The organism is Arthrobacter sp. 18067 (assembly GCF_902706295.1).
Classification (GTDB): domain Bacteria; phylum Actinomycetota; class Actinomycetes; order Actinomycetales; family Micrococcaceae; genus Arthrobacter.
Window position 1 is genome coordinate 52,970 of the sequence record NZ_CACSJJ010000007.1, and the last position, 53,717, is coordinate 106,686.

Sequence of the window (53,717 nt, forward strand, 5' to 3'; positions counted from 1 at the left end):
ACTCAACAATGGGCGGTTCGAACGGGTCGATTTGGTCGAGGCCGCTAATGAGGTTTGAGCGCTTGTGCCAGGCCATCCACGCGTGGGTTTACACGCACGCATTCTTCCTTGAGCAGAAGCTCGACAAACTCTTCACCCGAAAGGACATTCAATTTGTCTAAGACCCTCAAGAACGTTTTCAAGCCCTCCGACAAGGTCGCAGAAGGGCTCGGCGCCACGGCAGTTGTGATCGGTGTCGTCGTCCTCATTGCCGCGATCGTGTTCGGCATTTGGCTTCTGCTGGCCTGGCTGGGCATCTGGCTGGTCGGCATCCTGACCGCTGGCGCGGTCGTCCTGAACATTTGGCAGGGCGTCGCTGCGGTCGCGCTGCTTAGCATCATCGGTGGCCTGATCAGCCGCAAGTAACAACGACAAAAAGCCCCCTACCCGGGTTCCTGGTAAAACAGGTTCCCCGGGTAGGGGGCTTTTTTGTGTTTAACAATCGTTCAGCGGGGCACGTATCTGCCGCCCTACTCCATCAGGTCGACACGCTTCACATCAGCTTTGGGCAGCCAGCAGTTGAACATGTTCATGTTTTCATCCGTCCACTCGATCTGGACGTGCGTTGCCGACCACCACACTGCCAGCGCCCGAACCTCCACCTTGCTGCCGCCCGCTACAGGCACTTGAGCAATGACGTACGGTTCTTGCCCGTACGTGAACCTTTGGACGTCGTGATGCGTGAACGTGTACTCGGACGGGGCCAGCTCATACTCCTGTCCGGCCTCGGAGAACTTGGATGGTCTGTCAAAGATGGAACTCACGCATCGAGTCTAGGCCGTGATTGTCGTGTCCGTTGTGTACGTTTGGACCGTGGACCAACAGACCTTGACTCTCACCAGCCAGCTGATCACAGGAAGTGTGGCACTGGTTGCTGGGCTCGGCGGCGCAAGCTTGACAGCCTTCATTAACCGCAAGAACACCAAGGAATCTCTTGCTGCTGCCCGCCTCACAGCCGAAGACCAATGGCAAAAAACTCAAGAACAAAGCCACGCCAACTGGCTGCGTGAGCAGAAGCAGGAAGCCTACTCCCAGCTTCTTGCGACCACGCACGCAATCTTTGAAATTCCCGACTGGGCTGCTCCAAAAGAAGGGGTAGACAGATCATTGGTCGAACTGCAAATGGTGTACAACAGGGTCAGGATGGTTGGCGCCTCCTCAGTCAGACTTTCCTCCACCCAAATGGTCGCGTGCGCTCTGAAAGCGGTTGATTTCGCGGGTCAGCGGAGAACTCTAGAACAGCGGAAAGAAGATGGCGATCAAGACGACAAAGCGCTGCTGGAGTTGATGAGCGAACTGCTTGAGAACCTGAACAGCTACCACGAGGTCGTGGATGAGTTCGTGAAGGAGGTCCGCAAGGAACTCCACTCGGCCGCCCCCATGGCACCTTCACCCGAGACTGAACAGGACTGATCGTGGACCAGGAGACGATAAGACTCATAGTTACTGCCGCTGGCGCACTGCTCGCTGGTTGGGGTGGTGCCGCGCTGACCTCATACATAAATAGAAGGAACACGACGGATACGCTTGCCGCATCCGAGCGGAGCAGCAAGGAGCAATGGGAACGGACAAAGAGCCGCGAGCACGAACTCTGGGTTCGCGACCAAAAGCAGGAGGCGTACGCCGAGTTCGTGCTCAAAGCTGATAAGGCCGTCAGCGATGCCCAAAGCATGTGGAGGGGCGGTAAAGATGACACCGCCATCAATCTGTCGGGTGCCAGAATGCGTATACGCCTTGTGGGACCACCCGAACTTCGCACTGTTGCATGGGAGGTCGAGGAGGCGGTCAAAAAACTGATCGAATACTCGCGGCCCAGCGTTGATCAATGGGGCCTCCCACGAGCCAGCACAGACAAGAACTACGGAGAGTACGCGCTGCTTAGGGCTCGCGTTGAGGCGTTGCTTCAGGATTTTGTCGCAAAGAGCCGTCGAGACTTGGGAACGGCTGTCGCCGGTGATGAGGCATCCCGGGAAACGGACCCAGATTCCTCTGAGCAGGATCAGGTGGACTAGCTCATGGACCAAGAGACTCTGCGTTTGATCGTCACAGCAGGCGTGGCGCTAATCGCGGGCTTGGGCGGCGCCGGCCTGTCCTCCTGGGTTAACCGGAAGAACACAGTCGAGACGCTAGCTGCGGCCGTGGAACGGGACCATGCTACTTGGCTTCGAACCCATCAGCAGGAAGCCTACGCTGAGTTCCTTGCCAAAGCAGAAGCCGTAATCCACGCAGCGAACTCCAACCCAAACTCGCCCATGCCCGCTGCTCCACCGCTCGATGACATGTCTATCGCTTGCGGACGGCTTACGCTGGTGGGCGGTGCCGAAACCATTGACTGGTCAAAGCGGATCGACTTTGAAGCCAGGAGAGCGGTCATAGTGAGGATGCAGATGGACAAGGCGGAAGCCGATTCTGCTGAGGAGATGCAGGACTGGATATCACTCACCAGCGCGACCAGGGATTTTCATTCTCTGGTCGGCAGATTTGTTGATGCGGCCCGGACAGAAATTGGCACTGGGCCGGCGCCTGAAACGGAGAACGACCCCGGAGAAGAAGACTAAACGTTACCGTAGGTCAGCTGGCGGGGTTCCAGGCTCAGAATGGAGAGCGTTAACTATGCCTTTGCGGCCACTTCCTTTTCGCTTGTCTTCCGGCGAGCACGGAGCTGCATCATTCGGTCTTCCCCATTGGCGGTCAGCTTCCAATAGCGTTGGCGATCGTTCACTCCCCGCTTTTGGGTGCCCCGCTCTACAAGCCTGAGGGCTAGGAATTGGACTATCACATCGTCCAGAATGCCGGGGGTTCGGACTGTTGCTCGCCGCAATCTCTGCACTTGCACGTCAGGATTAATTTGCGGAAATGTCTCGAACGCCATCGCGTTTAGGTGCTCCGTGAGAGCGTTGTCGAGGTTCCTGTCCGAGGCCTCGTGGAGCATCTTGGGCGCTATGCCCTTGAAAATTTCGTTCCAGTTCGTGATGACCGTGTACCCGCTCGAATACTCACGGCTGTTGCGGTCTACGTAGACCACCGACACGTCGTACTCAAAGCCGTCCTCGCCGTCCTCCAGATCAGGGAAAAGCGGACTGACCTCAGACGTCGTGGACTCGGTAACCTTGGCACGAAGCTCGGCCAACTCTCCACGCATCTCAGGTGTCATGGCAAAATCACCACGAACCCACCCGATCGCTGGCTTCTTCTTCTGGAGCGCAACCAAAGACGTGGCAATCTGTGCCGCAAGGTCGTCCTTGCCGTCGAAGTACCGGACGGTGCGCTTGGACTCGGCCTTCTTTCTGAATTCCTCCAGCTGTTCGGCCTTTTTCGGGTCCAGCTCAGTCTTTTGTTTGACCACGGAATCTAGGTCCCGCTTCAGGAAGGCCATGACCGGAGTCTGTGTCTCGATGGCGTAGTCGTACTCCATCTCGGTGTAGCTCACATCAGTCTCGGCGTCGACCGAACCGTACTTTCCGCCCAGGATGAGAATGTAGTAGTCGGAGTCATCAATGACTCCCTTTATGAGGTCCATCTTGTCGTCATCGCCCGCAGGGAATAGCTCCATGCCAGCCGGGAAGCAGTTCAGCTCAAGCAAGATTCGCGTAACGGCTTGCCGCTCCTCGACTAAATCAAGGTAGGTGGAGCTGACGAAGACCTGCGGGCGGACGTCCATGAAATTCCCCATTCTGACACTGCGCTAAACCAACCACTAATCCTATCCGCTGGTAGCGCCCTTCCTGGGTAGGGCAGGCGGAACCCGGCAATCGTGGCTATCGCCTGCCCACGCTATTTCAGGCGCTCTTGGGGGAAACCTTGAGCCGGACCAAGTAGGCGGCAACAGAGGACAGAACCGACTTGATGATCAGGACGCCGAAACCAGCCCAGAACAGGCCGCTGGTAACGTCCTGCTCCACCATGAGGCTGGTGAGGCCAACGCCGATGGCGCTGACAATGTCAATGCCCACAGCAACCCAGAGGGTGCGGAGCGCTCGCTCGAATGCGTCAGAGTGCCGGGTTACGGCAGTGTGATCGCCCATTACTTACCTTCTCCAATCGTGACGGTAGCGGACAGGCCGGACATGGCGTTCTTCACGCCAGCCTCAACAGCGGCCTGGATTGCGGCAGGGTCGGAGCCCTGTCCGGCAGCGAGCTGCTTTACCGCGGCCAACAGGCCAGCGACAGTCGCCTCGTTGCGAATCAGCAACGTCTTGCAGTCGGCCAGTTCCTGCAGGGCGCTGATGTTCTTGCCCTCACGCAGGATTGGCGTCTCCCAGACGCGGCGGGGAGTGGCATCTGCGATGTAGAACAGAGACTCGCCTCGGGGCGTGGACTCGCCGCCGTAGAACAGGGCCTCATGCGTGCCCTTGAGTCGGGCCTGGTTGGTGAAATCTGGGATCTTCGGAGCCATTGGTTTCCTTACGGGAGAGAGATGGAAAGGTCGATGAAGAACTGCTCGTCCGGCGTGTAGGTGATGACCTCGCCGGCGGGGGCCAGAGTGCTGATCACGGCTTCCGGGTTGACCCGGCCGTAGAACTGGCTATTGACGACCCAGCCGTTGAGCAGAATTTCGAAGTGAAGGTGGTCGCCAGTGCCGCCGGTGTTGCCGGTCAGGCCGAGGACCTGACCTTCTTTCACCTGGTCGCCCACGCGGACCTTGGAGCCGCCGTCCAGGCCGTGGCCGTAGATGCTGCGACCCCACGGGTGGTCCACGACGTAGCAGAAGCCCGCGAAGCCGGGGGCAATCCACATGTCGTTGTCCGCGTATGTACCGGGGTACCAGCCGACGTGGATGACGGTGCCGTCAGCGCACGCCCGGAAAGGTGTGCCGGCCTTCACGGCGAAGTCCATGCCGGTGTGCCCGTCGGGCTGGTAGTTGCCGAATTGTCGGATGATCCAGTGGCTGGCGGGCAGGTACTTGGTGGGATTTTCCCCAAAGCTCTGGCTCTTGGTGTCGTATGGCACAGGCCAAATCAAGGGCAGAACCTCCTCTGCAAATAGAAGAAGGCCCCCTATCGGGGACCTTCATGAGTGGTGTGGTTTTTCCGGTACGGACGACCAGGCGGATCAGGCATGCCAGCGGCGTGCCATTCCTCCCAGGAGGAAGAGTACGCGCGTTCGTTGTCTGCCCGGGCGATGCTCTGGTCGAGCTTTCGTTCCAGCACTTCGCGGTGTGCGCGGTCGGCCTCGCGGTCTTCCTGGTACTGGTCGAGAAGCAGGTTCGCGCGTTCGAAAGGGTCAGCCCGGGGCCTGAGCTTGGCAATAGCCGCGGCCACCACAGTTGCGAGTGCTGCGATGGCCGCGACCATAATGGGGCCGAACAGCGGGTGGTTCATGTCGATCACAGGGCGGGCTCGTCCAAGGACGTGTGGATCGCCGCAGTGATTGCTTCGGCCAGGGTCGTTGCTGCGGCGTCGTTGATTTCGATGCTGGCCGTAATGGCCGTGCCGTTGCCCTTGTTCAGGGACAGGTTCAGGTAAGCCACAATGGCTCCTTCCTGCTGGGTAGCGAGTCTTAGAGGGGTGTCGCCACGAAGGCGGTGTTGGTGATCGCGATGTTGCCGGGACCCATAGTCGGGCTGGGGCCAGATACGCCACCGCGGCCATAGCCAACCCAGTACGTGCCGGGGGTGACGTTGAGGATTTGAGCCTTGGCGTAGGAGTCGCCGTAGGCGAGGTCCACGTTGTCGAGCGACGTCTTGTTTACGCGCACGAACGTTCCCGCGATCGCGTTGCCAGTGGACGTGTTGGAGAGGAACCCTTCCACGTAGAAGTAGCCCTTGTAGCTGTTGATCATCATGTCCGCGGACACCTGCAGCAGGATGCGACCCGTGGTTGTGGTGACCTGACGGCGCACGCCGATCTGCGTCCAGGGGAAGTTCTCGTTGGCGCCGACGCTTCCGACCAGGACACTCACGTGGGAGTCAGCGGTCACGCCGAAAACGTGGTCCGCGAGTCGCGTCATGTTGCCTTGCGGGTTGCGAATCTCGATGCCGTTGCCACCGGTGGTCAGCGCGCCAAAGTTGGCTTGCTGCACGTTCGAACCGTCGTAGACGCTCATCCGGCTACCAGCCATCTCCACGCGGGCACCAGAGGCCGCGGTGCGGATCGTGGCGCCGGTGATAACCTTGCCGTCAATCGCGGTCGCGGACAGGTGCCCGGCGCTAATCGTGTTGGCCATGATCTTGTCCGCGTGCAGCGTGTTCGCCGTGATGCGGTCGCCGTTGATCGAGTTAGCAGTCATATGGGCTGTGCCAATTTCGCCTGCAAGAATCTTGGACGCTGTTATAGCGTCGGCTTGAATCTTGTTGGCGGTCACGGCGTTGGAGGCGATTTCGTTCGCCGTGATGGCGTTGGTTGCAACCTTGGCTGTGGTCACAGAATTGGTGAACAGCTTGTCGGTCGTGATGGCGCCGTCCTCGATCAGAGTGGCGCCAGTGAGGCGGCGAACCTCAATGTCATCCCAGATGACAATTCCGTTGTAGGTTGTGGCGGCGTTGCACTGAATCCACAGGGAGTCCGTGCCAGCCGGCACCGCGTAGACAGGAGTCTGGTAGTCCGTCCACCCGCTGGTGGTACCCACCGAAAGGTTGATAGCGGACAGCGAACCTGTCGAGGCCCCCGCCTTGTCCTTGTACCAGGTGGTTACGCGGATATCGTTCGTAGCCGTGGTGGTGGTGCTGTTGTAGATCGACGCCTTGATGATGTACTTGTCACCACCCTTGAGCGTGATCCCGCGCTGCTCTGCAATGGTCATACCGGCACGGCCAGCGTTCGACCGGAGTACGTAGCTGTTGCTCCTGCCACTGTCTGTGACGATGGCGCCGTTGCTCGTTCCCATCAGAGTCCACGGGCTGTTAGCCGCGGCCTCGAAGCTGCCATCGTTGACCAGGTTGGTTTGGTCGCCCACCACAACCTGCTTGGTCGACAGCGACCCCGCAGCGATACGTGCGGCATCGAGTGTTCCAGCGCTGATTGACCCAGCGTCGATCGTTCCGAACACGCCTGACGCGGACGTCAGGGACCCGGCAACAATGTCCTCAGCGGCGACCTTCCCTGCCGCCAGGAACTTGGCCCTAACGTCACCGGCATTCAGCCGGGCGGCGTTCAACGTGCCGGCGTTAATAACCGAGGCATCCATGGTCCCGAACACGCCGGACGCGGACGTGAGAGTGCCCGCGACAAGCTCGGAGGCAACGATCTTTCCGGCGGCCAGGAACTTGGCCCTGACGTCTCCAGCGTCCAAGCGTGCGGCATTGAGAGTACCCACGTTGATGACAGAGGCGTCCACGTCGCCAAACACTCCGGAGGCGGACGTGATGGTTCCGGCGACAAGCTCGGAAGCTGCGATCTTGCCAGCTGACAGGAACTTGGCCCTGACGTCCCCGGCGTTCAACCGTGCGGCGTTCAGGGTTCCAGCGTTGATCACCGAAGCATCCACTGTCCCAAAAACACCCGAGGCGCTTGTCAGTGTGCCGGCCACAATTTCAGAGGCAGTGATCTTGCCAGCCTCAATGAACTTGGCCCTGACGTCTCCCGCGTTCAAACGGGCCGCGTTGAGCGTCCCAGCGTTGATCACCGAAGCGTCCATGGTGCCGAATATTCCGGACGCACTGGTGAGCGTGCCGGCCGTGATTTCGGAAGCCACAATCTTGCCAGCCGCCAGGAACTTGGCTCGCACATCACCAGCGTTTAGGCGCGCAGCGTTGAGCGTCCCAGCGTTGATCACCGAAGCATCCATGGTTCCAAAGACACCCGAGGCCGACGTGAGGGTGCCAGCGACCAGCTCGGAAGCGACAATCTTTCCAGCCTCAATGAACTTGGCCCGCACATCACCGGCGTTGAACCGGGCAGCGTTGATCGTTCCAGCGTTCAGGATGCTCGCATCGATCGTTCCGAACACGCCAGATGCGGAGGTGAGGGTGCCCGTGACCAACTTTGCCGCCGTGATTTCACCGGCCTTGATTTTGGCCGCGGTCACGGAGTCAGCAGCCAGGTGGTTGGCGAGCACGTCGCCATCCACGATCAGCTTGCCGCCGTTCATTTCATGGAGCGTGAAGCCGGTGAAGCTGAACACAGCGTCGTAGACGGTGCCTGCGGTGTGGTTGATGAACCACCGGAAGTAGAGCCAACCAGCCGGGGCCGTGCCTGTGGTGATGGTGGTGCTCCATTGCGTCCAGGCTGTCGGAACCTCAACAGATGTAAACGCGTAGGTGGGGGTGGTGCGGTGGCCGGCAGCCGTGGAACCGGTCATCCCTTCCAGATAGACGCGGGAGCCAGCCTTGCTTGCCTTCACCCATGTAGTGATCCGGTAGTCGGTGTTCGGTTTGACCGGGATTGCGGGGTTGTTCAGGAAGTTGACCGTGGCCTGTGTGCCGTTGTGGGACCACGCCCGAGCGACACCGTCAGGGGTGTCGGTGCTCTGCCAGGAGAACCCGGACCAACCGTTGGTGTCCCCGTTCTGAGCGGAGCCGTTGTACACAAGGTCTGTACCGGAGGACACCACGAGCTTGTCTGCGGTGATCGTGTTGGCGTTGATGCGTGCGGCATCCAAGAAGCCTGCGGAGATTGTCCCGGCGTTGAGGTTTCCGATCACGGCGTCGTCCAGCTTGCGAAGAACCCATGCCGTACCGGCGGCGTTGGAGGTCCACTGGGCAAGGAGGAGCGTTCCCGCTGCGTTGTATTTGTTCCAGATGGCGCTCTTGGAGATTGGCGACCCCGTGGCATCCGTCGTTGCGTTGGTCACCAGGCCGTTGGTGGTGGCCTGGGCCGCGACGGCCTTGCCGTCAGCGGTGCTTGCCATTTGCTGTGCGATGCTCGCCGCTGAACCAGCCGCGGTTGCATCCGCCTGTGCTGCACTGGCGGCAGAGGCCGCGGAGTTAGCTGCACCTTGGGCGGTAACCGCCTTGCCGTCAGCCGTACTAGCCGCGGAAGCAGCATTCGTGGCTGCTGTCTGTGCTGTTGAGGCTGCATTTGCAGCATTCGTCGCAGCAGTCTGAGCGGCAACCGCCTTACCGTCCGCAGCGCTAGCAGCTGTCGCAGCCGCATTAGCAGCAGCCTGGGCAGCCACGGCTTTCCCGTCGGCAGTAGATGCTGCGCTGGCAGCGTTCGCGGCCTTAGCGTCGGCTGCAGCCGCTGCAGTGCCGGCATTGTTCGCAGTGGTCTGAGCACCTGCAGCTGCACTTGCCGCATTCGATGCGGCAGTCTGCGCCGCCACCGCCTTGCCATCAGCAGTTGAAGCCGCAGAAGCGGCGGTATCAGCCGCAGTCTTGGCGTTGTTGGCCGCTGTCTGGGCAGCGCTGGCGGCAGTTGCCGCATTAGCTGCTTTGGTGTCAGCCGTGGCGGCTGCGCTGGCTGCAGCATTCGCAGCCAGCTGGGCGTTGTCACCGGCAGTCTTTGCCTGATCGGCCTTGGTCTGGGCCGCGACAGCCTTGCTGTCCGCCGTGGCTGCCGCAGTAGAAGCCGTAGCAGCTGCAGTTTTGGCCGCCGCGATATCGGTGTCCTGAATGTTGACCCAGTCCGCACCATCCCAGCGATGAATTATGTTGCCGGGCGTCTTGAACCAGTGATCGCCCACGACGTAGGCAGTGCCGGCGGGCTTTGTCGGCCCACGGTAGTTGTTGTTCTTGCCATTCGCCGCTGCAGTGACCGTTGCAATGTCAGCCTTGGCCTGGAGCAGTGCCGCTTGCGCGGTTGTCATCTGGCCATCCAGAGTAGCTAGGTCGCCGTCCAGCACGGTCAGATCAGAGTTGAGCTGCTTGATGGTTTCCTTGTTGGCGGACAGCTCGGTAGCCAGCTCCGCGTCAAGGTTGGCGAGAGCCACCGCGTTCTCAGCCAGGGCCTCAGCGGTAACCGCCCCGGGCAGGATGCCATTTGAGCCAACGGGCTCCATCGCCGGAACACTAAGAGCCAGAGTCCTGCCGCTACGCCCGCTAGTGGAAAGGTCAGTCAGGGCCTGTTCAAGCGTTCGACGGTGTCGTGCCATTTTTAGTTGGGGTCCTTCTTCATGTGGTCTTGGTCGTAAGGGTTCTCAAAGATGAGGCGCCCAATGTCGTCGGCGCCCTGCTCGCCCGGATCGATTTCGTAACCGATGACCCGGGCCAGCCCCTCGTAGCCGGGGGCACCTTCTGGGCCGGGCGGGAAGGGGAGGTCGCTGATTCGGATGAGCAGTTCTGAGCCGAGGATCGACTGATCGAAACCGTCGAGGCGGCAAGTAATCTCGGGCAGCACCAGCGGCCCGGACCGGGTGTCGCGAGCTAGCTTGGCCCAGTCGTTCAGCGTGGAGACTTGGGTGACAGTGTCCCGTTCGATCACAGCGTCTATGCGGGCATGGCCCGAACGAAGCAGGCCATCGTCCTGGTAAACGGCGGACATGATCGGGTCCTGCTTGATGGACGCTGTCCCGCCGCCGCCAGGGGTGCCCGCGACCCCGACAGGGTCGGGGGCCTTGCCTCGGGCTTGGAAGCTGTTTGCCCCGTCGAGGGCGTCGCCCTCAATCTCGTACTCAAGGATTTGCCCTGGATACGTCAGGACATATGGGCGGGTGGGGCGGCCGATCAGCGGGTACCCCATGTTGAGGGCTCGGTGCCTGACGAAACCGTCATCCCAAATGTCGATGATCCACTCGAACCCATCGGCCCGGTTGGACACTTCTTTCAGGAGTGAACCGTAGGTGCGGACGTCAGACGGCTTCCATGAGAAGTCGCGGCGCCGCCCGGACGGAGAATGCTGTGGCGTTTCCACGCCGATGCTGGCACCCAGCCCGTCGCCCTGCATCTCGTCCCAGAGGAACTTGCCAATGTCCAGCTGCTCGCGGTTGGTGAGCGCACCTTTGGTTCGGGCAGTGCGCCTATCGGGGTAGGACTCGAAAGAGGCCCCAGACACGTCCAGCTGGGAGCCGCTTCGGCCCCCACTGATCCTGGTGGTGTCTACGAAGCCGCCCCACCAGAGGGCGTTGTCGCGGTACGCGTACATTGCCAAGCGACCCTCACCACCGAAGACCGCGTTGGCGCGTCTGCCTATGTTCGGGTTCGGGATCGGGATGGTGGCGTCGAGGGAACCGGTCTTCCCGATGTACTTGGAGAGCCGGCCAATGTCCGCGTCGAAGCGCTCGATCGTGCGATCACCAACAACGGTGGCGAATTCAAGGCTCCACTTGGCTACCACGTCACGTTGTCCAAAGTCAGGAAGAACTTGGAATCGGTCGAAGTCGTTGGGGCCGAACCGTAAGTCGAGTACTCCACGAGTCCGTCAGTGTTGACGTAGAGGAGCGCTGGACCACCCGAGGCGAGGTCGGTGCCAGTGAGGATCAGGCGCTGCGCAGGTGGGGCAACGTTGACTGGGACCCGGAACGCCGGATACTTCTGTCCGGGCACGTGCGTCACCGACGTCGTCGTGGAACCAATGACGCCCGACAGCCGCACCTCGCCGTCTGTGGACAGCTTGTAGGAAGGGGCGCCGGTGGCACCCGCCTTCCGGGTGTAGATGCCGATCAGCTCGACCTCGCCTGAGATGGATGGCGCCTGGTTGGCCAAGACCATCGGAGGTCGAATGTCGGTGCGATTCGCCGTCGACCAGCCACCATTGCCCGCTGACGTGCCAGCGATGATCTTCACCTGAGCCAGACCTATGTGCGCCGCCGGGATCACCGGGGCAACAGGCTGGCCGGAAGCGGGATAGGCGCCCTTGAGGACGACCACGGACACAGCGTTGGGGGTCGATGCGGCCTCATCGACCTTCAACGCCACAATGTCGATCCGGTCGCGGGACGCATCCCCAACCTCGAAGGTGCCGTTCTCAGCGACCGTCACGGTGGCCACATAGGCCCCGCCGTCACCAGTCGAGGCGGCAATGACCGCGCGGCCAAGGGCGACCTGGAATCCCATGCCGGCCGTCTTGCCTACAGTCAGGCCAGTATGCACACCCGAACGAACAGCCAGGCCGGTGCCGGTCGGGGCAAGGCCAAGAGCGGTCTGCTGCCGGTGGGCGTCCGCTGCAAGCGTCACCGCACCAGTCGTAATGATTGTCATCAGAGTCCTACATGGTTGCGTCACGCCATTGCGTGACAAGGGAAGCGTTGGAATTGCCGGACCCACGGAAACGCACAGTGGTCAGGCCGGGTCGGAGCGTCAGCTCCTCGATCAAGGCACCGCGGTCAGCGCCGTTCAGCGGCGTAGCGTTCAACCTGACCGACCCCTCGTTGGTGTCGACGGTCAGGGCCTCACCGAGGCCGATGCTCAGGTTGAAGCGGGTGGTGCGGACACCCTCGCCGTCGACCAATGTGATGGACGGCTGGGAGACTGGGCCGTTGATCGTGAACACCGGGCTGGAAGGGTCCGTGCCGGTATTGATCGCCTGAGCCTCGCCAGGGTTGGTGAGCGCCGTGGAGTACTGGGCGGGGTACGTGATCGGGTAAGCCACGGCAGGCGCCCGGGTCTGCAACCCAGATGACACTGTGTGCAGGCTGGGGGAGTACCGGCGCGGGTCCGTGGCAACGAACTCGATGGTCGCGTGAGCCAGCTGAACGTTGCCTGGCATGGTGGGCATGTCAAAGTTGGTGACTCTGACAAAGGCAATCTCTGGTTCGATGCCATAGCCAAGGTCGACGTAAAGCTCATGCTCCTCGTCGTCGATGACCATGGCCTTCCGAAGCTGACGCTTCGGCATCGTTGTCGTGTGCCCGTTGGCGGGGTCCGACGCAATGTCCAGGTCCATCGTGATGACGCGCTTGGAAGCGAGAAGCCCCCCGATCATCGAGCCGTTACGCCGTGATCGAGGGGCCGAACCATTCACAATGTCCGGGCGGTCTTCCCACCCGTCTATGCTCTGGATGAAGTAGATGCCGGTGTCGTCGCCAAGGTTCAAGCCCTTGAACTTGACCTGCATTTAGAAACCCTCCAAAGGTGCTGTGAGCCCTTCGCGCTTGGCTCGGCGCATCAGCGCACGTGCCACGTCGTCAGGGCCGGAATCGGACTGTTGAATGTAGCGATCGATGTTGACCGTGGTCGTGCCGGTGCGGGACCGTTGCACTCCGCGTTCAGCAGCGATGCCGCCGTTCTCGTAGACGCCGACGTCCTGACCCAGCAGCCGCCCAGTTTCACGCCAGATTTCGACGGACCTTGCCCGCTTGCTGGAGGCCAGTGGAATGAACGCCTCACCGCCCGTGGCCTTTTCAGCGAAGATGCGGAACTGGGACGCGGCGGAGTAAATCTTGGCGTAGGACGGGTCCTCGACCGAGATGCCACCGTTTTCGAAAGCCGTCCAACCCGGGGCGAACTTCTTCGACCAGGTGCGGCCATCATGGATGGCACCGTTCTCAGCTGAGGGCCGGCGGATCATGGGCGGGATGTTGTCCAGCGCGGAAGTGTCCACGCCCGTGATCTGTGCCCAGATACTCACCTTTCGGGGAGCAGCCGCATCATCAAGCTTCTTCCGCGCCTGCTCCAAGGCCCACGCATCAGCGAAGGCTTGCAGGGACGCAGAGTAGTTGCCGTCCTTGACCGCAAGGATCTTGGCCAAAGCATCGCTCAGGCCAGGGACGTCCTTCGCGGCCCGCATGATCGCGGTGAAATCCCCGCGGTTCCACTGCTCCTGAGTCGTGCCGGTCAGCTGCTGGATGGTCAGCTGCGCCTGCTGGGGAAGCGCCTTCAACTGGGCCTCGTAGGTTCCCTGCGCAAAGTTCAGCGCGTGAGCCTTGGCCTCATCGATCGACACCTTGGCCGGGTCGGGCTGTGCCAGCAGCCAGGCAGAGAACTCCTGCCCGTCAAACTGGTAGCCAGCATCCTGCACAGCCTTCATGACCTCTTGGAACTGCTGGGCGGTGGCACTGAACGTGGCACGTAGCTCCCAGTCCTTGCCGAAGAACGTGTCCCATTCCTTCTTCAAAGCCTCCGGGGCGATCCCGGCAGCCTTTGCGATCTCGTTGAGGGCGGTGTTGTTCTTCGACACGATGGCGAGCGCTTCATCAGCGGCCACCTGCGGTGTCTTCCCGGCCAGGGTTGCCGCATCGTATGCGGCCTGCGCCTCAACCAGGATGGAGTCAGCGGCGGACTTCATGGTCTTATGAAGGTCCCGGCCAACCGCCGACGTTTCACTCAGGAGCCCGGTCGTGTTGAAGATCGAGTCGCCCGCCTGAGCAATGGACTCAGCCATCGACTTGGCCTGCTCAACAGCTGCCGCAGCCGCATCAGCAGCCGCGATCTGGGCCTCGCGGGCAGACAGCTTGCCGCCGCTCTGCAGCAGCTCCAGCGCCTTTCGAATGGCGCCGATCTTCCCTGCAGCATCAATCGAGTTGTCCCCGATCGTCTGCATGGCAGCAGCCATCTGACGGGCAGCTTCGCCCGTCGTGCCAGTAGCATCGCCAAGACCCTTGTACACAGCCGCGGCCAGTTCGGCCTCGTTGCGCGACTTCTCGATGTTCCCGACCAGGTGGTCGACGTCGGAGAAGTTCAGGTTCTTGAGTGCATCCCTGGACAGGTTGAGCTGGCCCTCGAATTCTTGGACCCTGCGCGTGCCCTCATCGAACCCGCCATAGTCGGCACGGAGCTTGAGTGCATCCTTCAAACCAATCAGCTGACTGTGCAGCTTGTCGTAAGCCGGTCCGCCATTGGTGATGGACTTGGTGACCTCAGCCAGGTTCAGGCCGAGGATCTTCGCTGACTCGTTCGCGGCCTTGGAGCCGCGGGTGAGGTTCGCCCAGCCGTCGCCCGCCTTATCAATGTCCGTCCACGACTTAGCGATCAGGGACAGCGTCTGAGCCGTTGCCTGCCCGGTCTGCGCATCCATGCTGGCTGACAGGGCGTCAACCCGCTGCTTGGCCTCAGCCTGCGCAGCACCGTAGGCGCCCAGAGCGATACCAGCACCAGCCAACGCCAGCCCCCACGGACCACCCATCAGGGTCATCAGGCCGGAGGCCGCGTTCATAATGCCGGTCCGCATTACCGTGGCTGTCGTGTTCAGGTTCGCCCGCAGGGGCGACATGCCATCCACGCGCGCCTGCTCGTTCAAGGTCTGCAACGACTTGGTGAACGAACCGGCAGTGTTGGTCGCATTCTCGAACATGACCCGGGTGGCGGAGAACTTCCCCATCTGCTCCACCGTCTTACCGGCGAGCGCACCCTGCTCCAGCCACTGGTCACGCAGCTTGGAGAACAAGGGGCCCTGATCAAACTTCTGGAACACACCGCCGATTTGGTTCTTGAGCAGCAGGAATGCACCGATCCCCAGTACTGCCTGACCTAGCGGTCCGGGCAGAGCGTTGAATACGTCAAGGATTCCGTTCACGCCGTCGAACACGGCCTTCACCGGCCCAGCCAGTCCCTCGACGCGGTTCGTTACGAACTGAGTGAGTTGTGGGGCGAGCCGTTCAAGGTTGCCCGACACGGCAGACACGGAATCATCGATCGTGCCCATGACGCTGTTTACTAGCGGGGCGAGCCCGCGGAACGCGGCGCCGGCCACTCCAGACAGCTGCCCGAAGCTGGATGCTATCGAACCCATGGACGGGCCTATGTCACGCACCAGGTCGCGGAGTCCGCTGAACCCCTTCAACACGCCATCCTGGAATTTGATGTTGCCTATGACTCGGGCAACACCAGTCAGGAGCGAACCACCAAGGTCACCGGACACCTGCAGCAGGCGGCTAAGCCAGCCAGCAGATTCGCCAAGGGACCGGCCGACGTCCTTCACACCCGTGTTCAGTTCGGAAGCGCCGGACCTTGCCCCATCGAAGATGGTGGAAAGGCGGGACTGGAACGGCTCAGCGAGCATGATGTCAGCGACGTTGCGGAGGCTGGAGCGAAGCCCGTCGAGGCCGGTCGCGCCACCGTCATTCGCAGCCCTCGTGAGGGCCTTGAAAATGTCGACCACCGCACCGCCCGTCGCCCACATGTCCTGCAGCGACTCGGTGCCCTTCTCGATCCAGCGGTTGATGTTGCCCAGCCGGTCGGCATCGGCAATCCAGTTGTCGAATCGGGTAGAGATTTCGGTTAGCCAAGTCCCGAACTTGGGAAGGTAGGCAGAGCCTCGAAGGCCCAGCCGGTTGATCGCGTCAGTCAGTGGTTCGGCGGCACCGGACGCGTTGTCGAAGCCAAGCGCCAGGTTGTCGAACATTCGGGTCAGGTCGCCGTTGCCGGCCACCTTCTCCAGCGAGTCGAGGACCCCGCGGTAGAAGGACGCAACATGGGGGGCCGTCTTGGTCAGGCCGTCACGGAAATGGGGGAGCGTGTTGTCCACGAAGGACTGGATGCTGTCGCCCATCCCGTCCCAGAACGCTGCCTGGACTGGCTGCTGGACAGACTCCCACGTTCCCTTAAGGGCAGTGGCAGCTGCCCTCGCATTGGCGGGGAGCTTCGCCAGAGCCTTAGCGTCCCCATCCACCGCCTTCTTGAAGTCCTCGAAAGCAGCGGTCGTAACTAACACGGTTGCTGTCACAGCGGCCAGAGCGGTTGGTGCCATGGCCATCAGGCCGACCGTATTCAGGACGCCCTCACCAATGGAGAGCAGGCCACTCGTTGCGAACGCCAGGGAGTCCACGATGGAACCGATGGCCGCACTGATTCCGCCGGCCTTCAAAGTGAACGTGTCGAACTTGGTGAAGACCCGTTCAATCGTTCGGGCCGTCTCGTTCAGCACGTTCATGCCGGCAAGGGACTTGAGCATCCCTTCGGCGACGATCAACGACTTCTCGTTGACCTTCACAAAGATGTTGGCTGTCCGTGGGCGGGACGCATACGCAAGCTGTGCTGCCACCGCACCCAGGCCGACCGGTTCAGCCTTCACCTTGGCCTTGAGGTCGTCCAGACGCTTTTCGTATTCGTGGCGGACCTTCTCGGCCTCCACGCCAGCCTTGTGCTGCAGGTCCTCCCAGACCTTGTCCATCTTCGGACCCAGCGACCACTGATACCACGGGTCGTTCTTGAGCATGCCGGTCAGGTTGTCCCGGTAGTTCCCGAACATCGAGTCGTACATGGCCTGCGTGCTGCGCCGCTTGCCCTCGTTCAGACGGTCAATCTGATCGTTGACGCGCCGCAGCTCCTCACCTGCTTGGGCGATTCGCGCATTGTCGTCGGCCTGCAGAATGTCCTGCATCGAAGTCCGCTGTGCACGACTGAACCTAGCCCACTGGCCGTTCAGCTTCTCAAAGGAGCCGTTCAGGTCGGAGCCGACGATTTGGGACATGCGGGACAGCTGCTTGTTTGAGCCCGCCAGCTTGTCGGCCAGTTTCTGAATCTCGGTAAACCCGGAGGAGTCGAGCGATTCGCGGAACTGCTTGTTGATCGACAGCATGGACCGCGCTTGCAGCTGCCAGCGCCGGAACCCGTCGATCGACTTTCGGGTCGAGTCTTCCTCGAACCCGGCAAACCTCATCCGGTCAAGGAACGCCTGGCGCTGGGCCTTGGACAGTTCCCCATATGAGCCGCGCAGCTGGTCAACGAACTGTGTGACCTGCTTGCTGCGGCCCGCATCAAAGCCAACGTCGACGTTGACCTTGGCCTCACGCGCCATACGCTCCAGCTCGCGAATTTCAGCCCGGGCTTTGGCCCGGTTGAACTCGACTTCGCCAGTGACATTGATCGTGGGCTTATACGTTTTGAGCTCTCGCTCAACCTGATTCTTGGTGTCGTGGCGGAAGCCCTTGGCATCCGGACGCACCCTGACGCCTACGGCGCCGATCAGTTCTAGTTTCGACACATAATCCCCGCTTATCCAAAGAGTTTGAGGACGTCCATGACCGTCGTGGCCTTGGGCGTCGGAGTATCCGCCTTGCCCGTTTCTCGCCACTCGGCCGGACCGACCACGGGGAACTCGGGCGCTTCGCCTGCCTCCCACTGCGGGAGGTAGCGGAGCAGCGCGTTGACCGAATTGATGAGCTGCGCCATCAGGCGCCTGTCCTCGGTCCAGGACTTCCGATCGAGCAGAGCAATCAGCTCCGGATCGGACTCACGCGTTTCCGCGGACTCGTCGTCGCCCTTTGGGGCGGACATGATTGCGGTGAAGGTTGCGCCCTCGGGAAGGTTGCGCAGCATGGCCCTGATCAGCCGGGCAGACCCGGGAATTTCCTCGGCAAGGAATCCGGCCAGGTCGTACCGGTAGTGCAGGAGCAGGTCCGTGTAGACCGCTTCGCCATGCTCGTCAATCAGTTCTCCGAGGGCGAGGCTTCCCCCAGCTCTGCCACGGTGTTGAGCGCGTCAAACAGCTCTTCCCAGACGGCGGGATCGTCACCGATCGCATCCTTCAACTTGGTGAAGTGCGACTTGGACTTGGCGGAAATCTTGAAGATTTCGGCGTACATGTCCCACTTGTCCCAGCTCTCACCCTCCGCGCCTTCCTCGTAGAACTCGGCGGAGTTGAGAGATGCAATGCGTTCGCGCTTCTCCTTGGGCAGGCGAAGCGGGTTCAGGAAGACAAGAGTGTCGTCACCGACAAACACCGTGTAGTTTCCGTACTTCTTGTCTGCGGCGTTCTGAATGTCGGTCAGGGTTACCTGAGTCATTGGGCTCCTCTTTCAAAGCGAATGGGAATCGGAGTGTCTTGTTCAATCCGCGACCGCGTTCAAGCTCGTTGAACACGGACGCCGGTTGAACACGGCGAACAGCCGGGACCAGGCATGAACCCAGTCCCGGCTGCGGGTGATTAGGCCGGTGCGCCGATCGTCACGTTCGGGGCCGTGGAGTAGCCGGTGCCAGCTGTGGTGACGCTGATCGAGGTGACCTTGCCGCCGACAATGGTCGCCGTAGCGGCAGCACCCGTACCCGGGCCTGCAAAGGTCACTGCCGGTGCGGTCGAGTAGCCGTTGCCGCCATCAACCACGGCCACTGAAGTCACGCCGCCGGAACCGACAGTTGCCGTCGCGGTAGCTGCTCGCTTGTCGATCTTCGGGGGCACGATGGTGATCGCCGACGCGGCACCCTGGCTGTTCAGCGCAGTGACCTTGATGGGCAGCGCGGACAGGGAGTTCGTGTCTGCGATGGCCACGTCCTCAGAACGGAAGATTGAAGACTTGGCCGCGTAGAAGCCAGCGACGTTCTCACCGTCATACAGGGCAACGAAGAACGCGGCCTCAGTCGGGACAGGAGTGGTGGGGGCCTCGATGGCGCCATCCGGAAGAACAACGGAGTTTGCGCCGTAGTAGAGCTTGAGGGAGTCCTCAGTCCATTCGAGCAAGTTGATACCGAAGGACTCGGTACGCGGGCTGATGGACTGTCGCAGGTTGGGGTTCTGGGCGGAACCCAAGCCAGTCACTTCGCCGCCCGTCGAGGTGATCTGGAAAATCTGGTCCAGCGACGTGTTGCCCATCTCCTGCCACGGGGCAGGCGGGTTCTTCATGGTTGCAAGGGTGATGGGGCGGGCGGTGCCGACCGGGGCCTTGTAGAAGCGGGCAAGGCTGACCTTGAGGACAGCGTTGTCGTTGGTTGTCATTCAGTCTCCTAAAGGAAAACCCCCGGCCTACTGGCCAGGGGTGATGAAAGGGTTAGTGATGGTGGACTGCGCCGGCGGGCGGATCAGGAGCCGGTAGATCGACTCGTGACGAACCCAGCCCTTAGGGAGGGAGGCGTATTGGACGACGCCTGTTGAGGTGGCCCAGTCATTGACCCGGGTCGCACCTGTCGAGTTCTCAATCTTGTTGATGACACCGGCGTCGGGGATCATCCATTGCTCTTGCTGCGCCGTGCGCAGGGCATGGCGGCAAGCCTCCTGTAGTTGATCGCCCATTTGGTCAGCGTCCACGCCGGACACGATGGTGTTCACTGACACCACAGCGGGCAGAAGGAACCGCTCATCAGGGGTCTTGGCTGCGAGAGTCCCGGACTTGCGCTCACGGCGGGCAATGACCATCGGTGGTTCAAGGTCGACTGTGAACAGGGTGCCGACGTGGACGTCCTGCCCTTCAAAGAAGCGGCGGAAAACGCCCAGCATCAGGTCATCCACAGGACCGAACACTGGGTAATTGGTTTGAAGCATCTAAGCCTTCACAGGTGATCGCGACACGGCGTCTCGGACCGCGTCACGGAGCGGGTGCAAGCCTTCGACCCAGCCGCGGAATCCGTCAGGCATGTCATCGTCGTCCACGTAGTGGCCGTTCTCGATTGACAAGGCGCCAGCCTTGTTCTCCGGATCATGCAGGTAGACGTGTGAGTCGAGGTCGGTCGTGCCTCCATTCGCCTTGCCGTGAACCACGACAATGTCGGCCGCGCCGGTGCGATGCACCGCGCGTGTATCGAGGTTGGACTGTGCTCGTTGGCCGATCAGTGTGGAGTGGTGGCGTAGAGCCTTTACGACCGGTTCGGAGTGGGACACGATTTCGGACAGGCTGCCTGGGCCGTACTCGACCTGATACCAGGTCCACTGCACTACGGCGCCTCAGGGGTCGTGTTTCGGGAGCGCAGGCCAAACTCCACATGCCGGGTGGCGCGCGAAACGCCAGGGGACAGGCGCGGAGGATACGCCACGTCCCAGTCCTCGCCGGCGTAAACCACACGCGCCCACGAGCCAACAGGGGCAGAGCGGGCCAGACATTTCACAACCTTGGAACTGACCTGCCCCGGAAGCTCAGCATCGGAGCTTCGATCAACCGACGTCGTCACGCGGACACGAACCGGTGTGTCGGATGGGACGCGAAGCGGGTCGCCTCGGCGGTTCACCTCCACCACTTCTGGGTAGACAAGAACCACCTCAGCGCCCGCATCCAACAGTCGTGACCGCATTCACCACCCCCGCGGGAATGGCTTTTCGCCCCAGTCGAAGGGGACGTAGCCGCGGTCTCGGATGGCTGCAGAATGGGATCGTGGGACGATGGCGTCCGTGTTCACCATGCCAACCGAAACGAGGCCGGTGCGGGGCCGGTACGGCGCGAGCATGTCCTGTTCTGCCTTGGTCAAGGCGACACCCTCAACGAACGAGTCACCGCGGTTGAAATTGACCGCGTCACCGCGCTCCTGATCGAGGCCAGCCGGGTTCATGTAGCCGCGTGCAGCCGCTGCCACCGTGATGGTGACAGCGACTGCAGGAGCTGTGGCAGGATCAGGCCATGCCTGTCCGCCGTAATGGCGGACCTGCGCCGACGCCGCATCCAGCATTTCCTCGGCAAGAGCAATCAGCTCAGGCTCAGTGATTACGCCCTCGCCCACACGGGCTGCGACGCGCTCAATGGTTGCTAGAGCGGCCATGGGCTACGGTGCCTCGATTACGACGGTCGGTTCGCCCGTGTAGCCAGAGCCAGCGTTGGTGATGACGATGGCCGTAACCTCGCCGTTGCTGATCAGGGCCACCGCTGTTGCACCAGTACCCGCGCCAGTGATGGTCACATCGGGGGTGGAGGTGTAGCCGAAGCCGGGAGTCGTGATCGCAATCTCGGTGATCTTGCCGGACTTGGCCTCGATGCTGGCCTTGGCCTGCAGCTTCTCGCCCGGGTAGTTGCCGCCAAGCGGGTAAGGCTTGCCAGTCTGCTCGGGCTCGCTCACCAGCTGCTGCTTGTAAGCCTTGGCCAGGTAGGAGTCCGGGCTGCCGCCGGGGGTGTCGTCCTTGCCATCGCCAGGGGTCTTCTCGGCCACGGAGCTGTCAGCCAGCACAAGGCGCACGCCGCGGACAAAGTAGTCGTTGGTGGAAACGAACTCGGCGCCAGTCTCGGACTCGATGGTCAGTCGGTCCTTGGTGTACGAGTAACCGGAGAAGCAGTCGAACACGCTACGGTCCGTCAGGAACGCCGTGTCGTAGTCCATGAGGTGGCGAAGTGCCCAGCCACCGACGGACGCTGTCGCGCCGTACGGGACGGACTTGGGCACAGCGGCGGCACCAGTAAAGACCACGAAGCCCGACTTGGCGAAGACGTAAGCCTCATCGGACGGCACGTGGGTGGACTCCACGTAGTTGACGCCGGCAAGGGTGCCAATGGCCGCGCTGGACAGAGCAGCACCACCAAGGCCTTGGTCCTTGCGAAGTTTGTTGGACTTGCGGAGCTGATCTGCGAAGTCGAGGCCACAAAGGGCAACGAGGGTGTCGCCCGGGGTTCGCATCTTCTTGAGCGCCGTGGTGGCGTCCACCGTGGCGTTGTACCAGACGTCCTGGTCCTTTTCCTTGGCGGCAGCAAGGCCCGCGGTGTCGTTCTTCACCTTCACGATGCGCTCGAACGGGGCAGCCAGAATCTGCCGAAGGACGCCGGATTCCAGGTAGCCGCCGAGGCGGTCCATCTGCCGGTCGACAATGTCGCCCCAACCGTCAGCGAAGTCCCAACGGAGCTGTTCGTCCGTGAGCTTCACAGCAGAGTACGGGCGGTCAGCCTCGATGGTCATCGACACGACAGTGTCGGTGATGGTGTCAGTGATGATCGGCTGGGAGCGATCGTTTCGCAGCGCGTACCGGCGCACCGGGAGGGTGCCCTTCACGCGCTGGGAAATCGTGTCACCTTCGGCAGCGAAGAACGTGTCAACGTCGTTTCGCTTGGTCACCAGGTTGGACACGATCAGCTTGTCCTTGAGTCCTTCGGCAGCGGCCTGCAGGAGAACCTTGGGCTTGACTACAACGTGGTCGGCGTAAGTCATTCAAAACCTTTCGGGCATGAAAAAAGCGCCTACCCGGTTGGGTGGCGCTGTGGTTGAAAGTTGGTGGGGTTTACTGGTTGTCGCGATACTGGCGCCACAACTTGGCGCCGTCCTCATCGGCGGCATCTTCGCCTGGCTTAGAGCCGCCCCGGAGTGGCGTCTTGGTCACCTGCTGCTTGGCCGGTGGGGCCGGGGCGATGAGCTTGGCAAGAGCCTCGGCGCGGGTCTCGATCTGATCAGCGGGTACGCCGTCGAGCAACACGATCGCCTCGTCGCTGAGATTGTGCTTGCGAGCAGCAGATTCAACAGCGAGCTTCAAGCCAAGCTCCGCTGACTGCGTCTGGACCGCTGCGAACTCCTCGGGAGACTTGGCTGCGGCAAGTTTCGTCTGAACTTCTTCAAGCTGCTCGCGGAGACTGGAAGCCTCGGTGCCGCGCTTCTCGTAGCCTTCTTTGAGCCAGCTGAACTGGTCGGGCAAACCTGTGAAGGTGTCCGCGTCCTTCTGCTCGGGCTGACCGGCAGATGCGGCGGCTGCGGGCGCCTGCTCCTGTTCGGAGGTGCCGGCGGGATTTGGTTCAGCGTTCGGTTCGGCGTTGGCCTCCTGGCCAGCTGCCTGTGCGGGTTTAGTCAACATGTCCTCCTCGGATCACGGGTAAGAGTTACTTGTTCTTGCGGCGCTGCTCGGCAAGCCAACGTCGCCACTTGTTCAGTGCGGCGCGGCCCGAATAGCCCTTGGTGACCACAGGCCACTGGTCTTTGAAAAATTTGTTCTGCGGCGGCAGACCAGCTGAGATGATCCAGCGCACGATCGGGAAGCAGTGACAGTTCAGATGCCACTTGCTCACGCCGTCATCGCTGAAACCGGCTGTACCTTCGGACACGTAGGAGTATCCGCGACTTGCGAGCATCGAGCACCACGCACAGGGATTGGGGCCAACTCCACGCCCAACGGCTTTGAGCCGCGGATCGCGGCGGCCCGCCTGCGTGATGATCTGACGTCCGGCTGACACCGAAGCCCAATCGGCTACACCGGCCCCTCGGGAACCGGATAGGTGATGGTCAGATTCGATGCGTGCCAGGTACTCGTCGTGAGTCAGCTCCTGATTGCCTTCATGGACCTTGGCCTTGATTGCTTGCGCCTCAAGGGCTTCCCGGCGAAGCATGTCCTCATATGCGGCTGCGATCTGCTCGGCTGTCCAATTGATCGGCCACAAGTACCTATCCACGCCGACGACGGTGTTGTTCTGACGGAAACCAGCGAACAGGTCATCCAGAACACCGGACATGTCTGTAGCGCCAAGATTGATACTCCGTGCGTTAGCGTCTCTGCCGTCAATGTCCGCGTCCTGCAGCAACCGATCCAGCCAGACGGAGTCGGGGGATGCCCCGGTGTGGTGGCCGGTGCCCAGGTTGGCAACGCCGATCACGGCGTCGGCAAAGCGTTCACGGAGCAGGGCCAGAGTGACGTCGTCTTCATTGTCGACGCCCTCGGGCATGCCCAACGTGTAACCGGAGTCAATAGCGCGGGCCAGCTGATAGTAGCTTTGCGCGACAGCCCGCGAGTGTTCGCGGAGCACAGCAATCATGCGGAGCACGGACGCTACCCAGTCATCGCCCGTCTGTAACGGGGATGACGGTGACACGGCACCCCACTCGATAAGCGACAGATAGGCGCCGATGAGGCCAAGCCTGGCTTGCGCAGCGCGCATAGCCTGCTCAATGGCCCAGACCTCATCGTCCACCGACGCTCACGCCCCCAACCTCAATGCGGGGCAGGGACAGGGCGCCCTGTTTCGCGGGGCCAAAGCTCGGTGTGGGTGGCTCGTAAGGACGCGCAGCTTGGCGCTGGGATGCGGCCTGCGGGCCGCTGGTCAGTCCAAACGCGGCCTCCTCTTGTTCTTCCTCGTGGAGGCGATCCCAGTCCTGCAGGTCGCCGGCAGTGACGCCAGGAACCATGGCCCAAGCACCCTTGCGAGGTACGCCAAGCATCTGAACCATCTTGCCCAAACCATCCATGACAGCGGAGAACGCCTTGGCCGTCAGGTCCCGCCAGCGAACCTCCCCACCATACGAGTGAGCCCCAACCTCGTCGTGAAGGGCCTCAGCAACCAGCCGGTTCAATTCCTCAGTCGATTCACCGAACTGGTGCTGCAGCGCCTCAACGAAGCGCCACCATTGCGCTTCAAGGGCAGATAGGGCTTCTGCAGAAATGTTGGCAACCGTCGACCCCATCATGGCGTGCGCCGGGAACTGGGAAAGGGCGGCCATGTTCTTCATGGCCTGCTCCTCGGCCAGCAAGTAGCCCGCCAAAGGCGTCTCATCCAGCTGGCCGAACTTGGTTTCCGGGTTATCCGACACAAGCATCTTGGCTTGCGAGACAACGATCGGTTCGGGGATGGGCAGATTGGTTACTGGATCGAGCAAAGGCTCGCCGGTCTTCGGGTCCATCTTGAACCCCGGCTGCAGGCCAGCGGCCGTGCGGACTTTGAATGCGCCGAAGTCGGAGGTGATGTTGGTGCTGAACACCGCCTGGTTGACGCGGTCCTGAGAAGCTATGGCAGGTTCGATGACGCCTGCCGTGTTGCCCTCGTCGTCCATGTAGCAGTGGTAGCGAACCACAGGGCAGCCGCTGAGCCCGTGAGCTACAGCCTCGCCGCGCTGCGTGAACGTACCATCGAGCTTGTAGTCCAGTTCGTAGCGGTGCGTGGCATCCCACACGACAGCTAGGCCCGGGACGCTCTCTGTCTTCGGCTGACTCTTGAGGGTCAGCACGACGGCGGGGCGCCGGTCGTTCACCGGGTCCTCATAGAAGGCGATAGTGTGTCGGGTCGGCAGGATCTCGATCCGAATGTCTTCCGGATCAAGGTTGTTCACGTGCACGAAGCTGTGACCGTAAGTGAGTGCTGCTCGATAGATGACCGCCTGCCGGGCGTCCATCCCGTTCCGCTGCCAGCACTGATACTCGGATGAGTACTTGTCGTCGCTTTGGCCGGCGGGTCGACTGGAGCCGTCAGCCTCCACGGTCATTCCGAATGTGCCAGCCTGGCCGCGGCGGTAGCCGTCAACGAACAGAACTTGCGATGGCAGGTTCACCAGCAGCGGCATCAGGTTTGTGATGGACCGCTTCTGCATGTCCTTGATCTGTTCCTGCGCGTCACGCGGCGCGTACGGCGCAAGCTGCTTGCCGTCCAGGTAGTCCCGGAACAGGGTGAAACGCTGATTGTCTTTGCGCAGGGTCTGGCGCATCTCCTTGACCAACTCAAGGTCCAAGGTGCCAGGTGTTTGCTCCGGCTGCGCGTAGGGCAGGTCGGGCTGCGACTCAACGAATTCATGCATGGTCAAAGGGGCTCCTCAGGGCACAAACAGAAAAGGGACCCTGAGGGTCCCGTCAGAATTGGTAAAGGCGACTGGTGTACTGCGGCGCGGCTTTCTTGCCGGACTCGGCCAACGCAACCTGCGCCATGTGGGCCAACAGCATCGCCGCATAGCCGTCAACCTTGTTGTTGGACTCGCGCGATTCCTTGCGGAACGTGAGGCCGTATTCGTTCTCGTGGCGCTTTGCATTAAGCGCGTGGCGGCGCAGTAGCGGGTCACCGTCGTGAACGGTCTTACGGTCAAAGACCGATTGCATCAGGGCCTCGTTGGCGAGGGTGATCTTCTTTCGGTTCTGCCGCATGTCGTAACCGATGGCCGACTGGGGGGATGCCTTGATGAGCAGCTGCTCGCGGTACAGGTCCGACCACTCGGCAATGTACGACTCCCACAAGGCGACGTCCGCGAAGAACGCCCGAACCTTGTACTCACGGAACGCCATGTGCACCATGGAATCGACCTCTTGCTCGTTGATCCTCCAAGGCACCGCCGTCTCCACATCAGGCTTCTGCCAGATATGAATCGGAGTGACAAACCGGTCCGCGATGCGCATGGCAACAAGGGCCGTTGCGTCATCGGTCTTGCCGCCGTCAAAGCCCAAGACAATCTCATCGCCACGTCCCAACGTGCGGGGAATCTTCCGGCCACGAATATCGAAGTCGAACACCCGGATCGCATCCCATTCCCCTTCGGAGAACAGTGCATCCTCGGTTGCGACCACCTGGTTGTAGAACATGCGACGCAACTTTGAAACCGGAACCGAAGTGTCGATCAGCGACTTCATGATGTTGTTGAACTTCACCCACCACGAATCGCCGTAAACCCTCGTAAGGATGAATAGCGACCAGTCGGGGGTCATCGGTGCGTCAGGGTGGGCTTCGACAGAGTCGAAGAACCAACCAGAGTCCATCGCCAAGCCCTCACGCTCACGGTTGACCGCAAGCCGAATCTCCTCAGCAACCGAACCCTGCCCGGGCTGGTAGGCGTTCGTAATGCACAGGTACCAGCCGTCGACCTTGTCGACGTTGTTTCGAAGGGTTTCGTACAGCTGCGAGCCACCCTGCGACGGCTTCCAGTGGTGAGTCTCGTTGAGTAGCGCGAAGCTTGGACGGGCGCCTTCGAGCCCGGCGAAGTTGGACGACACGGCTTCAAGCCGTCGACCTGTGCCGGTGACGTGAATGATCTGCTTCTGCACGTCCAGGCCAAACTGCTCGCGAGTACGCTTTGGCAGCATTGAGGGAATAAGAAGCATCGTGTTCTTGTTCTGCTCTGTGGTCGTTGCCGCAAGCTGCACCCATGACGAAGTGTTCGCCTTGGCGACCGGATGGCCGGTCTCCCAATGGCTGAACTTGCACGGGCCGATCAGTTCGACCAGACACAACGCGGCTGCCAGCGGGTCCTTGCCGTGCCCCTTGGCACGCTGGATCACACCCTTGCGATAGACACGCTCACCGTCACGATCAACCTCGTACAGCCACAGGATCAGGCGCGCCTGTTCGTCGGAGAAAATCCAAGGGTCGCCATCGGGGTTTGTCAGCCATTGCGCCACCCAGCCCAGAATTTCCCAACCCAGCGTGTATTTGGGAAGAAGCCACTGCCCGTCGTCGTCCACCTGCCACGAAGGGCCGATGTAAGTGCAAGGGAAGTACTTATCTGCAGCCTCTTGGGAGGGCGTCACGCCCGTGACGTCAACCGGCATTCTGAACCAACGTCAACGCAGGCGCACCCATCCGGGCCGCATACATTTCCCTGGCCGCGTCCGCCGCTGACTTTTCTTCGACCGGCGGGACCTCCAGCTCAATGCGGAGTTGCTGACGGCGCGCACCTTCGGTGACGCCAAGCGAGGACAAGATGCGTTCGATGTTCTGCATATCCATCGCCTTGGGACGCTCGTAGTACTGGGTGAGCAAGTCGCAGGCGATCTTGAGCATTTGCCAATCGGTATCCTGCATAAAGTCCCGCTGACCAGATGTCTTGAAGGATTCAAACAGGGCTGTCGCCCTGGGATGCCAGTTCTTGCGATCGGCATTCGGAATAGTGACGGGGCGCAGCTGACCGTGCCGTGCGGCGCCCGAGGCGGGTTCGTTGCGACGTGCACGCTCCGCGTCTCGTTTGGCAGCTGGGCCGGACATGGCGTGCTCCTATTTGGTAGTGGAGTAGAACCCCGCGCCCTTGAAATGGACGGGGATGGGGGAGAAGACCTTGACGACCGGATGGCCGGTATCGGGATGGACCTCAAGCGGTTCATCCGTGATCTTTTGGAAGAAGTCGAAACGGGCACCGTTGACGGTGTCCTTGTAGACATAGGTGGGCATGGTTCCTTTCAGAGCAGCCCCGGATGCCGTTCTGGCTTGCGCCGGGCAAGACTGGGGCGTTCGGCCTTGGCCGCGGCAGCAGCCTGGCCACCCTGCGAGCTGGACTTGCGCAGGTGATGCCACGAGCAGAGCGTGGTCAGATTTGAGGGGTCGTGATTCAGCCGGTCGCCAACGTGGTCGCATTCCAGTCGGTTGCGCGTACTGCAGCGCCGGCCATCGGAACGCATGTAGGTGCAGCGATGGCCGTCACGGTCAAAGACATCCTGACGCAGCTTCGGCCAGTCGACCGGGAGGGTTGCCTTGCGTGTTGAGCCTTCCCACGCCATCAGCCGTTATGAGCCTTCTCGCGGGTAATAGCCTTTACCAACTCAGGGTTGAAGCCGCTGAACGTTTCAACGAAGTCCGACTCAACGATGGGAGCCTGCATCAGGCCGCGGGCCTTGAATGCCTCCAGGGCATCAGGGAAATCGGGGAGGTTGCGTACCTCATAGTCGATACCTTCGACCATGCCCTGGCTGTTAAACGCGCGATACACGGCACTGCACTGAACACATGGCTTCTTGGACCAAACGACTACTTGCAAGGAATTGCCTCCAAGGGCGAACTGCGCCCAAGGGGCGGTGCTGGTGGAAGATGAGAATCACGGATAAAGAATCATGAAGAAAGGATCATAAAAGACATGAGAATAGGGTCATGAGGGGTGATAGATATCAGCAGATATGCCATTTGGATATGGGGTTAGGGGTATATGCATATTGGCGGCGAGCGGCTTTCCTGAATTTGCTTTTGACGAGAATTCGCGCTATACTTAAGAGGTAAGCAAGTCATCTAAAGAAAGAACTCAATTGGTCCAATACGCAGCAGCAAACAGAATTGAAGAAAAGTGGATCGCGGCAGGTTCCCCCTACTGCGAGCATCCGTCAATCGACAAGGAATACTTCCTGAGCGCGGACTCCGGAGACAAGCGCTGCCTCAGTTGCGGCGACACCTTCATCCGGTCCGACTGGAAGTCAGGCAATCTGGAGCCACGGGGCAATCTTCCGGCTGGTTCGAAACCAGCAGACCCGGCTGGTTCAGTGATTCCTCAGCCCGAAGCGCCGCCCATCGGGGCATAACAGATTCGCCACCGCAGAAGCTTTTCTCTGCAGGTGGCTTTTTCTGTTTCCGCACAAAGTTCCCCTGGCTGGACTCGAACCAGCGACACCCCGATTAAGAGTCGGGTGCTCTCACCAACTGAGCTACAGAGGATTGAACCCGTGACCGGTAGCACGCTCTGAGCGCTGCACGCTGCCATCACAGGCAAAACTTCACACCGCCGCTACAACGCTGTAGCAATGGACTCGGCATCTAATGCCAACCATGTCCGGTGTGCAAAACTGTGGCCCCTCCGGGGACCATCGAACTTTGACGCGGACAGCCGTCGAAAGGCGGAAAGGAGGAACACCCTAGACGCGCGTCAGGGAGGTCAACCCGGAGGGGAATCGAAGGGCGAAGCTGGCGCTTCGCATTGCCTTAACCTGGGTGAAGCCAATGGACTCCAGCCATGCAGGCTTCAGGTGTTAACACGGCTTACCGTGTTTGCCGGTATCAGAAGTAGCCCGGCAAGATGATTTAGAGGTTTGACGTCAGTCAAAGCTCCGCTGGAGCTACGCTTTGACGTCTTACAGGTTTACCGGCTAACCGCGGTTACACGCTCTTAGCCCCCCTATAATCCCCCCAAAACTTGCTCTCATATGTGTAAGAGTGTCCCGATGCCAAATCCCGGACACCCCGTGAATGTGGCCTTACTCACAGGTGAAGTCGTGTACCGGTAGCTGCGGTAAACGGTGATACCTTGACGGGATGAAGGGTGAAGCACTGAAAGCATGGAGGACCGCGAGCGGTTACCCGCTCAACAAGCTTGCAATGGTCCTTGGCGTCAACCAGGACCGAGTGAGGAACTGGGAGCGCGGCCTGAGTAAGATTCCAGAGGAGTACCTGCCGCAGCTCGGAGCCATCATGGCCGGGCAGCCCGTCGAGACTGAGCGCATAGACCTCAGCGGAGTGCCGGAACTCGACCTACTGGAAGAACTGCAGCTCCGTGCCAAGGCCCGGGCGCAGCAAAAAATGGGGAAGAAATGAGAAGAGCAGTTGCCTTGACTCTCGTCGGGGCCGTATTGGTGCTGACAGCTTGTGGGAGCGATAACCCGGCGAAGATCGCCAAAGCCACGGAGGACTGCCTGGCTTCTGGCAGCGAGGGTTATGAAGTCAAAGATGGCGGCAAAGAGGTTCGCCTGCAGATCAAAGGGCTCTCCCTGGACGGCCTCGATAACGAGGAGGCCGAGTGTGTCCTAAAGGGGGCAGGAGCCCCCGACTCACTGTTTACGAAGATGGGCAACACGTCGACTAACGACGGTGAGCAACACGCGAGTTGGGACGGGTTCGAGGCATCCTGGAAGCTCGAAGTAATGTCCGGGACAGCGATCGTGGTCAAGGCCAAGTAAGTCCGGGCTTAGTCGGCCGAGTTCGCGTCGGCGCCCGTGCGTTTGAGGCGACGAGGAAGTGCACGAAAGAAGATACGCCACTTGGCGTCCTTGATCTCAAGGTCTTCACGAAACCGTTCAATCATTTCGCTCTGGGCGCGACGGAACTCCGCTGACACATCTCTCCACGCGACCACGTTGGCTTTCGTCAGATGAGGCATCGGAACCGCCTTCATCACGTCGCTTACACCTCGGGCAACGTACTTGCTAGCGACAATCTCCACAGGCATGAGGCCGTATTCGGCGAAGCGCTTTCGGAATGTGGCAAACGTGTCATTCTGCTTGTTCCAAGATTCCTGAAGCTCTTCGAACTGGTCGTCAGGCAGGTCCGGTTTCGGACCAATGAACACGCCGTCCCGAACCGTTCCCGTTTTTTCGAGGAGTTTCACGTATTCATCCGCGTGCGCATACATCTCTTCGGCGCTTTCGATCCAGCGTTGACTCGCTTCGTACGTGTCCCGGTAGATTTGCATCTTTTGATCCCGAAGCCACTGCCGATGCTCGTTAACCCGATTGAACCGAGAGCCCGCCCAAGTGCCGACGAAGGCGAATACTCCCGTCAGTAGGGCAATGCCCAGCTTTAACAGATCGTCTTCCGGCAATTCCCCAGCCTCCATAGCCACTCAATTTTCTCTCGCATCCTATCGGGATGTAGGCCGAAGCTGTCACCTGTGTAGGGGCCTGCCGCCCTTCAACCACGCGGAACATCGAGCGGTAAAAAGTTTCTAACCCGTACGCAACAAGACGTGCTAACCACTACCGGGGCGGGGGTGCCGGCGTCGGGGGTCCTCCCCCAGGGGGTGCCGGCTTCTGGGCGCGCGGGATTCTACCGGTAGAGCCGGTAGGCTGCAAGTGTGGGCGCGCGTGTGCCTTGTCATGTGGCGCCGTGGTTGACCTGGTGGTGTGGTGTGTGGTGTCATCGCGTGCCGCGCGTGGTTGGGTAGCTGTCAGGCTGTGGTGCGGGCTGTGGCGTGGTCCGATTTGATTGTTACCGGTAGAGCTGGTAGAGTCTTACTCATCAGCACGAAGGCCGCCGGAAACGGGATGGAGCGCACGGGTTGAGAGTTAAGCTCTTGGACTTGACCGGTTACCGGTAAGACTGGTAAGCTCGATTCGTCGGCAGGGACGCCGGGACGGCTTGACCGAGATAGCACTAACAGACCTGATGCTACCGGGGTAAGGGCAATCCATTTGTTCCGCGGTTCATAGTTGACCGTTATCCGCAATGCGGCAATGACGAGAATTTGAATCGCACCAGCCGGTTTGGAGATTACCGGTAGAACTGGTAAGCTAGATTCATCAAGCAAGGCAGTCCGGGAACCGCGCTAGCGGGGAACGGGTGGGTACGGAACTATGGTTCCGCGACTCGGGGCACGCAGTTTCTGCGCCGGGGGATACATCACCTGATGGTGGTGCGGTAGACGTGCAGGGTAGGTGCCTCTCCGGTTTGTAGCCGGCGGGTCATGGTAGCTCTCCAGAATGCTGGCCGGTTGTCCGGCCAGGTATCTGCGACCTCATTGCCACACACCGAGAGTAAGCGTCTGGCCGATTCGATGTTTGAGAACTTCATAGAGAACATGACGTATTTTGATACCACTGGTTCAATTGCGCTAGGGATGGGCACGAACGCTATCACGGGCAACCGATGCGGGAACCGAGAAAACTAGGACAGACGCAAGTTAGGCGAACTGGTGAGGATACGTGTCAGGCATGGGTGAGCTGGTGCTGTGGGTGCCGAAAGCCTGACATAGGGAACGCGAATACGGGTAAGTGTTGAGAGTAAACAAACTTTTTTTGCGCCGATGGTTGAACGTTTGTAAACGTTAGCTTGGCGCGGTAAGCAACTTTTAGATTCGGCAGGGCGCTGCACCGATTGGGTTCGGTTCGCCAGCGACTCAGACGCCTGATGGCGTCGGATAGGCGGGCTCCCTGCCGTTTCTAAAGCGTATATATGCAACTTGACGATGGTTGAGTTGTGCATGTACGGTTTGAATATCAATCAGCGGAGAAATGGAGCGAGGCATGTGGGAGAAGCTGGTGTTGTTGTTGGCCGGCCAGGCGCAGGAGGTCGGTTATGACGTCTGGAATGAGCGGGTAGGTGAGGACGTGAGCCCTGAACTGGCTGCAGCGGTCTACCACTACTACATATTCGGGGAGTTGTTGACGAAGGACCAGGTTGTGGGCATGGCAGCGTCCGGTCTGGTGTTGTTGTTGAGGCTCCCGGCGGCTGATGCCGCCTTGTTGGTCCATCGTTTCTAAACGGTTGCGTTTCGCTGCATCACCGGCTCCGGCCGGTGGTCCGGCGTGACCTAATCGGTCGAGGTAATTCATCGAGTCAAGGAGAAATCATGAGTGAGTACAAGGTCTGGGTCGGCTGCTTGGCCTGCTATAACAATGGCGACCTGGTGGGGGACTGGTTCGATGCCGGCGATAGCCCTCAAAGCGAGGAAGAGTTCAACGAGGCCGTTCCGGCCCATGTGAAGCTGCAAGCGGCTGACGTGAACCCTCACGAAGAACTGTGGGTGTTCGATCACGAGAACTCGCCTATGGAGGGTGAGTACTCGCCGTGGAGCGCTAAGCAGTATGCCGAGTGGCTTGGTGACCTTGCTGAGAGCGAGGCTGAAATCTTTGGCAGATGGTTGGCCGACAATGGGCCGTTTGATGAGGATGCGGTGGAGCGGTTCCGCGACTCGTACATGGGTTGCTTTGAGGAGGGTGCCGACTATCTGGCCGAGCTCTACCCTGAGGCTGATCTGCCGAGCTGGGCCCAGAGCCACTACTGGGAGATTCTGCGCAGCATGTTCAAGGACTGCGTACTGGGTGGCGACGTCTACACGATCGAAACCGGCTACCACGAGGTCCATGTTTTCAGCACTCACTAGCGCCCCGATTGTCCAACGTTTATAAGCAAGGAGTTGAAATGTTCGGTTTGAAGCATGCGGGCATCCTGACGGATGCCCAACTCGGTCAGGCGCTGCGGGGCGCTTTGCAGGTCGAGGAGATAGTCGACCTGATCGGTTCCGGATCTAACGTGGCCGGCTTGTTGGCCACCGTGGATCACGAGGCCGCGAAACGGTTCCCGCATGTGCTGGAGCACGTGAAGCGTGAGCGGGAGATGGGGCTTTATGTCCAGTCCATCAAGTCAGTGTTCGATGCTCTGGACATGCTGCGTGGGGAGCTGCTGCACGATGTGGAGGCATTCTTCCAGCAGTACGACGTCGACTCGGCGGAGGATGCTATGCGGGAGCAAATTGACGGCGCCACTTTCGACCAGCTGCCCCTTACGGCTGTGGTCGAGCCGATGGTTCGGACCCTTCTGGATCAGGCTGCCGTTGCGGTCATTGATGAAATCGCTGCTCGGAGGGCCGTGTAATGGCGAGCCGTCGAGTGATCCACAACCGTGTAATTGCTTCCCTACTGGTGACGGCTGCGATGTTTGGTGTTGTGGCTGTGGCCACCGCTGAGGCGCCGGTTCAGCGCGTGGGGGAGAGCTACGACTTTAGTCAGGTATGCCAGGAGGATGAGCCCTGCTGGGATTGCCGAACCATGGGCAATGGCATCTGCGGGCCAACTAAGCCTGCCACGGTCGAGGTAGCCACCTATGCGGAGGCGTACGAGTGGTGCGCTGCCCAGTACGTCGCTGATCTGAACGCGAGGACTGACTGCCAGTGGGCGGCGTATCGAGACTTTGACGACGCCACCAACCCAAGAACTCACAAAAATATCTAAGGAGTAATCATGGCTGCTGTTGTTGAGGCTGGCGCATTGTTGCGGGCCAACCTGAATCCTGACCTGCGTCCGCGGATCGCCGCAGACAACGTTGACGTTGAGCTGAGTGCCACCGGCGGGCTGCTGTTCATCAGGATCTACGAAATCATCGTAGAACCCGACCCGGAGCTTGTGCGCCATGGATACGGGCCTGTGGGTGACGAATCGACCGGTGACCGCCTGTTTGAGCTGTGTGTGCCGGCCCCATCGATGCGGCACGGTTATGCGGCCAGGTCTTTCAAGCACATTGATGCTTTGTTGTCCGAGCTGGCGCTCGAATCCTGGGTCGCTGAGATTGTCACGGATGCTGCGGCCATCGGTTTGCGGATGGTGGCGGACCGGTGAGCCGCGCGACCTTGAAATGGGAAGTGGCAGTTACCGTCGATGTGGAGGTGACGGACAGGGCTACAGCCCTCACCTTGCTTGACGATGACCTGCGCGAGGCGGTGTTTGCTGCCGCATATGACACAGTCGCACCGGTACTGATTACCGTGACGCCGGTTCCCGAAGATCGGGAGTTTGAGGAGTCATTCACCGTAATCGGATTCTGGGATGAGGATGAGCCCGTAGTCACTGGCGTGATCACGGGCCAGCACCCTGTTGAAGGTGGGGATGGTGTCAGTGAACAAGGGCCTTGGGCTCTTTGGATTGACGCCGTCGATGCAGAGGCCGCTGCAACCTTTGCAATCGAGGAGATGCTGGAAACGCTCGGTGGTGGCGATGAGTAAGCACCGGTGTACCGCTTCCTGCTGGTCCTATATGGTCCGCTTTGGCGAGGACGAAAATACGGTCGACTGCGATCCATTCGAGGCTCGCGCCGCCGCGGAACAGGACGACCAGTGACGCGGGATGAAGCGCTGGAGGTGGTCACCGACGCCGCGGTGAACTGGGCAACTGAACTAACCACATACATTGCGCCGGCATCCGAAGACTTTAATGATCCGGAGTCCGCTGAACAGCAGCGACGTCAGGCGAGCCAAATTCGACAAGCAATAGGAGTACTGAGCAATGCCATTGACGACTGAGGGCTTCACGGAACCTGACAACGATGACCGCGCGGATTTCGCGGAGGAGGCGCTGACGGTTTACATGAAGCGCACTGGCAGCGACAGCGACACGGCTATCCGTGACCTCATTGGCGACCTGGGCCACCTCTTTGATCGTGAGGTGAAATTTACCGCCGGGCACGACTTCCAGCTCGAAGTTGAGTGGGCCTTCGGCACTTACATGGAGGAGCGCCACGAGGAAGCTAACAACCTGCCGCCGCTGGGCGCCGACTTCACCTACAGCCTGGTTCAGCATTGAGCGCTGGCACGGTACGCAACTAATACACAACTTGACCATCCATGCGCCGATGGTCTAACGTTTATATACGAAAGAGGCAAGCATTTGGTCACCAAGATTTCTGAGGAATCCCTGCTCGACATGTTGGACGCTGCGGGCTACGGCATTAGTTATTGGGCCGTCGAAGCGGTCATTGACGAGGAGGCCCGCACCTACACGGTCACACCAGAAGAACACCCGACAGAGGACCGTGCGCCGGAACCGATAGTGATCCCGTTCGACAGCATCATCGGGGCGTTCTGGACGATCAGCGATCCGGACGCCGAAGTGAAGCACCTGTCCCGACTGACCCAGTCCTACGTAAACCAGGCAGTCGTGGATGGTGAGGACGGCGACATTGACGCCGGCCACATCGATGCCCACGCGGCAGACCAGATCATCCAGGTGGCCGCATTCGGGGAGGTGGTGTTCGGATGACGCGGAACAAGATTAGGAACCTTGTCGAAGGCCCGATGATCTACCCGCTGCCACAAGGAATCACTTTGTTGTAGCGATGCAGTGAAACGGGGGGCGTCAAGGCATCGCGATAAAAACTAAGCCAGCTAACGCTGGCGACCCAGCTGGTTGCTGAGAGACGGGTTCGATTCCCGTCATGGGTACTGGGTGGCGGTCTGGAAACCGTGTGGGGAACTAATGAACCGGACATTGCGAACCGGGGTCCACCGTACCGACCACCCTGCCAATCAAGCACTATCGAAGGAGACATCAATGTCCACTGCAGTACTCACAGCGAACGCGACTGCCACGGCAACCGGCCAGGAGTGGTTGGACGCTCTCGCCAACGTATCCCCGGCTGTCAGCGCGAAACCGCCTGTGCCGATCCTTGCCTTCGTGAAGGTATTCACCGAGCGTGGGCAGCTCCGCATGCAAGCCACCGACTACGCAACGTCCGCTGATGTGCGAGTGACGCGTCATCCGGGCGAGGTGAAGCCGTTCCTCATCCCGCACAAGTGGGCTGTGACCACTCTCAAGCCGGTGCTGGGCAAGAACAAGAGCACCTGGGTGACCATCCGTCAGAACGGCGACAAGGTTGAGCTGCTTTGTGACGGCTACGAGATTCCCGTTGACGCCGCTCCTGTAACCGAATACCCGGATCTGCCGGTTGCGCCTAACCCTTCGGCCCTGCTTGATGCGGAGAAGTTCTCCACGGCCATGGCCGGTGTTGCGGTCACGGCGTCGACAGATGACACGCTCCCCATCCTGGCTGGCGTCCGGCTTGAGTTCACTCTGAATGAGGTAGTCATGCTCGCCACAGACCGCTACCGCCTGGCATCCGATGCTGTTGGGGGCTCCTTCTCCGAGGAGTTCACGGTCCTTGTCGGCGCCAAGACGTGGGCCAAGGTTGCGAAGCAGCTTTCCAAGGGACTCGTTGGCTTCTCGTACGACGGCGACCGTACACTGCATGTCCGCTCTGGCGACAACGTGTACTCGATCTTGGGGCTTGACGGGGACTACCCGAAGATTCGCTCCCTGTTTGGGCAGTCCAGCGAAACCATCGCTGTAATGAATCGGGCCAAGCTGCTCGAAACTGTGACCGTGGCATCCAAGCTGGCCGAGCGGAACAATCCGATCGTCATCAGGCTCAAGGAGGGTGGTGTCATGGTGACGGCGGACCCTGAAGCTAAGTCGCCGCTAGTCCCGACCGAGTACGACCGCGTCTTCGGTGAGAGCGATGAGCGGGTTCTCGCCTACAACCCCGGCTACCTGCTGGACATGCTGAAAGCGATCACAACGGACACGGTCCGCCTATCCCAGCCCGCCGGCCCGAAACCTGGCACATGGACTGCCGGTGACGAGTCGGCTGAATCGGACCTGGCGTACCGCCACATGATCATGCCCGTACGCCTTCCCAGCGAGAACAAGTAGAGGAGGAGCCATGACTGCTGAACCACTCGGCGTGTGGGCCTGCAACCCGAATGGCCTTTCTGACGGTGACGGTGAGTTCTTGTACGAGGGGCATCTCGACGGTGAGTGGATCACCGTCGTCACCTACATGGGGGAGTCGGACGGCAAGCCGGTCGTCCAGCTGGATACGGGTGGGGATGTGGACTTCCGCATCAACGTCAACGATGCACCCATCTGGGATCAATCAGCTGAGGAGAAGTCGGTAGCCGACTTCATCAAAGCCGCCCTGGCGGACGGCAGCAATGACGCCATGTTTGAAGCGGTGTGCAACATCGCCAACCTTTACCAAATCGAACTACCGGAGGAAATCTGATGCCCGAACACTTGATCCCTAAGCTGGTCAACTACGCGTCCATCCTGGGCGACAACACACGTGAGCAAGCCATCATGACTGCGGGCATGCCTTTCATCCACCCGCACTTGGCGCTCATGCCGGACGCGCACCTTGGGAAGGGAGCAACGGTTGGGTCCGTGATTCCGACGCTGGGTGCCATCATGCCGGCGGCCGTTGGTGTGGACATTGGCTGCGGCATGGATGCCATGCACACCGGCCTCAACGTGACCGATCTGGAGGGGCTGGACCGCGCGAAGCTGCGCCGGGTAATCGAGGAAGCGATCCCGCTCTCGGCAGGCAAGTACAACCGCACCATGACGCCGTCCGCCGAGTTCGCAGTGGAGTGGCTGGAGGAGACTGCCCGCGAACTGGGAGTCAACCCTGATGGTTACGCTGCCAACTGGCGGCTGCAACTGGGCTCGCTAGGGTCCGGCAACCACTTCATCGAGGTGTCGCTGGATCAGAATGACGACGTCTGGCTGTTCCTGCACTCGGGCAGCCGAGGGGTGGGCAACAAGATCGCCCAGCACCACATCAAGGTAGCGCAGGACTATTGCGCCCAGCACTTCATCAACCTGCCGCACCGTGACCTCGCCTACCTGGTCGAAGGGAGCGAGGAGTTCCAGCGCTACATCAATGACCTCAAGTGGGCGCAAGAATTTGCCCGTTTCAATCGCAAGGAAATGATGACCCGGGTTGTCCTTGCCTTCAATGATTGGGCAGGCGTGGACTCCACCGGATCGAAGCGCTACGTGACCTGCCATCACAACTACACGGAGCAGGAACGTCACTTCGGAAAGGACGTGTGGCTGTCGAGGAAAGGTGCGATCGACGCATCCGAGGGTGCCTGGGGGCTGATCCCCGGCTCGATGGGCGACAAGTCCTACGTCGTGGTCGGTAAGGGGTCCAAACTGTCCCTCAACTCGGCACCTCACGGCGCCGGCCGCGAACACTCCCGCAGTGCAGCCCGCAAGCTGTTCACGCAGGACGACCTCCGGGACCGCATGGCCGGTATCGAGTACAAGGACTCAGCTGAGTTCATTGACGAGCACCCCGCGGCCTACAAACCGATCGATCAAGTGATGGAGGACGCGGAGTCCCTGGTCGAAATCAAGTACACGCTCCGCCAGATCATCAACGTGAAGGGAGACTAGCCGTGACCGACAAGCCCACTGCGATCATTTTCGACATGGACGGCACCCTCTGCGACGTCCGATCAATCCGGCACCTAGTGATCAAAAACCACCCAGATAACCCGGGCTACAGGGACTTCGACCGCTTCCACGAGCTTTCGGTCGACTGCCCACCCAACCTGAACGTCCTGGCCGCGGCAAACGAGGCACACGCTCAGGGTCACAAGGTCATCATCGTGACAGCCCGCCAAGAGAAGTACAGGCAACTCACCAAATGGTGGATGCTGCTCAATGGGGTGCCGTTCGACCAGCAGCTGCACCGCAAAACCGGTGACGGGCGTCCCGACCGTGTGGTGAAGCAAGAGATTCTGGCCGGTCTGCGCCAGCACTACAACATCATCCACGCTTGGGACGACAACCCGAATGTGCTTGCGCTCTGGGCCGAGGAAGGCATCGAAACCACTGTGGTTGAGGGCTGGTTCGAGGATGCGCCTCAGGCCGTGCAGGAGGCAGTCGCCGTCTAAACGACTTTACTTTCATGACATGATGGTCTAACGTATATAAACGAACAAGCAAACAATTTAGGAGCAACAATGGGTTTCATGAACGCCTTGGACGTCGACGCGCAGGAGTTGACCGACGCGGTGGACCGCAATTCGCGGGAAGTCATCGAGTACTTCATTCAGCATGGCCGCGAGCGGTCACGCGACGAACTTGAGCGATACCGGCAAGCCAGCCTCTTTGAGGCGCTGACTCGACAGGGCTGGGTACCGCCCACCCTGGCGCAGCTGGCCACCACTCGTATCCGCGAGGTGATGAACGGCGAAGCCAACTCGATCGCGGAGTCGCTGTGCAACGCGATTGAACTGCTTGCACCCGAGCCGGAGGAAATCGTCGTTGACGACCGCGGGGCGGAACCGCTGGCCGAATGGGAGCGCGAACTCCTGGAATCGGCGGCCGCAGAATGAGCCAGCGCGAAAAGATCCTGCAACTGCTGAAGGCGGGACCCGCCACTAATCAGCAGCTCAATAAGGTCTGCTACCGATACGGCGCCCGCATCCATGAACTCCGGAACGCCGGCCACAACATAATCTCCGAGCAGATCGACCGCGGCCTCTGGCAGTTCCGACTGGAGGCGCAAAGCAGGGGCTGAGTCACGCCCCGATGGTTTAACGTTTACAAACAATTGGCGAGACGGTCCTGCGATGGGCCGTTCCGCTTCTACCTAAGGATTACTGAAAACACATGTACTACCCCGCCAACAAGCTCGACTCCCGCAACATCGGCTCCGTCGTAGCATTCCGAAACGACGGCATGAAGGTGCACGGCATCTTGGAGCTGATGGAAACGAATGCCGAGTCCGTCGAACTCACCCTGCAGGGCTCCGACGAAACCTTCCTCCTCGAACCAGCCGACCAGGTCAACGTCATCCTCACATCCGAAGCCGCCTACGCTCTGCACTCCAAGAACGCCCTGGAGTCGATCAGGGACATGCTTTCAGAAGCGTTGCCCCTCATCCCCAAAACCGAAACTCCCGCCGTCCTGCAGCTGGTAGCTGCATGACTGCTGTGTTGGTGCTCCCGGAACCGGTTGAGCCCACCAAAGAAAACATCGCCGCCGGCACTGCACCCATCTGGATTACGCCGCCAACCATCCTTGAGGCTCTGGCTGACGTGGTCGCCGGGCATCCGTCCGACCATGCGAACCCAGATCGGCACAACTCGAACCAGATCAGTGGCCTGACCGCGCATGTTGCCCGCGAGTTCGGATTCACGTGGCCGGAGCTGGCCGCAACAAAAGACCTCGTTTACGACCTGGACTGGACGGTCGACAACAGCTCCCGCACCTGGTTCAGCCATGACGCGCTCCTGTACTGGGAGTGCCTTGACGACCTCTCCAACCTGGGCTGGACGTGGGGAGCGATCCTCGACCACCTACAGCAGGCGTGGATCAACGAAAACTCTGACGCACCGTTCTAACCGGTGCACTGAAAGGAAGCCATGACGACATTCACTGAACGAAACGACCTTGAAGGCACACTCCAGGTCGACGTCGAGGGGGATGCGACAACGCTGTTTGTCGAAGACCGCAACGACAGTGCCTCGTTCTACGCGGACAACTTCGACTTGCCGCTCATTGCACTCGCCATCATCGGTGAGGATCAGGTGACGGACGGCGAACAGATGACGGTCAGCATGTTGCCGGACACCTCCGACGAGGTCCTTGTGGACCTGGCGCGCGCTGCTCTCCGAACCCTCAAGGATCGCCGGGAAGCCGCGGCCGCGGAGGAAAGGGCGCGCAAGATCGCGATCCTCGACCTTGAGGCCACGCTCGGTGGGCCGGAATCTCCGAACCTCACCCTGACCAAGCCGATCGCTGAGCAGCTGTACAACCTCGGCCTGCGGGCCAAGAACGAGGTGACGGCCTAATGGCGCGCAACAGCTTTGGTGAGAAGGTAACTGCTGGCGCGGTGCTGCTCGGCCTCCTAGGCGTAGTGGTGGGATATGGCGGATTGTCGGCCTCCTGGTACTCGACCAAGAACGAGGCCCGCTGCACCGTCCAGTCAAAGACGGCAACAAGCACAAAGCAGGGCACGGACTACCGTGTCTTCACTGAGCAGTGCGGCGTCATGCAGATTCAGGACGACGTTCTGCTGGGCCGCTTCAACTCTGCCGATGAGTACGGCAAACTGCGCGAAGGCACGGACTACACGTTCAAGACGGTGGGCTGGCGCAACGGCTTCTTCTCCATGTTCCCGAATGTGGTGGAGGTGACCAGATGAGTATCACCGTGGCCGACTGCGGCCTGCCCGAACTGCCCGAGGGGCAATGGTGGGAGGTGGTTCGCGTTGAAGAGCGCTCGGGTTGGGCGGTATCGGGCGGGTTTCCATACCGCCACAATGACGCAGTGCCCGAACATTATGCCGTTCGAATAATGCGGTCGGTAGATGTGCCGGCCACGGTCGAAATCCACGAACGCGGCTGGTGGCTAAAACCCCGGCACGTGCCAGTGCCAGCGACAACCCGCAACGAGATCGTGGCCAGGCAACGCATTGGGGAATACACGCCTCCTCGTAACGAGTGCGGGTTCACGGTGGGCGACTACTGGGACTATGAGCAGGACCTGACTCCTGAGCTGGTCCTCCACCACGCCAAGAAGTTGGTGAAGCGACTGGAGAACGAGCGCGCAGAAAAGGTGGTGGCCGACAAGAAACGTAGCGAACGGGAAGCCCAGAAAGCAGCAGCCAAGGTCATCACCGATTCCCTGCTCGGCGCCTACCCTCCCAAGACACTGCCGCCGGTCGAGAAGAAGAAGGGCAAGGGTTGAGCGGACTGACCGTGTCGGACTTCTTCTGCGGAGCCGGCGGGTCATCCACGGGCATGGCCCAGGTGCCCGGCCTCCATGTGAGGCTGGCACTGAACCACTGGGAACGGGCGATCCAGTCCCACTCGCACAACCACCCGGACACCGAGCATGCGTGCGCTGACATTGCGCACATCAGGCCCGAGTACACGCCTCGAACCGATCTTCTCTGGGCTTCACCTGAGTGCACAAACTTCACGGTAGCTAAAGGCGTGAAACGGGACTCATGGGACGGGGAGAACGTGATCCCGGATGAGGCCGCGCAAAGGTCCCGGGCGACCATGTACGACGTGCCGCGGTTCGCAGAAGTGCACAGGTACGCCGCCATCATGACTGAGAACGTCGTGGAGGTGACTGCTTGGAAACCGTTCAGGGGCTGGCTGCAGTCCATGACGGACCTTGGTTACGAGCACCGGATCGTGTCGTTGAACAGCATGCATGCTCAGGCTTACGGGCCTGGTGCTCCGCAATCCCGCGACCGGGTCTACATCGTGTTTTGGCTCAAAGGGAACCGGGCACCGGACTTCGACCGGCTGCGCCCGTACGCCGACTGTCCGAGTCACGGCAGGGTGCAGTGCTTGCAGGTGTTCAAGAAGCCGGGCCGGCTGGCCGGGAAGTACCGGGCACAGTACGTGTACCGCTGTCCCGCGTCGGACTGCGCGAGGGTGCTTGAGCCAAGTGTTCGCCCGGCATCGGATGCGATCGATTGGAGCCTGAAAGGGGTCCGGCTGGGTGATCGTAAGCGGCCACTGGCCGACCGGACCCAGCAGCAGATCGTGGATTTCGTGAACAAGTTCGGGGAGCAGCCTGGACTGACTCAGTACTACGGGACCCCCCATCCGAAACCGGTGACTGAGCCGTTCTCCACCTTCACAACACGGGACCGGCATGGCCTTGTGACGTTCCGGCGGAACGCCAATGTTGTGCCGGTGGATGCTGGCCCGTTCAGCACGATCACTGCCGGCGGCAACCACCACGGCCTTGTCTCGTACACGCGGGCCGACCTGGATGACGTCGAGTTCCGGCTCATCCAACCCCACGAGCAGATGTGGGGAATGGACTTCCCTCGGGATTACACGATCCTGGGCACCAAGAAGGAACGGACCATGCAGGCGGGCAACGCTGTGACACCAGCCGCAGCCCGCGACATTGCTGGCATTGTGGCCGACTCATTCGAGCTGGCTGCCTAAAGAAAGAGGAGAAGAAGAGTTTGCAGAGAACACTGCACGACGTCCTGACAGAGATTCTGGACGACGCGGAAGGCGGGGTCGTTGTGATCCCAGCCGATGACCTGGCCGACCTTGTCGCCAAACACCCTCCAGCGCAGCTCCAGACTGAGTGGGGCGTGGCATGGAGTCTGCCTGAAGCACACGGCACCAGCCAGTTGGACAGCTTGGAGACTGCCGAGGCAATGACCGCGAACCTAGCTGACGCAGGGCATGAGGCCCGTGTTGTTTGGCGGGGCACGACGGACTGGAGGAACCGGGATTGACAGCGAAAAAGACGGAGACGACCGAGCAGCATCCGAATGACTTGGTCACGCGCGATTTTCTGACACCGTGCTGCCATGTGCAACCCGAGTTTTGGGTGGAGTACGACGTCGTGAAGGGGATTGGCTGCACCGCGCAGAATTGCCTGAATGAGTGGCACCCCACCGGCACCAACGCCGTCTGGCAGGAGGAGCTGGTGCCCAATGGCTGATTTCGAAGTACACGGCAATGTCAGTTACTCGTTCTCTGCAATCATCGAGGCGGACTCGGCCGAGCAAGCCGAAAGCCTTGCCCTGGCTGATCGAGAAGGCTTCTGGCAGCTGGCCGTCGAGCAGGGCGACGTCCCTGATGCTTCCGACATCGACGTGGAGTTCGCACAAGCTTGGAGGGAAGGTAGATGATCGACTATGGCAAGGAACCCCTCGACTTTGGCAACTATCCGCTGCCCGAGTGGAGGGAGTTCATGCACTACATGTACCTTCCCATCGCCATTCCGGGTCAGGATGGCATCCGGCTTCCCCAACGGCTGGAGTTCGCCAGGGACCTAATCGAGGAGATAATCCGGCTGGAGGATGCCACCCAGTACATGTTGGGCTTCGACGGCAAGCGGTTTGACTACGTCTACCTGACGATGCGCCGCGGCTTTGCCACCCCCGGCAATCCGCTGAACCGGCCCGGCTGGCATTCGGACGGGTTTGGGACCCACGACGTCAACTATGTGTGGACTGACCGTTTCCCGACCTACTTCGCGTTGCAGGAATTCCACAACATCAGTGACGACCATAAAGAGTCGATCAAGCAGTTTACTCAGCAGATCAATCTCGCAAGGTGCGACGGTGTTGATCCGATCTGGACCTATCCCGACCATCAGCTTCTTCGGCTGGACTCGTCCGTAATCCACAGGGCACCCGAGATTCCGGCGCCGGGTGGCGTGCGCTCGTTCCTCAAGGTGTCGTTCTCGAACAGCAAGTACAACTTGGCAGGCAACAGCCACAATTTCCTGTTCGACTACGACTGGGACATGTTCGATCGTAACGCGGTCAGGAATGATCCGGCGCGGGGCGAGTCGGACTCTGGGGTGCCCGCATGAGTCGCGATGAGGCTGCTGAGGCGCGACGCCTAGTTTGCAGTCGGGTCTACGTGAATCTGAAGGCCGATGACGTCAACCTCTCGCTCCAACTCCGGAAAAACCATGTCGGAGTCGACGGCACCGCGAGCCTTCGCTGTATCGACGAATTGGGCAAGGTCACCGAGCGTCATGTCGAAGCCGTGTCCGTCATCCGAGAACAGAAGTTTCAGGGTGCTAGAGAGATTTGCCATACCGCCAGTATTCCAGACGTGGCCGACTCCTCTGAGCAGGAGACCCCATGAAGCCTGAGGAGTTGAAAGCTCACGCAGAGCGCTTGCTGCAGGAACTGGTTCGCGACGTTGAGTACAGCACCGTCTACGACGACTGGGACCTGCAGGGCGCCGCAGAGCAAGACTGGCTGGCGATTCACGACTTGATGGCCTCCGCCACCGCGACGTTCGCATGGCTGGACTAAGTGTAGAAGTGGCTGCAAAGGCGCTTGCCGTCCACCGGCCAGTTACCCGGCCCGAAGTAAAGGGCATCAACTGCAGCCACTGGCCATGCCAAGAATTCACGACTGACACGATGATGGGCTTCCTGCGACACCAAGCAGCCGTGATCGTGGAATCCACTGACTAGAAAGGATGCGGTTTGAACGCACGTGAGACGACGAAAGCGATCGAAGCGGCTCTCCTGCTCAAGTACACGGCCCATCAAACGCACTGGGCCGTGTTGCGGGAACTCTCCTTGTTCGACCCTGACGCTGTTGCGCAGAACAAGGGGAAGCGCAAGTACGACGCCAACCGTGAGGTGGAGCGTCGGCGGATCGATATGTTGCTGATCAACCTGAAACGAAGGGGCGTGAAAGTCCCGAACGAGCGCATGGCGCTCGAAATCAAAGTGACTCGTGCCGACTTCAAACGTGACACGGAGGACAAACGCCGAGCCTGGATGGCACACGCCGACAGGTTCGCCTATGTCACTCCTGCCGGCCTGATCACCAAGGATGAGCTGCCAGCGGGCTGCGGGCTCATCGAATACCACCCCGACGCATTGTTCGGCGGGGACCGGTTGAAGTGGAAGGTGACCGCCCCATACAAGCAGGAGCGGGCCACTGACTTCGACCAAAACTTTATCGTGTACCTGGCCAACAGGCTCTCGACAGCAGAGCAACAGCTACGGCGCACGAATCGCAGAGCAGGATTCATCGCGGCATAGTCATGCCCTGATTGTCCAACGTTTAGAAACTTTGAAAGGACTTGAATGACAGAAATCATCGTTGAAACACCAGGCCTTGTCGCGTTCGGCGGGGACCTTGGTCACGACGTCGTTTGGGATCAGCTGGAAAGCTACGGCGACGCCAGTCCTGACGAGCATGACCTTTTCCGGTCACGGTTCGAGGTCGTGGCAACTGATGCCCACACGGATGGCGACCTGTATCAGGGCACGACGCTCATGCAGGTGATTCGTCGGAAGTCGGACGGGCGAATGTTCGGCTGGTCCTATTGGCAGGCCGGCGGCAAGTATGGCGAGTCGTTCCGCGAATCGAACGGCGACGACTTTGCTGACGAGCTGCCTGAGATTCAGTACGACTGGGACTCCCACGACTGGTCTGAAGACCCAGAGGTTCCTGGTTGGTACGTTTTCCAGCCGGTCGAGCCCCACCACCTCCCCGCCTACCGCTTCGCAAAGGAGTCTGCATGACCGATGTTCAGATTGAGGCCGTCGAACAGGAACCCATCGAATTCCTGGAGTGGCCGAAGACGCCGCGATTGTTCCGCAACATGGTGATCACGGAGAAGATCGACGGCACCAACGGCGCCATCATCATCACTAAGGACGGGCGTGTTGCTGCGCAGTCCCGCAACCGTCTGGTCATCCCTGGCAAGGACTCTGACAACTACGGGTTCGCCCGATGGGTCTACGAGAACGCCGGCGAATTGGCTGATGTACTCGGCCCTGGGCGTCACTTTGGTGAGTGGTGGGGGAGCGGCATTCAGCGCGGCTACGGTCTCACCCGCGGCGAGAAGCGATTCTCCCTGTTCAATGTCGAGCGGTACAAGAACCTGCCGCTGGAAAACGTGGACGGACTCGGGGTTGTGCCCGTGCTTGCCCGCCACACGTTTGACACTGAGGTGATCAAGCAGACTCTGGCCGACCTGGTTCGTTTCGGCTCTGCGGCCGCACCGGACTGGGACGGAGTCCCGGAGGGCGTCATCGTCTTCCATTCCCAGACGCGCCAGGTGTTCAAGGTGCTGATCGAGAACGATCACCTGACCAAGACACAAGCCGCCACCATCGACCCCCGAGAAGAACTGGACCTTGCAGCATGAGACTCATTGAAATCGAGCAGGTACTCGTAAACCCTGAACACGTCGCTGTTGTAGAACCAGTGGAAGGTGGCAGCAAGATTCATTTCCAGAATGGCACCGCTTTGACCTCCAGTCTGGCGCCACTGGAAATCAGCACACGTCTGCAAGGCATGGAACTGCTATACGACGACACGGTGGTTCATGGCGGTTGAGTTCTGGGTGAACAACAAAGCGTTCGCCAACCTGCTGCACAATGCACTCTGTATGGCCAAGGAGCCAGCAGCTAACGCCGTTCACCCGTACCTCTACCTGCGCTACACGTACGACCCGGACAGCCGCAGAGGTCAGCTAATGGCCTCGGGCATGTCCCGCTTCGCTGCCGGGCTCGACTGCACAATGGTTGAGCCCGGCGCGCCAGACGGCTACGCGGAACTCTTGCTGCGACCTGTCAGCCCGGTGAAGGGTGGTGTGGTGGACGACGTGACCAAGCTGGCGTCCGGCATCAGAGCCGTTTCCTCCGCGGCCAGCGCAACCGTGGCCGTCCGCATCGAACACCGCGACAGGATCACTGTCACTTACGGCAGCGACCTGGTTGGTGAGCTGGCGGACCTGAACCCCGACATTGAGCCGTCGAAGTTCTACCTGGTCGAGGACATGGTGGATGAGCTGGCGGCAGCCGCTGCCCCGGTGACTCCGACAGCGTTCAACATCACGGTCCTAAATCGGATCAAGGATCTGAAAATCACTGGCATGCCGGGGGACTGGGGGGTCATGGACTTGGCCCAGCACCCGGATAAGGACATTGTGGGCGTGGCCGTAGGTCCGAACTTTCGTGGACTTCTTGGTGTGATTGACCGCGCCAAGTACATGCAAGGGGGCAAGTGGGGAGATGGTCCCGGCAATCCCGACCACCTGTTCTAACAAGGAAGGCCCCACCCTGAATGGGTGGGGCCTTGTTCCTATTTGGGTGGAGTCCAATCGAGCGGCTTCACCGTTTTACGCCTGGACGCCACTGCGGGCGGCAGGTCAGAGGGTCTACGGCCAGGCTTGCCCTTCTTATTGGCAAGCTCAACCAGTTCCCTGACCGGCTTCTCATGCTCGGCACACAGCCACATGATGGAGAAACCGCCGTCCCCGTTGATAGTCCACTTTGTGACTCCGGGACGGTCGCACCGAAGGCACGTCGTGTCCTCACTCAACCCGATCACCTCCTCGCCAGCTCTCAAGCCATTTATCGACCTCCGACAGTCTAAACCGGTATTCCCGGCCAACCCTGTGGTGAGGCATGTGGCGCGCATACTTACGCACCCAATCTTTGGACCGGTCAAGATGGCGGGCAACCGCAGGCACCCCGACCCATGGTTCAGTGTTTAGAATCTTCATGCAATGATGCTAACATGTTTCTACACGACACAACCAAGCACTATAAACGAAATGAATGGAGGGAGCATGGGCCGGGCAAGGCATGGAGATGGCTGGATCGGAAGCCGTCAACTGGCAGACGGAACCACAGTGTGGGACATGCGCATCACAGTAGATGGCGAGCTATACGCGCAGTACGGACTGGAGTCTGAGAAGGACGCAGTCCGTGAGCGAGACAAGGCCAAGGGCGCTAAGTCCCTGGCGGCGCTGGCCAGGCAGCGGAAGCTGCGGTTACCAGAGCTGGTGCGAATGTGGATGGATGCCCATCAGGACAAGGCCGGCTCCACACTCACGTCCTACGAGAGCGCACTCAAGCTGCACATCGAGCCGCGGCTGAACATAAGAGTCGAGCAGCTGACCCTCGATGACATGAACTCGTTCATGCGCGACCTGCCCAAACACCTGCCCAAGTACGCGCGCGGCGGGCGGTCCCTGGGGAAGCGGGTGGCTGACATGGTGAAGGCCACGCTGCGGTGGGCGTCATCACCGTCAGTGAGGCTGATCAACGAAAACCCTCTCAGGGATTCCACGATTAGGCTGCCCAAGAAGAATCCTCCAAGGCGGGCGGTGCAGCGAAGCGACTTCCCGAAACTGATGAGCGCAACCGAGAAGCAGCAGTCCCAGCATCTTTGGCTGATGCTTGGAGCCACCGGCGCACGGAAGGGCGAGGTCACGGCGCTCCTTTGGAGCGACATAGATTTCGTCCGGAACGTTGTATCCATCACAAAGATCTCCACACCGGAATCGAAGGGTGCCGTCGTGGAAGAGCGGGTGAAGATGAACCAGGAGCGTGAGGTGCCGCTGGAGGAGTCTGTGGCTGCCTACTTCCTGAGCATCAAGCAGCTGCGCCAGGCGAAGCAGTCTGACCCGGTTTTCCCGGCACCGAGAAAAGGTGGGTCGATCGGGCATGGGACGATCAACAAGTGGTGGTACCGGGACTGTAAGAAGGCCGGCCTACCGACGGGGGAGGGTGGGTACACGATTCACTCTCTCAGGCACATGTTCACGACGATGATGATCGACGCAAAAGAGGACGTGAATGTTGTGTCGCAGATACTTGGCCACTCGTCGGCCATCGTGACGCTAGGCATTTACAAGCACGTAACAGAGGAGCAGAAATCGTCCGCGATCAAGACCATGGGTGGACTGCTGATGAGGGGAGTGGTTTAACGTGTAATGTGATTGCTTCTGCGATCGACTGGGGAAAATCCGCGCCAGTACTAGGATGCAGGGGGTTTGGGGGAGTGCCATTAAGCTACGTCCCCAGGACAGATACCCTTGTTCTGGACATCTTCCCGGTGGCTGTTGAAGCCGGGTACAACTAAACCTAATTCCGGCGGCGGTGTCAAATGTGCATTCCTGGCTCGCTTGCCCGTAGACTGTCCTGTGCATTCGGGGTGTAGCTCAGCTTGGCTAGAGCGCCTGCTTTGGGAGCAGGAAGTCGCAGGTTCAAATCCTGTCACCCCGACTCTGTGTTTGTGTCCGCCTCAGGGACGCGACAGAACCCCATACCCACAAAATCAGGAGTACTTAGACTGTGAAGAGCGCTGTCGAGAACCTCACCGCAACGCGGGTCAAGCTCAACGTTGAGGTTCCCTTTGAGGAACTGAAGCCGAGCATCGATGCCGCGTACAAGACCGTTGCTTCGCAGATCCAGGTTCCCGGATTCCGCAAGGGCAAGGTTCCCACCAAGCTGATCGACCAGCGCGTTGGCCGCGGCTACGTCCTGGAGACGGCCATCAACGATGGCCTTAACGGTTGGTACCAGGCCGCAGTTCAGGAAACGGGCGTACGCCCCCTGAGCCGTCCCGAGGTTGAGATCACCGAGGTTCCGGACCCCACGTCCACCGATGGCGAGCTCAAGTTCCAGGTTGAGATCGATGTCCGCCCCGAGATCGAGCTGCCGGACTACGCCGGTATCAAGGTCGAGGTCGCTGCAGCTGAGTCCTCCGACGCTGACATCGACAAGTCCCTCGACGAACTTCGCGGCCGTTTCGGCACGCTGAAGTCCGTAGAGCGCCCTGCGAAGAACGATGACTTCCTGACCATCGACATCACCGCCACCATTGACGGCGAAGAGATCGATTCGGCGTCGGGCCTGTCCTACCAGGTTGGCGCCGGCACCATGCTCGAAGGCCTCGACGAAGCCGTGACCGGCCTCTCCGCCGACGAGGAAGCAATCTTCGACACCACGCTGGTTGGCGGTGACCACGCCGGCGAGTCCGCTCAGGTGAAGGTCGTTGTCAAGGCTGTCAAGGAGCGCGAGCTTCCCGAGGCAAACGACGACTTCGCCCAGCTGGCCTCCGAGTTCGACACCCTTGCCGAGCTCCGTGAGGACCTCGCCAAGCAGGCTGCCGACTCCAAGGTTGTTGAGCAGGGCGTAGAAGCACGCGACAAGGTCCTGGACAAGCTCGTTGAGCTCGTCGAGGTTCCGGTTCCGGATTCCGTGGTCGAAGAGCAGATCGAAGCTCACTTCAACCCGGAGAACGCCCATGGCGAAGGTGACCACGACACCGAGGAGCACCGCGCCGAGGTCAAGGCCAACACCGAGCGGGCCTTCCAGAACGAGATCATCCTTGACGCCATTGCGGACAAGGAAGAAGTAGACGTCAGCCAGAACGAGCTGATCGACTACATCGTCACCACCGCAAGCCAGTACGGCATGGACCCCAACCAGTTCGCTCAGATCATTGACCAGAGCGGCCAGGTTCCCATGATGGTTTCCGAGGTCCGCCGCCGCAAGGCACTGGCCGTTGTCCTGGGCCAGGCCGAGGTTGTCGATTCCGAGGGCAACAAGGTTGACCTCACCGACTTCGTCCGTCCTGCAGGCGAAGCCGCAGCCGAAGAGGCCGCAGCTGTTGAGGCAACTGAGGAAGCCGACGCTGTCGCAAGCGACGACCCCGCAGCAGTGAAGTTCTAGTCAACGACTTCAACCGGCCCCGGATCTCCTGATCCGGGGCCGGTTTGCTTTAAGGCTGAACATTGGTGCTGAACGCAGACGTGCGCCGTCAGCGAACAGTGCGATTCCGGCGAACAAATCACCCCGGAAAACGGTTAGTGTCCAAGTAGTGAAGTTCAGTGAGGTCACTGGCACCAGCGAGAGGTAAGTACTTATGTCACAGCAATCAGAGGCTCCCCGGATGGCAACTGTCGATCCCGCAGCCCAGGACAACTACATCTACAACCGCCTGCTGAAAGAGCGCATTATCTGGCTCGGCTCTGAAGTCCGTGACGAGAACGCCAACGCCATCTGCTCCCAGCTCCTCCTCCTCTCGGCAGAAGACCCTGAGAAGGACATCTACCTGTACATCAACTCCCCGGGTGGTTCCGTGACAGCCGGTATGGCCATCTACGACACCATGCAGTTCATCCCGAACGACGTCGTCACCGTCGCAACGGGCCTGGCTGCCTCCATGGGCCAGTTCCTTCTTTCGTCCGGCACCAAGGGCAAGCGTTATGCAACGCCCAACGCCCGCATCCTGATGCACCAGCCCTCAGGCGGAATCGGCGGCACGGCTTCGGACATCAAGATCCAGGCGGAACTGATCCTGCACATGAAGAAGGTCATGGCGGAACTCACGGCTGAGCAGACCGGTCAGTCCGTGGAGACCATCCTCAAGGACAACGACCGCGACAAGTGGTTCACGGCCAGCGAGGCGCTGGAGTACGGCTTCTTCGACAAGATCTCGGCACACGCCGGTTCTGTTGCCGGTGGTGGCGGTACGGCCAACCAGTCGGGCGCAGAGTCGAACTCCGAAAACTAACCGGCACAAAGAACCACTGAAACCCCAGGAGTAAAGAACATGAACTACAACTTCGGATGGTCTGCCGGTAACCTCCCGTCCAGCCGCTACGTCCTGCCCCAGTTTGAAGAGCGCACGCCCTACGGCTTCAAGCGCCAGGACCCGTACACCAAGCTGTTCGAGGACCGCATCATCTTCCTTGGTGTCCAGGTTGACGACGCTTCCGCCGACGACATCATGGCCCAGCTGCTGGTCCTTGAATCAACGGATCCGGACCGCGACATCACCTTGTACATCAACTCGCCTGGCGGTTCGTTTACGGCCATGACGGCGATCTACGACACCATGCAGTACATCCGTCCGGAAATCCAGACGGTGTGCCTGGGACAAGCTGCAAGTGCTGCGGCCGTCCTGCTCGCCGCCGGCACGCCGGGCAAGCGCCTGGCGCTTCCGAACGCACGCGTTCTGATCCATCAGCCGGCCCTTTCCGGCGGTCAGGGTGGACAGGCATCAGACCTTGAAATCCAGGCTGCTGAAGTCATGCGCATGCGCACCTGGCTTGAGGACACTCTGGCGCACCACTCGGGCCGCACTTCCGAGCAGGTCAACAATGACATCGAACGCGACAAGATCCTCACCGCGGCCGATGCCCTGAGCTACGGTCTCATTGACCAGGTTCTGGACTCCCGCAAGATCAAGCCCCAGGCAATCGCCCGGTAGCACACGGAATTCGACGCCGGTGCGGTTCACGAAATATGGACCGCACCGGCGTTCTGTTTCCACCCAAGCAGCCCATTGTGACCTAGAGTGGATGTTGTCACGGTGGTGCCAGCCGCGGCTTGGCCGCACACTTGATGACGGCGCGGAGCCGCATCACCCGCATGCAACGAAGGGATTCCCACATGGCTCGGATTGGCGAGAGCACGGATCTGCTGAAGTGTTCTTTCTGCGGAAAGAGCCAAAAGCAGGTTCGGAAGCTGATTGCCGGGCCCGGTGTCTACATCTGCGATGAATGCATCGAGCTTTGCAACGAGATCATCGAAGAGGAACTCGCTGAAGTTTCC

The 53,717-nt window shown here is 60.4% G+C and carries 73 protein-coding genes and 2 tRNA genes (2 of these 75 running past the window's edge); 43 read left to right on the forward strand and 32 right to left on the reverse strand.

The annotated features are described in order from the left end of the window. Nucleotides 1-58 carry the final stretch of a hypothetical protein gene (locus GVL04_RS08645; protein WP_159702602.1) on the forward strand. 473 nt of this gene lie to the left of the window's left edge, so only the last 58 of its 531 coding nucleotides appear in the window; the start codon falls outside the window, past its left edge; the stop codon is at nt 56-58. 95 nt (nt 59-153) lie between these two features. Further along, nucleotides 154-405 carry a hypothetical protein gene (locus GVL04_RS08650; protein ID WP_159702605.1) on the forward strand — a complete coding sequence of 84 codons (252 nt, stop codon included), beginning with the start codon at nt 154-156 and terminating at the stop codon, nt 403-405. Between the two features lie 104 nt (nt 406-509). On the opposite strand, the gene GVL04_RS08655 is transcribed toward GVL04_RS08650, so the two are convergent. After that, nucleotides 510-803, reverse strand: coding sequence for a hypothetical protein (locus tag GVL04_RS08655; RefSeq protein ID WP_159702608.1), 294 nt, complete (start codon nt 801-803; stop codon nt 510-512). Nucleotides 804-852: 49 nt separating this feature from the next. Between GVL04_RS08655 and GVL04_RS08660 the strand changes: the two genes are divergently transcribed. Genes GVL04_RS08660 through GVL04_RS08670 form a run of 3 tightly spaced genes read left to right on the forward strand, consistent with a single transcriptional unit; the run spans nt 853 to nt 2,597 of the window. Then, complete coding sequence (locus GVL04_RS08660) at nt 853-1,452, forward strand: hypothetical protein (RefSeq protein WP_159702611.1); 600 nt, start codon at nt 853-855, stop codon at nt 1,450-1,452. A 2-nt stretch (nt 1,453-1,454) separates the two neighbouring features. Continuing rightward, a complete protein-coding gene (locus GVL04_RS08665) occupies nt 1,455-2,051 on the forward strand; it encodes a hypothetical protein (RefSeq protein ID WP_159702613.1) in 597 nt (198 codons plus the stop codon). 3 nt (nt 2,052-2,054) lie between these two features. Then, complete coding sequence (locus GVL04_RS08670) at nt 2,055-2,597, forward strand: hypothetical protein (protein ID WP_159702616.1); 543 nt, start codon at nt 2,055-2,057, stop codon at nt 2,595-2,597. A 53-nt stretch (nt 2,598-2,650) separates the two neighbouring features. Here GVL04_RS08670 and GVL04_RS08675 read toward each other — a convergent pair whose 3' ends face one another. The 27 genes from GVL04_RS08675 to GVL04_RS08805 form a co-directional block, all read right to left on the reverse strand. Beyond that, on the reverse strand, nt 2,651-3,700 hold the full coding sequence (locus tag GVL04_RS08675) for a DUF4062 domain-containing protein (RefSeq protein ID WP_159702619.1): 1,050 nt from the start codon (nt 3,698-3,700) through the stop codon (nt 2,651-2,653). Between the two features lie 118 nt (nt 3,701-3,818). Next, nucleotides 3,819-4,064 (reverse strand): hypothetical protein, encoded by a 246-nt coding sequence (locus GVL04_RS08680; RefSeq protein WP_159702622.1) that lies wholly within the window; start codon nt 4,062-4,064, stop codon nt 3,819-3,821. Further along, nucleotides 4,064-4,435 (reverse strand): hypothetical protein, encoded by a 372-nt coding sequence (locus tag GVL04_RS08685; RefSeq protein WP_159702625.1) that lies wholly within the window; start codon nt 4,433-4,435, stop codon nt 4,064-4,066. The genes GVL04_RS08680 and GVL04_RS08685 overlap by 1 nt, the downstream gene beginning before the upstream one ends. A gap of 8 nt (nt 4,436-4,443) precedes the next feature. Then, nucleotides 4,444-5,001 (reverse strand): M23 family metallopeptidase, encoded by a 558-nt coding sequence (locus GVL04_RS08690; protein WP_159702628.1) that lies wholly within the window; start codon nt 4,999-5,001, stop codon nt 4,444-4,446. Nucleotides 5,002-5,036: 35 nt separating this feature from the next. After that, complete coding sequence (locus tag GVL04_RS08695; protein WP_159702631.1) at nt 5,037-5,369, reverse strand: hypothetical protein; 333 nt, start codon at nt 5,367-5,369, stop codon at nt 5,037-5,039. Next, nucleotides 5,366-5,509 (reverse strand): hypothetical protein, encoded by a 144-nt coding sequence (locus GVL04_RS08700; protein WP_159702634.1) that lies wholly within the window; start codon nt 5,507-5,509, stop codon nt 5,366-5,368. Before GVL04_RS08700 ends, GVL04_RS08695 begins: the two co-directional genes overlap by 4 nt. A gap of 29 nt (nt 5,510-5,538) precedes the next feature. Continuing rightward, the gene (locus GVL04_RS08705; RefSeq protein ID WP_159702637.1) at nt 5,539-9,915 is read right to left on the reverse strand and encodes a carbohydrate binding domain-containing protein; all 4,377 of its coding nucleotides are present in this window, start codon (nt 9,913-9,915) and stop codon (nt 5,539-5,541) included. Nucleotides 9,916-10,010: 95 nt separating this feature from the next. After that, complete coding sequence (locus GVL04_RS08710) at nt 10,011-11,189, reverse strand: hypothetical protein (protein WP_159702640.1); 1,179 nt, start codon at nt 11,187-11,189, stop codon at nt 10,011-10,013. Further along, nucleotides 11,183-12,052: a hypothetical protein gene (locus GVL04_RS08715; protein WP_159702643.1), complete on the reverse strand. Its 870-nt coding sequence runs from the start codon at nt 12,050-12,052 to the stop codon at nt 11,183-11,185. The genes GVL04_RS08710 and GVL04_RS08715 overlap by 7 nt, the downstream gene beginning before the upstream one ends. A 7-nt stretch (nt 12,053-12,059) precedes the next feature. Further along, nucleotides 12,060-12,908 (reverse strand): hypothetical protein, encoded by an 849-nt coding sequence (locus GVL04_RS08720; RefSeq protein ID WP_159702646.1) that lies wholly within the window; start codon nt 12,906-12,908, stop codon nt 12,060-12,062. Further along, nucleotides 12,909-17,714: a hypothetical protein gene (locus GVL04_RS08725; protein WP_159702649.1), complete on the reverse strand. Its 4,806-nt coding sequence runs from the start codon at nt 17,712-17,714 to the stop codon at nt 12,909-12,911. Between the two features lie 11 nt (nt 17,715-17,725). Then, on the reverse strand, nt 17,726-18,049 hold the full coding sequence (locus GVL04_RS08730) for a hypothetical protein (RefSeq protein WP_159702652.1): 324 nt from the start codon (nt 18,047-18,049) through the stop codon (nt 17,726-17,728). A 110-nt stretch (nt 18,050-18,159) separates the two neighbouring features. Continuing rightward, nucleotides 18,160-18,516, reverse strand: coding sequence for a phage tail assembly protein (locus GVL04_RS08735; protein WP_159702655.1), 357 nt, complete (start codon nt 18,514-18,516; stop codon nt 18,160-18,162). 140 nt (nt 18,517-18,656) lie between these two features. Beyond that, complete coding sequence (locus GVL04_RS08740) at nt 18,657-19,442, reverse strand: hypothetical protein (RefSeq protein ID WP_159702658.1); 786 nt, start codon at nt 19,440-19,442, stop codon at nt 18,657-18,659. A 27-nt stretch (nt 19,443-19,469) separates the two neighbouring features. Continuing rightward, on the reverse strand, nt 19,470-19,985 hold the full coding sequence (locus GVL04_RS08745; RefSeq protein ID WP_159702661.1) for a hypothetical protein: 516 nt from the start codon (nt 19,983-19,985) through the stop codon (nt 19,470-19,472). After that, complete coding sequence (locus tag GVL04_RS08750) at nt 19,986-20,375, reverse strand: DUF5403 family protein (RefSeq protein WP_159702664.1); 390 nt, start codon at nt 20,373-20,375, stop codon at nt 19,986-19,988. 353 nt (nt 20,376-20,728) lie between these two features. Continuing rightward, entirely contained in the window at nt 20,729-21,190 is a 462-nt protein-coding gene (locus GVL04_RS08755; protein WP_024816964.1) for a hypothetical protein, read from the reverse strand. A gap of 3 nt (nt 21,191-21,193) precedes the next feature. Next, on the reverse strand, nt 21,194-22,561 hold the full coding sequence (locus GVL04_RS08760) for a hypothetical protein (protein WP_159702667.1): 1,368 nt from the start codon (nt 22,559-22,561) through the stop codon (nt 21,194-21,196). 70 nt (nt 22,562-22,631) lie between these two features. Continuing rightward, the gene (locus GVL04_RS08765) at nt 22,632-23,195 is read right to left on the reverse strand and encodes a hypothetical protein (protein ID WP_159702670.1); all 564 of its coding nucleotides are present in this window, start codon (nt 23,193-23,195) and stop codon (nt 22,632-22,634) included. Nucleotides 23,196-23,220: 25 nt separating this feature from the next. Continuing rightward, nucleotides 23,221-24,270 (reverse strand): hypothetical protein, encoded by a 1,050-nt coding sequence (locus GVL04_RS08770; RefSeq protein WP_159702673.1) that lies wholly within the window; start codon nt 24,268-24,270, stop codon nt 23,221-23,223. A 22-nt stretch (nt 24,271-24,292) separates the two neighbouring features. Then, nucleotides 24,293-25,897: a phage portal protein gene (locus GVL04_RS08775; protein ID WP_235036228.1), complete on the reverse strand. Its 1,605-nt coding sequence runs from the start codon at nt 25,895-25,897 to the stop codon at nt 24,293-24,295. A gap of 52 nt (nt 25,898-25,949) precedes the next feature. Continuing rightward, on the reverse strand, nt 25,950-27,545 hold the full coding sequence (locus GVL04_RS08780) for a terminase (RefSeq protein WP_159702679.1): 1,596 nt from the start codon (nt 27,543-27,545) through the stop codon (nt 25,950-25,952). A gap of 76 nt (nt 27,546-27,621) precedes the next feature. Further along, nucleotides 27,622-28,065 carry a hypothetical protein gene (locus GVL04_RS08785; RefSeq protein WP_024816958.1) on the reverse strand — a complete coding sequence of 148 codons (444 nt, stop codon included), beginning with the start codon at nt 28,063-28,065 and terminating at the stop codon, nt 27,622-27,624. A gap of 9 nt (nt 28,066-28,074) precedes the next feature. Continuing rightward, a complete protein-coding gene (locus GVL04_RS08790) occupies nt 28,075-28,248 on the reverse strand; it encodes an FmdB family zinc ribbon protein (protein WP_159702682.1) in 174 nt (57 codons plus the stop codon). An 8-nt stretch (nt 28,249-28,256) separates the two neighbouring features. Further along, nucleotides 28,257-28,574 (reverse strand): HNH endonuclease, encoded by a 318-nt coding sequence (locus GVL04_RS08795; RefSeq protein ID WP_159702685.1) that lies wholly within the window; start codon nt 28,572-28,574, stop codon nt 28,257-28,259. Then, nucleotides 28,574-28,831, reverse strand: a complete 258-nt coding sequence (locus tag GVL04_RS08800) for a glutaredoxin domain-containing protein (protein WP_159702688.1) — start codon at nt 28,829-28,831, stop codon at nt 28,574-28,576. The genes GVL04_RS08795 and GVL04_RS08800 overlap by 1 nt, the downstream gene beginning before the upstream one ends. A gap of 591 nt (nt 28,832-29,422) precedes the next feature. Next, nucleotides 29,423-29,496, reverse strand: a tRNA-Lys gene (locus GVL04_RS08805). 594 nt (nt 29,497-30,090) lie between these two features. Here GVL04_RS08805 and GVL04_RS08810 point away from each other — a divergent pair. Both GVL04_RS08810 and GVL04_RS08815 read left to right on the forward strand, forming a co-directional pair. Beyond that, on the forward strand, nt 30,091-30,369 hold the full coding sequence (locus GVL04_RS08810) for a helix-turn-helix domain-containing protein (protein WP_024816954.1): 279 nt from the start codon (nt 30,091-30,093) through the stop codon (nt 30,367-30,369). Further along, nucleotides 30,366-30,731 (forward strand): hypothetical protein, encoded by a 366-nt coding sequence (locus tag GVL04_RS08815; protein WP_159702691.1) that lies wholly within the window; start codon nt 30,366-30,368, stop codon nt 30,729-30,731. The genes GVL04_RS08810 and GVL04_RS08815 overlap by 4 nt, the downstream gene beginning before the upstream one ends. 8 nt (nt 30,732-30,739) lie before the next feature. Here the strand turns inward: GVL04_RS08815 and GVL04_RS08820 are convergent, their stop codons facing one another. Next, nucleotides 30,740-31,393 carry a hypothetical protein gene (locus tag GVL04_RS08820; RefSeq protein ID WP_159702694.1) on the reverse strand — a complete coding sequence of 218 codons (654 nt, stop codon included), beginning with the start codon at nt 31,391-31,393 and terminating at the stop codon, nt 30,740-30,742. A 1,399-nt stretch (nt 31,394-32,792) separates the two neighbouring features. On the opposite strand from GVL04_RS08820, the gene GVL04_RS08825 reads away from it, so the two are divergent. The 3 genes from GVL04_RS08825 (at nt 32,793) to GVL04_RS08835 (ending at nt 34,143) form a co-directional block, all read left to right on the forward strand. Continuing rightward, nucleotides 32,793-33,029, forward strand: coding sequence for a hypothetical protein (locus tag GVL04_RS08825; RefSeq protein ID WP_159702697.1), 237 nt, complete (start codon nt 32,793-32,795; stop codon nt 33,027-33,029). Nucleotides 33,030-33,118: 89 nt separating this feature from the next. Then, nucleotides 33,119-33,652, forward strand: coding sequence for an antirestriction protein ArdA (locus GVL04_RS08830; protein ID WP_159702700.1), 534 nt, complete (start codon nt 33,119-33,121; stop codon nt 33,650-33,652). Between the two features lie 38 nt (nt 33,653-33,690). Continuing rightward, complete coding sequence (locus tag GVL04_RS08835; RefSeq protein ID WP_159702703.1) at nt 33,691-34,143, forward strand: hypothetical protein; 453 nt, start codon at nt 33,691-33,693, stop codon at nt 34,141-34,143. 41 nt (nt 34,144-34,184) lie between these two features. On the opposite strand, the gene GVL04_RS08840 is transcribed toward GVL04_RS08835, so the two are convergent. Beyond that, nucleotides 34,185-34,487, reverse strand: coding sequence for a hypothetical protein (locus tag GVL04_RS08840; RefSeq protein ID WP_159702706.1), 303 nt, complete (start codon nt 34,485-34,487; stop codon nt 34,185-34,187). 21 nt (nt 34,488-34,508) lie between these two features. On the opposite strand from GVL04_RS08840, the gene GVL04_RS08845 reads away from it, so the two are divergent. The 21 genes from GVL04_RS08845 (at nt 34,509) to GVL04_RS08945 (ending at nt 45,197) form a co-directional block, all read left to right on the forward strand. Continuing rightward, nucleotides 34,509-34,883, forward strand: a complete 375-nt coding sequence (locus GVL04_RS08845; RefSeq protein WP_159702709.1) for a hypothetical protein — start codon at nt 34,509-34,511, stop codon at nt 34,881-34,883. Further along, on the forward strand, nt 34,880-35,266 hold the full coding sequence (locus GVL04_RS08850) for a hypothetical protein (RefSeq protein WP_159702712.1): 387 nt from the start codon (nt 34,880-34,882) through the stop codon (nt 35,264-35,266). Before GVL04_RS08845 ends, GVL04_RS08850 begins: the two co-directional genes overlap by 4 nt. 111 nt (nt 35,267-35,377) lie before the next feature. Then, nucleotides 35,378-35,563 carry a hypothetical protein gene (locus GVL04_RS08855; protein WP_159702715.1) on the forward strand — a complete coding sequence of 62 codons (186 nt, stop codon included), beginning with the start codon at nt 35,378-35,380 and terminating at the stop codon, nt 35,561-35,563. Beyond that, nucleotides 35,547-35,843: a hypothetical protein gene (locus tag GVL04_RS08860; protein WP_159702718.1), complete on the forward strand. Its 297-nt coding sequence runs from the start codon at nt 35,547-35,549 to the stop codon at nt 35,841-35,843. The genes GVL04_RS08855 and GVL04_RS08860 overlap by 17 nt, the downstream gene beginning before the upstream one ends. Nucleotides 35,844-35,927: 84 nt before the next feature. Further along, a complete protein-coding gene (locus GVL04_RS08865) occupies nt 35,928-36,299 on the forward strand; it encodes a hypothetical protein (RefSeq protein ID WP_159702721.1) in 372 nt (123 codons plus the stop codon). A gap of 291 nt (nt 36,300-36,590) precedes the next feature. Next, a complete protein-coding gene (locus tag GVL04_RS08870) occupies nt 36,591-37,748 on the forward strand; it encodes a DNA polymerase III subunit beta (protein ID WP_159702725.1) in 1,158 nt (385 codons plus the stop codon). A gap of 10 nt (nt 37,749-37,758) precedes the next feature. Further along, nucleotides 37,759-38,100, forward strand: a complete 342-nt coding sequence (locus tag GVL04_RS08875) for a hypothetical protein (RefSeq protein WP_159702728.1) — start codon at nt 37,759-37,761, stop codon at nt 38,098-38,100. Beyond that, nucleotides 38,100-39,275 (forward strand): RtcB family protein, encoded by a 1,176-nt coding sequence (locus GVL04_RS08880; protein ID WP_159702731.1) that lies wholly within the window; start codon nt 38,100-38,102, stop codon nt 39,273-39,275. Before GVL04_RS08875 ends, GVL04_RS08880 begins: the two co-directional genes overlap by 1 nt. Nucleotides 39,276-39,277: 2 nt before the next feature. After that, entirely contained in the window at nt 39,278-39,778 is a 501-nt protein-coding gene (locus GVL04_RS08885; protein ID WP_200846796.1) for an HAD family acid phosphatase, read from the forward strand. 69 nt (nt 39,779-39,847) lie between these two features. Continuing rightward, nucleotides 39,848-40,222: a hypothetical protein gene (locus GVL04_RS08890; RefSeq protein ID WP_159702734.1), complete on the forward strand. Its 375-nt coding sequence runs from the start codon at nt 39,848-39,850 to the stop codon at nt 40,220-40,222. Beyond that, on the forward strand, nt 40,219-40,407 hold the full coding sequence (locus tag GVL04_RS08895) for a helix-turn-helix domain-containing protein (protein WP_159702737.1): 189 nt from the start codon (nt 40,219-40,221) through the stop codon (nt 40,405-40,407). The genes GVL04_RS08890 and GVL04_RS08895 overlap by 4 nt, the downstream gene beginning before the upstream one ends. A 92-nt stretch (nt 40,408-40,499) precedes the next feature. Then, complete coding sequence (locus tag GVL04_RS08900) at nt 40,500-40,817, forward strand: hypothetical protein (RefSeq protein WP_159702740.1); 318 nt, start codon at nt 40,500-40,502, stop codon at nt 40,815-40,817. Then, on the forward strand, nt 40,814-41,233 hold the full coding sequence (locus tag GVL04_RS08905; RefSeq protein WP_159702743.1) for a hypothetical protein: 420 nt from the start codon (nt 40,814-40,816) through the stop codon (nt 41,231-41,233). The genes GVL04_RS08900 and GVL04_RS08905 overlap by 4 nt, the downstream gene beginning before the upstream one ends. A gap of 21 nt (nt 41,234-41,254) precedes the next feature. After that, nucleotides 41,255-41,683 carry a hypothetical protein gene (locus GVL04_RS08910; RefSeq protein WP_159702746.1) on the forward strand — a complete coding sequence of 143 codons (429 nt, stop codon included), beginning with the start codon at nt 41,255-41,257 and terminating at the stop codon, nt 41,681-41,683. Further along, nucleotides 41,683-42,036 carry a hypothetical protein gene (locus tag GVL04_RS08915; RefSeq protein WP_159702749.1) on the forward strand — a complete coding sequence of 118 codons (354 nt, stop codon included), beginning with the start codon at nt 41,683-41,685 and terminating at the stop codon, nt 42,034-42,036. Before GVL04_RS08910 ends, GVL04_RS08915 begins: the two co-directional genes overlap by 1 nt. After that, nucleotides 42,033-42,581, forward strand: a complete 549-nt coding sequence (locus tag GVL04_RS08920; protein WP_159702752.1) for a hypothetical protein — start codon at nt 42,033-42,035, stop codon at nt 42,579-42,581. The genes GVL04_RS08915 and GVL04_RS08920 overlap by 4 nt, the downstream gene beginning before the upstream one ends. After that, nucleotides 42,578-43,807, forward strand: coding sequence for a DNA cytosine methyltransferase (locus GVL04_RS08925; RefSeq protein WP_159702755.1), 1,230 nt, complete (start codon nt 42,578-42,580; stop codon nt 43,805-43,807). Before GVL04_RS08920 ends, GVL04_RS08925 begins: the two co-directional genes overlap by 4 nt. A 20-nt stretch (nt 43,808-43,827) precedes the next feature. Next, the gene (locus GVL04_RS08930; RefSeq protein ID WP_159702758.1) at nt 43,828-44,109 is read left to right on the forward strand and encodes a hypothetical protein; all 282 of its coding nucleotides are present in this window, start codon (nt 43,828-43,830) and stop codon (nt 44,107-44,109) included. Then, nucleotides 44,106-44,318 carry a hypothetical protein gene (locus GVL04_RS08935; RefSeq protein WP_159702761.1) on the forward strand — a complete coding sequence of 71 codons (213 nt, stop codon included), beginning with the start codon at nt 44,106-44,108 and terminating at the stop codon, nt 44,316-44,318. The genes GVL04_RS08930 and GVL04_RS08935 overlap by 4 nt, the downstream gene beginning before the upstream one ends. Then, entirely contained in the window at nt 44,311-44,508 is a 198-nt protein-coding gene (locus GVL04_RS08940) for a hypothetical protein (RefSeq protein ID WP_159702764.1), read from the forward strand. Before GVL04_RS08935 ends, GVL04_RS08940 begins: the two co-directional genes overlap by 8 nt. Beyond that, nucleotides 44,505-45,197: a hypothetical protein gene (locus GVL04_RS08945; RefSeq protein ID WP_159702767.1), complete on the forward strand. Its 693-nt coding sequence runs from the start codon at nt 44,505-44,507 to the stop codon at nt 45,195-45,197. The genes GVL04_RS08940 and GVL04_RS08945 overlap by 4 nt, the downstream gene beginning before the upstream one ends. Nucleotides 45,198-45,226: 29 nt before the next feature. Here GVL04_RS08945 and GVL04_RS08950 read toward each other — a convergent pair whose 3' ends face one another. Beyond that, complete coding sequence (locus tag GVL04_RS08950; RefSeq protein WP_159702770.1) at nt 45,227-45,427, reverse strand: hypothetical protein; 201 nt, start codon at nt 45,425-45,427, stop codon at nt 45,227-45,229. Between the two features lie 47 nt (nt 45,428-45,474). Between GVL04_RS08950 and GVL04_RS08955 the strand changes: the two genes are divergently transcribed. The 6 genes from GVL04_RS08955 (at nt 45,475) to GVL04_RS08980 (ending at nt 48,409) form a co-directional block, all read left to right on the forward strand. After that, nucleotides 45,475-45,651 carry a hypothetical protein gene (locus GVL04_RS08955; RefSeq protein ID WP_159702773.1) on the forward strand — a complete coding sequence of 59 codons (177 nt, stop codon included), beginning with the start codon at nt 45,475-45,477 and terminating at the stop codon, nt 45,649-45,651. Nucleotides 45,652-45,827: 176 nt separating this feature from the next. Continuing rightward, the gene (locus tag GVL04_RS08960) at nt 45,828-46,394 is read left to right on the forward strand and encodes a hypothetical protein (protein WP_159702776.1); all 567 of its coding nucleotides are present in this window, start codon (nt 45,828-45,830) and stop codon (nt 46,392-46,394) included. 45 nt (nt 46,395-46,439) lie between these two features. Continuing rightward, nucleotides 46,440-46,880 (forward strand): hypothetical protein, encoded by a 441-nt coding sequence (locus GVL04_RS08965; protein WP_159702779.1) that lies wholly within the window; start codon nt 46,440-46,442, stop codon nt 46,878-46,880. Then, nucleotides 46,877-47,509, forward strand: coding sequence for an RNA ligase family protein (locus GVL04_RS08970; RefSeq protein WP_159702782.1), 633 nt, complete (start codon nt 46,877-46,879; stop codon nt 47,507-47,509). The genes GVL04_RS08965 and GVL04_RS08970 overlap by 4 nt, the downstream gene beginning before the upstream one ends. Continuing rightward, entirely contained in the window at nt 47,506-47,700 is a 195-nt protein-coding gene (locus GVL04_RS08975; RefSeq protein ID WP_159702785.1) for a hypothetical protein, read from the forward strand. Before GVL04_RS08970 ends, GVL04_RS08975 begins: the two co-directional genes overlap by 4 nt. Next, nucleotides 47,690-48,409 carry a hypothetical protein gene (locus GVL04_RS08980; protein ID WP_159702788.1) on the forward strand — a complete coding sequence of 240 codons (720 nt, stop codon included), beginning with the start codon at nt 47,690-47,692 and terminating at the stop codon, nt 48,407-48,409. Before GVL04_RS08975 ends, GVL04_RS08980 begins: the two co-directional genes overlap by 11 nt. A 270-nt stretch (nt 48,410-48,679) precedes the next feature. Here the strand turns inward: GVL04_RS08980 and GVL04_RS24950 are convergent, their stop codons facing one another. After that, a complete protein-coding gene (locus GVL04_RS24950) occupies nt 48,680-48,871 on the reverse strand; it encodes a helix-turn-helix domain-containing protein (protein ID WP_081765896.1) in 192 nt (63 codons plus the stop codon). Between the two features lie 138 nt (nt 48,872-49,009). On the opposite strand from GVL04_RS24950, the gene GVL04_RS08990 reads away from it, so the two are divergent. The 6 genes from GVL04_RS08990 to clpX all read left to right on the forward strand — a co-directional run. Further along, the gene (locus GVL04_RS08990; RefSeq protein ID WP_159702791.1) at nt 49,010-50,080 is read left to right on the forward strand and encodes a site-specific integrase; all 1,071 of its coding nucleotides are present in this window, start codon (nt 49,010-49,012) and stop codon (nt 50,078-50,080) included. A 223-nt stretch (nt 50,081-50,303) separates the two neighbouring features. Beyond that, nucleotides 50,304-50,378 (forward strand) — tRNA-Pro (locus GVL04_RS08995). A gap of 69 nt (nt 50,379-50,447) precedes the next feature. Beyond that, a complete protein-coding gene (tig, locus tag GVL04_RS09000; protein WP_159702794.1) occupies nt 50,448-51,830 on the forward strand; it encodes a trigger factor in 1,383 nt (460 codons plus the stop codon). Between the two features lie 220 nt (nt 51,831-52,050). Then, nucleotides 52,051-52,674: an ATP-dependent Clp protease proteolytic subunit gene (locus GVL04_RS09005; protein WP_159702815.1), complete on the forward strand. Its 624-nt coding sequence runs from the start codon at nt 52,051-52,053 to the stop codon at nt 52,672-52,674. A gap of 39 nt (nt 52,675-52,713) precedes the next feature. Further along, nucleotides 52,714-53,373 carry an ATP-dependent Clp protease proteolytic subunit gene (locus GVL04_RS09010; protein WP_011775058.1) on the forward strand — a complete coding sequence of 220 codons (660 nt, stop codon included), beginning with the start codon at nt 52,714-52,716 and terminating at the stop codon, nt 53,371-53,373. 182 nt (nt 53,374-53,555) lie between these two features. Continuing rightward, on the forward strand, nt 53,556-53,717 hold the beginning of the coding sequence (gene clpX, locus GVL04_RS09015; protein ID WP_144651484.1) for an ATP-dependent Clp protease ATP-binding subunit ClpX. It continues 1,128 nt past the right edge of the window; only the first 162 of its 1,290 coding nucleotides appear in the window; the start codon lies at nt 53,556-53,558; its stop codon lies off the right edge, out of view.

Excerpts from the sequence above, each read along its gene's own strand:
- GVL04_RS08880 (WP_159702731.1), top strand. The coding sequence starts at position 38,100 with ATGCCCGAACACTTGATCCCTAAGCTGGTCAACTACGCGTCCATCCTG.
- GVL04_RS08775 (WP_235036228.1), bottom strand. The coding sequence starts at position 25,897 with ATGCATGAATTCGTTGAGTCGCAGCCCGACCTGCCCTACGCGCAGCCG.
- GVL04_RS08905 (WP_159702743.1), top strand. The coding sequence starts at position 40,814 with ATGACTGCTGTGTTGGTGCTCCCGGAACCGGTTGAGCCCACCAAAGAA.
- GVL04_RS08745 (WP_159702661.1), bottom strand. The coding sequence starts at position 19,985 with ATGCTTCAAACCAATTACCCAGTGTTCGGTCCTGTGGATGACCTGATG.
- GVL04_RS08860 (WP_159702718.1), top strand. The coding sequence starts at position 35,547 with ATGCCATTGACGACTGAGGGCTTCACGGAACCTGACAACGATGACCGC.
- GVL04_RS08915 (WP_159702749.1), top strand. The coding sequence starts at position 41,683 with ATGGCGCGCAACAGCTTTGGTGAGAAGGTAACTGCTGGCGCGGTGCTG.
- GVL04_RS08715 (WP_159702643.1), bottom strand. The coding sequence starts at position 12,052 with ATGACAATCATTACGACTGGTGCGGTGACGCTTGCAGCGGACGCCCAC.
- GVL04_RS08940 (WP_159702764.1), top strand. The coding sequence starts at position 44,311 with ATGGCTGATTTCGAAGTACACGGCAATGTCAGTTACTCGTTCTCTGCA.
- GVL04_RS08720 (WP_159702646.1), bottom strand. The coding sequence starts at position 12,908 with ATGCAGGTCAAGTTCAAGGGCTTGAACCTTGGCGACGACACCGGCATC.
- GVL04_RS08830 (WP_159702700.1), top strand. The coding sequence starts at position 33,119 with ATGAGTGAGTACAAGGTCTGGGTCGGCTGCTTGGCCTGCTATAACAAT.
- GVL04_RS09010 (WP_011775058.1), top strand. The coding sequence starts at position 52,714 with ATGAACTACAACTTCGGATGGTCTGCCGGTAACCTCCCGTCCAGCCGC.
- GVL04_RS08870 (WP_159702725.1), top strand. The coding sequence starts at position 36,591 with ATGTCCACTGCAGTACTCACAGCGAACGCGACTGCCACGGCAACCGGC.
- GVL04_RS08825 (WP_159702697.1), top strand. The coding sequence starts at position 32,793 with ATGTGGGAGAAGCTGGTGTTGTTGTTGGCCGGCCAGGCGCAGGAGGTC.
- GVL04_RS08740 (WP_159702658.1), bottom strand. The coding sequence starts at position 19,442 with ATGACAACCAACGACAACGCTGTCCTCAAGGTCAGCCTTGCCCGCTTC.
- GVL04_RS08815 (WP_159702691.1), top strand. The coding sequence starts at position 30,366 with ATGAGAAGAGCAGTTGCCTTGACTCTCGTCGGGGCCGTATTGGTGCTG.
- GVL04_RS08890 (WP_159702734.1), top strand. The coding sequence starts at position 39,848 with ATGGGTTTCATGAACGCCTTGGACGTCGACGCGCAGGAGTTGACCGAC.
- GVL04_RS08945 (WP_159702767.1), top strand. The coding sequence starts at position 44,505 with ATGATCGACTATGGCAAGGAACCCCTCGACTTTGGCAACTATCCGCTG.
- GVL04_RS08970 (WP_159702782.1), top strand. The coding sequence starts at position 46,877 with ATGACCGATGTTCAGATTGAGGCCGTCGAACAGGAACCCATCGAATTC.
- GVL04_RS08670 (WP_159702616.1), top strand. The coding sequence starts at position 2,055 with ATGGACCAAGAGACTCTGCGTTTGATCGTCACAGCAGGCGTGGCGCTA.
- GVL04_RS08730 (WP_159702652.1), bottom strand. The coding sequence starts at position 18,049 with ATGCTGCGCAACCTTCCCGAGGGCGCAACCTTCACCGCAATCATGTCC.
- GVL04_RS08770 (WP_159702673.1), bottom strand. The coding sequence starts at position 24,270 with ATGCGCGCTGCGCAAGCCAGGCTTGGCCTCATCGGCGCCTATCTGTCG.
- GVL04_RS08790 (WP_159702682.1), bottom strand. The coding sequence starts at position 28,248 with ATGCCCACCTATGTCTACAAGGACACCGTCAACGGTGCCCGTTTCGAC.
- GVL04_RS08680 (WP_159702622.1), bottom strand. The coding sequence starts at position 4,064 with ATGGGCGATCACACTGCCGTAACCCGGCACTCTGACGCATTCGAGCGA.
- GVL04_RS08990 (WP_159702791.1), top strand. The coding sequence starts at position 49,010 with ATGCGCATCACAGTAGATGGCGAGCTATACGCGCAGTACGGACTGGAG.
- GVL04_RS08920 (WP_159702752.1), top strand. The coding sequence starts at position 42,033 with ATGAGTATCACCGTGGCCGACTGCGGCCTGCCCGAACTGCCCGAGGGG.
- GVL04_RS08900 (WP_159702740.1), top strand. The coding sequence starts at position 40,500 with ATGTACTACCCCGCCAACAAGCTCGACTCCCGCAACATCGGCTCCGTC.
- GVL04_RS08980 (WP_159702788.1), top strand. The coding sequence starts at position 47,690 with ATGGCGGTTGAGTTCTGGGTGAACAACAAAGCGTTCGCCAACCTGCTG.
- GVL04_RS24950 (WP_081765896.1), bottom strand. The coding sequence starts at position 48,871 with ATGAAGATTCTAAACACTGAACCATGGGTCGGGGTGCCTGCGGTTGCC.
- GVL04_RS08835 (WP_159702703.1), top strand. The coding sequence starts at position 33,691 with ATGTTCGGTTTGAAGCATGCGGGCATCCTGACGGATGCCCAACTCGGT.
- GVL04_RS08895 (WP_159702737.1), top strand. The coding sequence starts at position 40,219 with ATGAGCCAGCGCGAAAAGATCCTGCAACTGCTGAAGGCGGGACCCGCC.
- GVL04_RS08875 (WP_159702728.1), top strand. The coding sequence starts at position 37,759 with ATGACTGCTGAACCACTCGGCGTGTGGGCCTGCAACCCGAATGGCCTT.
- GVL04_RS08685 (WP_159702625.1), bottom strand. The coding sequence starts at position 4,435 with ATGGCTCCGAAGATCCCAGATTTCACCAACCAGGCCCGACTCAAGGGC.
- GVL04_RS08845 (WP_159702709.1), top strand. The coding sequence starts at position 34,509 with ATGGCTGCTGTTGTTGAGGCTGGCGCATTGTTGCGGGCCAACCTGAAT.
- GVL04_RS08910 (WP_159702746.1), top strand. The coding sequence starts at position 41,255 with ATGACGACATTCACTGAACGAAACGACCTTGAAGGCACACTCCAGGTC.
- GVL04_RS08955 (WP_159702773.1), top strand. The coding sequence starts at position 45,475 with ATGAAGCCTGAGGAGTTGAAAGCTCACGCAGAGCGCTTGCTGCAGGAA.
- GVL04_RS08950 (WP_159702770.1), bottom strand. The coding sequence starts at position 45,427 with ATGGCAAATCTCTCTAGCACCCTGAAACTTCTGTTCTCGGATGACGGA.
- GVL04_RS08975 (WP_159702785.1), top strand. The coding sequence starts at position 47,506 with ATGAGACTCATTGAAATCGAGCAGGTACTCGTAAACCCTGAACACGTC.
- GVL04_RS08810 (WP_024816954.1), top strand. The coding sequence starts at position 30,091 with ATGAAGGGTGAAGCACTGAAAGCATGGAGGACCGCGAGCGGTTACCCG.
- GVL04_RS08755 (WP_024816964.1), bottom strand. The coding sequence starts at position 21,190 with ATGGCCGCTCTAGCAACCATTGAGCGCGTCGCAGCCCGTGTGGGCGAG.
- GVL04_RS08765 (WP_159702670.1), bottom strand. The coding sequence starts at position 23,195 with ATGTTGACTAAACCCGCACAGGCAGCTGGCCAGGAGGCCAACGCCGAA.
- GVL04_RS08795 (WP_159702685.1), bottom strand. The coding sequence starts at position 28,574 with ATGGCGTGGGAAGGCTCAACACGCAAGGCAACCCTCCCGGTCGACTGG.
- GVL04_RS08735 (WP_159702655.1), bottom strand. The coding sequence starts at position 18,516 with ATGACTCAGGTAACCCTGACCGACATTCAGAACGCCGCAGACAAGAAG.
- GVL04_RS09005 (WP_159702815.1), top strand. The coding sequence starts at position 52,051 with ATGGCAACTGTCGATCCCGCAGCCCAGGACAACTACATCTACAACCGC.
- GVL04_RS08675 (WP_159702619.1), bottom strand. The coding sequence starts at position 3,700 with ATGGACGTCCGCCCGCAGGTCTTCGTCAGCTCCACCTACCTTGATTTA.
- GVL04_RS08760 (WP_159702667.1), bottom strand. The coding sequence starts at position 22,561 with ATGACTTACGCCGACCACGTTGTAGTCAAGCCCAAGGTTCTCCTGCAG.
- GVL04_RS08785 (WP_024816958.1), bottom strand. The coding sequence starts at position 28,065 with ATGTCCGGCCCAGCTGCCAAACGAGACGCGGAGCGTGCACGTCGCAAC.
- GVL04_RS08965 (WP_159702779.1), top strand. The coding sequence starts at position 46,440 with ATGACAGAAATCATCGTTGAAACACCAGGCCTTGTCGCGTTCGGCGGG.
- GVL04_RS08705 (WP_159702637.1), bottom strand. The coding sequence starts at position 9,915 with ATGGAGCCCGTTGGCTCAAATGGCATCCTGCCCGGGGCGGTTACCGCT.